Source organism: Microcoleus sp. T3_B1, assembly GCF_036700445.1.
Classification (GTDB): Bacteria; Cyanobacteriota; Cyanobacteriia; order Cyanobacteriales; family Microcoleaceae; genus Microcoleus.
Genome location: NZ_JAUBOX010000002.1, coordinates 1 through 57,671, shown reverse-complemented (window position 1 = coordinate 57,671; position 57,671 = coordinate 1). Strand labels below are relative to the sequence as shown.

Annotated in this window: 48 protein-coding genes (1 of these 48 running past the window's edge); 21 read left to right on the top strand and 27 right to left on the bottom strand. The window is 46.4% G+C overall.

Annotation, left to right across the window (positions count from 1 at the left end):
• On the bottom strand, positions 1 to 84 hold the 5' end (the start) of the coding sequence (locus tag QT990_RS01625) for a DUF4129 domain-containing protein (protein ID WP_333464837.1). It extends 510 nt beyond the left edge of the window; the window shows 84 of its 594 coding nt (coding positions 1-84); its start codon is at positions 82 to 84; its stop codon lies beyond the left edge, outside the window.
• A 319-nt stretch (positions 85 to 403) separates the two neighbouring features.
• Here QT990_RS01625 and QT990_RS01620 point away from each other — a divergent pair, with 319 nt between their 5' ends.
• From QT990_RS01620 to QT990_RS01610, 3 genes are all read left to right on the top strand, one after another.
• A complete protein-coding gene (locus tag QT990_RS01620) occupies positions 404 to 2,131 on the top strand; it encodes a diflavin flavoprotein (protein ID WP_333464836.1) in 1,728 nt (575 codons plus the stop codon).
• Positions 2,132 to 2,284: 153 nt separating this feature from the next.
• Positions 2,285 to 2,914 carry a hypothetical protein gene (locus QT990_RS01615; RefSeq protein ID WP_333464835.1) on the top strand — a complete coding sequence of 210 codons (630 nt, stop codon included), beginning with the start codon at positions 2,285 to 2,287 and terminating at the stop codon, positions 2,912 to 2,914.
• The gene (locus tag QT990_RS01610) at positions 2,907 to 4,652 is read left to right on the top strand and encodes a diflavin flavoprotein (protein WP_333412403.1); all 1,746 of its coding nucleotides are present in this window, start codon (positions 2,907 to 2,909) and stop codon (positions 4,650 to 4,652) included. The genes QT990_RS01615 and QT990_RS01610 overlap by 8 nt, the downstream gene beginning before the upstream one ends.
• Positions 4,653 to 4,845: 193 nt before the next feature.
• On the opposite strand, the gene pgsA is transcribed toward QT990_RS01610, so the two are convergent.
• The 10 genes from pgsA to QT990_RS01560 all read right to left on the bottom strand — a co-directional run bounded on the left by pgsA (position 4,846) and on the right by QT990_RS01560 (position 18,763).
• Complete coding sequence (gene pgsA, locus QT990_RS01605) at positions 4,846 to 5,364, bottom strand: CDP-diacylglycerol--glycerol-3-phosphate 3-phosphatidyltransferase (protein WP_333464834.1); 519 nt, start codon at positions 5,362 to 5,364, stop codon at positions 4,846 to 4,848.
• A 614-nt stretch (positions 5,365 to 5,978) separates the two neighbouring features.
• Positions 5,979 to 7,343, bottom strand: a complete 1,365-nt coding sequence (locus QT990_RS01600; protein WP_333464833.1) for a calcium-binding protein — start codon at positions 7,341 to 7,343, stop codon at positions 5,979 to 5,981.
• 394 nt (positions 7,344 to 7,737) lie between these two features.
• Entirely contained in the window at positions 7,738 to 9,450 is a 1,713-nt protein-coding gene (locus QT990_RS01595; protein WP_333464832.1) for a pentapeptide repeat-containing protein, read from the bottom strand.
• Positions 9,451 to 10,602: 1,152 nt separating this feature from the next.
• The gene (locus tag QT990_RS01590; protein ID WP_333300480.1) at positions 10,603 to 11,298 is read right to left on the bottom strand and encodes an ADP-ribosylglycohydrolase family protein; all 696 of its coding nucleotides are present in this window, start codon (positions 11,296 to 11,298) and stop codon (positions 10,603 to 10,605) included.
• A 53-nt stretch (positions 11,299 to 11,351) separates the two neighbouring features.
• Positions 11,352 to 12,551, bottom strand: a complete 1,200-nt coding sequence (locus QT990_RS01585; RefSeq protein ID WP_333138906.1) for a transposase — start codon at positions 12,549 to 12,551, stop codon at positions 11,352 to 11,354.
• A gap of 88 nt (positions 12,552 to 12,639) precedes the next feature.
• Complete coding sequence (locus tag QT990_RS01580) at positions 12,640 to 12,768, bottom strand: hypothetical protein (protein ID WP_333138908.1); 129 nt, start codon at positions 12,766 to 12,768, stop codon at positions 12,640 to 12,642.
• Positions 12,769 to 12,851: 83 nt separating this feature from the next.
• The gene (locus QT990_RS01575) at positions 12,852 to 13,517 is read right to left on the bottom strand and encodes a sugar transferase (RefSeq protein ID WP_333300477.1); all 666 of its coding nucleotides are present in this window, start codon (positions 13,515 to 13,517) and stop codon (positions 12,852 to 12,854) included.
• A 319-nt stretch (positions 13,518 to 13,836) separates the two neighbouring features.
• On the bottom strand, positions 13,837 to 15,741 hold the full coding sequence (locus tag QT990_RS01570; protein WP_333138912.1) for a hypothetical protein: 1,905 nt from the start codon (positions 15,739 to 15,741) through the stop codon (positions 13,837 to 13,839).
• Positions 15,742 to 15,884: 143 nt separating this feature from the next.
• Positions 15,885 to 18,194, bottom strand: a complete 2,310-nt coding sequence (locus QT990_RS01565; protein WP_333138913.1) for a hypothetical protein — start codon at positions 18,192 to 18,194, stop codon at positions 15,885 to 15,887.
• Positions 18,195 to 18,502: 308 nt separating this feature from the next.
• On the bottom strand, positions 18,503 to 18,763 hold the full coding sequence (locus QT990_RS01560; protein WP_333464831.1) for a hypothetical protein: 261 nt from the start codon (positions 18,761 to 18,763) through the stop codon (positions 18,503 to 18,505).
• Between the two features lie 660 nt (positions 18,764 to 19,423).
• Between QT990_RS01560 and QT990_RS01555 the strand changes: the two genes are divergently transcribed.
• The 3 genes from QT990_RS01555 to QT990_RS01545 all read left to right on the top strand — a co-directional run bounded on the left by QT990_RS01555 (position 19,424) and on the right by QT990_RS01545 (position 21,731).
• The gene (locus QT990_RS01555) at positions 19,424 to 20,137 is read left to right on the top strand and encodes a Crp/Fnr family transcriptional regulator (RefSeq protein ID WP_333138917.1); all 714 of its coding nucleotides are present in this window, start codon (positions 19,424 to 19,426) and stop codon (positions 20,135 to 20,137) included.
• Positions 20,138 to 20,227: 90 nt separating this feature from the next.
• Positions 20,228 to 20,725 (top strand): universal stress protein, encoded by a 498-nt coding sequence (locus tag QT990_RS01550; RefSeq protein WP_333138919.1) that lies wholly within the window; start codon positions 20,228 to 20,230, stop codon positions 20,723 to 20,725.
• A gap of 250 nt (positions 20,726 to 20,975) precedes the next feature.
• Positions 20,976 to 21,731 (top strand): DUF2232 domain-containing protein, encoded by a 756-nt coding sequence (locus tag QT990_RS01545; RefSeq protein WP_333138921.1) that lies wholly within the window; start codon positions 20,976 to 20,978, stop codon positions 21,729 to 21,731.
• A 353-nt stretch (positions 21,732 to 22,084) separates the two neighbouring features.
• Here QT990_RS01545 and QT990_RS01540 read toward each other — a convergent pair whose 3' ends face one another.
• Entirely contained in the window at positions 22,085 to 22,450 is a 366-nt protein-coding gene (locus tag QT990_RS01540) for a hypothetical protein (protein ID WP_333300475.1), read from the bottom strand.
• 195 nt (positions 22,451 to 22,645) lie between these two features.
• Between QT990_RS01540 and QT990_RS01535 the strand changes: the two genes are divergently transcribed.
• Entirely contained in the window at positions 22,646 to 24,601 is a 1,956-nt protein-coding gene (locus tag QT990_RS01535) for a hypothetical protein (protein WP_333138925.1), read from the top strand.
• Positions 24,602 to 24,608: 7 nt separating this feature from the next.
• On the opposite strand, the gene QT990_RS01530 is transcribed toward QT990_RS01535, so the two are convergent.
• The 3 genes from QT990_RS01530 to QT990_RS01520 all read right to left on the bottom strand — a co-directional run bounded on the left by QT990_RS01530 (position 24,609) and on the right by QT990_RS01520 (position 26,589).
• Entirely contained in the window at positions 24,609 to 24,947 is a 339-nt protein-coding gene (locus QT990_RS01530) for a hypothetical protein (protein ID WP_333138927.1), read from the bottom strand.
• Between the two features lie 3 nt (positions 24,948 to 24,950).
• Entirely contained in the window at positions 24,951 to 25,280 is a 330-nt protein-coding gene (locus QT990_RS01525; protein ID WP_333138929.1) for a hypothetical protein, read from the bottom strand.
• Positions 25,281 to 25,410: 130 nt separating this feature from the next.
• Positions 25,411 to 26,589, bottom strand: coding sequence for a glycosyltransferase family 2 protein (locus tag QT990_RS01520; RefSeq protein WP_333138931.1), 1,179 nt, complete (start codon positions 26,587 to 26,589; stop codon positions 25,411 to 25,413).
• A 160-nt stretch (positions 26,590 to 26,749) separates the two neighbouring features.
• Between QT990_RS01520 and QT990_RS01515 the strand changes: the two genes are divergently transcribed.
• The 3 genes from QT990_RS01515 to cobT all read left to right on the top strand — a co-directional run bounded on the left by QT990_RS01515 (position 26,750) and on the right by cobT (position 29,025).
• Positions 26,750 to 27,142 (top strand): transporter, encoded by a 393-nt coding sequence (locus QT990_RS01515; RefSeq protein ID WP_190737183.1) that lies wholly within the window; start codon positions 26,750 to 26,752, stop codon positions 27,140 to 27,142.
• A 400-nt stretch (positions 27,143 to 27,542) separates the two neighbouring features.
• Positions 27,543 to 27,725 (top strand): hypothetical protein, encoded by a 183-nt coding sequence (locus QT990_RS01510; protein WP_333138934.1) that lies wholly within the window; start codon positions 27,543 to 27,545, stop codon positions 27,723 to 27,725.
• A gap of 193 nt (positions 27,726 to 27,918) precedes the next feature.
• Complete coding sequence (gene cobT, locus QT990_RS01505) at positions 27,919 to 29,025, top strand: nicotinate mononucleotide-dependent phosphoribosyltransferase CobT (protein WP_333138936.1); 1,107 nt, start codon at positions 27,919 to 27,921, stop codon at positions 29,023 to 29,025.
• Between the two features lie 282 nt (positions 29,026 to 29,307).
• Here the strand turns inward: cobT and QT990_RS01500 are convergent, their stop codons facing one another.
• Positions 29,308 to 29,706 (bottom strand): hypothetical protein, encoded by a 399-nt coding sequence (locus tag QT990_RS01500; protein ID WP_242715966.1) that lies wholly within the window; start codon positions 29,704 to 29,706, stop codon positions 29,308 to 29,310.
• Positions 29,707 to 30,415: 709 nt separating this feature from the next.
• Here QT990_RS01500 and QT990_RS01495 point away from each other — a divergent pair.
• Together QT990_RS01495 and QT990_RS01490 are read left to right on the top strand one after the other, a co-directional pair.
• Positions 30,416 to 30,592 (top strand): phycobiliprotein lyase, encoded by a 177-nt coding sequence (locus QT990_RS01495; RefSeq protein WP_333307539.1) that lies wholly within the window; start codon positions 30,416 to 30,418, stop codon positions 30,590 to 30,592.
• Positions 30,589 to 31,698 (top strand): extracellular solute-binding protein, encoded by a 1,110-nt coding sequence (locus tag QT990_RS01490; protein WP_333138942.1) that lies wholly within the window; start codon positions 30,589 to 30,591, stop codon positions 31,696 to 31,698. The genes QT990_RS01495 and QT990_RS01490 overlap by 4 nt, the downstream gene beginning before the upstream one ends.
• A 344-nt stretch (positions 31,699 to 32,042) precedes the next feature.
• On the opposite strand, the gene QT990_RS01485 is transcribed toward QT990_RS01490, so the two are convergent.
• The 4 genes from QT990_RS01485 to QT990_RS01470 form a co-directional block, all read right to left on the bottom strand.
• Complete coding sequence (locus tag QT990_RS01485; RefSeq protein ID WP_333138944.1) at positions 32,043 to 32,573, bottom strand: hypothetical protein; 531 nt, start codon at positions 32,571 to 32,573, stop codon at positions 32,043 to 32,045.
• 301 nt (positions 32,574 to 32,874) lie between these two features.
• Complete coding sequence (locus tag QT990_RS01480) at positions 32,875 to 36,162, bottom strand: PAS domain-containing protein (protein ID WP_333464830.1); 3,288 nt, start codon at positions 36,160 to 36,162, stop codon at positions 32,875 to 32,877.
• A gap of 323 nt (positions 36,163 to 36,485) precedes the next feature.
• Positions 36,486 to 37,616 carry an aldo/keto reductase gene (locus tag QT990_RS01475; protein ID WP_333138948.1) on the bottom strand — a complete coding sequence of 377 codons (1,131 nt, stop codon included), beginning with the start codon at positions 37,614 to 37,616 and terminating at the stop codon, positions 36,486 to 36,488.
• Positions 37,617 to 37,621: 5 nt separating this feature from the next.
• The gene (locus tag QT990_RS01470) at positions 37,622 to 38,128 is read right to left on the bottom strand and encodes a bifunctional nuclease family protein (protein WP_015176672.1); all 507 of its coding nucleotides are present in this window, start codon (positions 38,126 to 38,128) and stop codon (positions 37,622 to 37,624) included.
• A gap of 639 nt (positions 38,129 to 38,767) precedes the next feature.
• On the opposite strand from QT990_RS01470, the gene ribE reads away from it, so the two are divergent.
• From ribE to QT990_RS01430, 8 genes are all read left to right on the top strand, one after another.
• Positions 38,768 to 39,481 (top strand): riboflavin synthase, encoded by a 714-nt coding sequence (gene ribE / locus QT990_RS01465; RefSeq protein WP_333138950.1) that lies wholly within the window; start codon positions 38,768 to 38,770, stop codon positions 39,479 to 39,481.
• Positions 39,482 to 39,887: 406 nt separating this feature from the next.
• Positions 39,888 to 41,102 (top strand): glycosyltransferase family A protein, encoded by a 1,215-nt coding sequence (locus QT990_RS01460; protein ID WP_333138952.1) that lies wholly within the window; start codon positions 39,888 to 39,890, stop codon positions 41,100 to 41,102.
• Positions 41,077 to 42,873, top strand: coding sequence for an ABC transporter ATP-binding protein (locus QT990_RS01455; protein WP_333307534.1), 1,797 nt, complete (start codon positions 41,077 to 41,079; stop codon positions 42,871 to 42,873). Before QT990_RS01460 ends, QT990_RS01455 begins: the two co-directional genes overlap by 26 nt.
• Before the next feature lie 21 nt (positions 42,874 to 42,894).
• On the top strand, positions 42,895 to 44,118 hold the full coding sequence (locus QT990_RS01450) for a glycosyltransferase (protein WP_333411579.1): 1,224 nt from the start codon (positions 42,895 to 42,897) through the stop codon (positions 44,116 to 44,118).
• A gap of 60 nt (positions 44,119 to 44,178) precedes the next feature.
• Complete coding sequence (locus QT990_RS01445) at positions 44,179 to 44,676, top strand: glycosyltransferase (RefSeq protein WP_333307531.1); 498 nt, start codon at positions 44,179 to 44,181, stop codon at positions 44,674 to 44,676.
• The gene (locus tag QT990_RS01440; RefSeq protein ID WP_333464829.1) at positions 44,661 to 45,152 is read left to right on the top strand and encodes a hypothetical protein; all 492 of its coding nucleotides are present in this window, start codon (positions 44,661 to 44,663) and stop codon (positions 45,150 to 45,152) included. Before QT990_RS01445 ends, QT990_RS01440 begins: the two co-directional genes overlap by 16 nt.
• Before the next feature lie 46 nt (positions 45,153 to 45,198).
• Positions 45,199 to 46,476 (top strand): glycosyltransferase, encoded by a 1,278-nt coding sequence (locus tag QT990_RS01435; RefSeq protein WP_333411576.1) that lies wholly within the window; start codon positions 45,199 to 45,201, stop codon positions 46,474 to 46,476.
• Between the two features lie 29 nt (positions 46,477 to 46,505).
• Positions 46,506 to 47,270, top strand: coding sequence for a class I SAM-dependent methyltransferase (locus QT990_RS01430; protein ID WP_333138961.1), 765 nt, complete (start codon positions 46,506 to 46,508; stop codon positions 47,268 to 47,270).
• Positions 47,271 to 47,332: 62 nt separating this feature from the next.
• Here QT990_RS01430 and QT990_RS01425 read toward each other — a convergent pair whose 3' ends face one another.
• The 3 genes from QT990_RS01425 to QT990_RS01415 all read right to left on the bottom strand — a co-directional run bounded on the left by QT990_RS01425 (position 47,333) and on the right by QT990_RS01415 (position 50,746).
• Positions 47,333 to 48,730 carry a hypothetical protein gene (locus QT990_RS01425; RefSeq protein ID WP_333138963.1) on the bottom strand — a complete coding sequence of 466 codons (1,398 nt, stop codon included), beginning with the start codon at positions 48,728 to 48,730 and terminating at the stop codon, positions 47,333 to 47,335.
• 61 nt (positions 48,731 to 48,791) lie between these two features.
• Positions 48,792 to 50,312 carry a glycosyltransferase gene (locus QT990_RS01420; protein WP_333138965.1) on the bottom strand — a complete coding sequence of 507 codons (1,521 nt, stop codon included), beginning with the start codon at positions 50,310 to 50,312 and terminating at the stop codon, positions 48,792 to 48,794.
• Positions 50,309 to 50,746, bottom strand: a complete 438-nt coding sequence (locus QT990_RS01415) for a GtrA family protein (RefSeq protein WP_333138968.1) — start codon at positions 50,744 to 50,746, stop codon at positions 50,309 to 50,311. Before QT990_RS01415 ends, QT990_RS01420 begins: the two co-directional genes overlap by 4 nt.
• 243 nt (positions 50,747 to 50,989) lie before the next feature.
• Between QT990_RS01415 and QT990_RS01410 the strand changes: the two genes are divergently transcribed.
• Positions 50,990 to 52,330 carry a glycosyltransferase family 4 protein gene (locus QT990_RS01410; protein ID WP_333464828.1) on the top strand — a complete coding sequence of 447 codons (1,341 nt, stop codon included), beginning with the start codon at positions 50,990 to 50,992 and terminating at the stop codon, positions 52,328 to 52,330.
• 364 nt (positions 52,331 to 52,694) lie between these two features.
• Here QT990_RS01410 and QT990_RS01405 read toward each other — a convergent pair whose 3' ends face one another.
• From QT990_RS01405 to QT990_RS01390, 4 genes are all read right to left on the bottom strand, one after another.
• Entirely contained in the window at positions 52,695 to 52,949 is a 255-nt protein-coding gene (locus tag QT990_RS01405) for a hypothetical protein (RefSeq protein ID WP_333138971.1), read from the bottom strand.
• A 30-nt stretch (positions 52,950 to 52,979) separates the two neighbouring features.
• Positions 52,980 to 55,298: a hypothetical protein gene (locus QT990_RS01400; protein ID WP_333138973.1), complete on the bottom strand. Its 2,319-nt coding sequence runs from the start codon at positions 55,296 to 55,298 to the stop codon at positions 52,980 to 52,982.
• 187 nt (positions 55,299 to 55,485) lie between these two features.
• Positions 55,486 to 57,228 (bottom strand): peptidoglycan DD-metalloendopeptidase family protein, encoded by a 1,743-nt coding sequence (locus tag QT990_RS01395; RefSeq protein WP_333138975.1) that lies wholly within the window; start codon positions 57,226 to 57,228, stop codon positions 55,486 to 55,488.
• A 259-nt stretch (positions 57,229 to 57,487) separates the two neighbouring features.
• The coding region (locus tag QT990_RS01390; RefSeq protein WP_333464827.1) for a hypothetical protein at positions 57,488 to 57,671 on the bottom strand (184 nt) is incomplete at its 5' end.

Sequence of the window (57,671 nt, the reverse complement as noted above, 5' to 3'; positions counted from 1 at the left end):
TAGTTCCCACCACTCCTGCAATCGTTGTTGCGACTGTCCTAATTGCCAACCCAAATTAGTTTTCTCAAAGGAACTTTCAGACATAGCTTTACATCACTTAATCGATTTTGGCTTGTGGATTTGGGATTTTTTTATTCGATCGTCTTACTGCACATTTTGTACAGCTTTTAAGTTGCTACTAACTAATTGACTCCTCGATCGCAATTTCCATGCAAAACTCAGTACCTCGATCGCCCAACCGATCGAACTTGGTTTCTATACCACACATATTAGCTTTTTGTCAATAGATAGATATCACTTTTGGGATGCTTAACTGAGTGATAGGAAATTTGATAAAGATTTACAAAAGAAACGTGTCAGAATGGAAACAATAAGGTAATGGGTAAAAGACAAGGAGGCACTGATGGTAGCGCTGACTGAACGAGTCCAACGCAGATTGACGGTGGAAAAAGTCGAAATTGCCCCTGATACAACGGCAATTCGATGCCTGGACTGGGAGAGAGACCGCTTTGACATCGAATTCGGACTCAAAAACGGTACAACTTACAACTCATTCATCATTCGCGGTGAAAAAACAGCCCTCGTCGATACCTCGCACGAGAAGTTTCGCCAGCAATACATGGAAACTCTGACGGGCGAAATTGACCCCAAAGAGATTGACTATCTAATTATCAGCCACACCGAGCCAGACCACAGCGGTTTAGTCAAAGACGTGCTGGCGCTGGCACCCCAAGCGATTGTCGTGGGGGCGAAAGTAGCAATTCAATTTTTAGAAAACCTTGTACACCAACCATTTGAGCGATTGGTAGTAAAAAACGGGGACAAACTAGATTTAGGAAACGACCACATTATCGAATTCGTATCGGCGCCGAACTTGCACTGGCCTGATACTATTTTCAGCTACGACAGCAAAACTCAAGTGCTGTTTACCTGCGATGCTTTCGGGATGCACTACTGTTCCGACAGCACCTTCGATGACGATTTAGCAGCAGTTGAGGAAGATTACCACTTTTATTATGAGTGTTTGATGGCTCCCAATGCTCGATCGGTACTCGCTGCGATGAAGCGGATGGCAGAATTGGGAGAAATCGGTACAGTTGCGACCGGTCACGGGCCTTTGCTGCGGCACAACGTAGTCGAACTTACCGGACGCTACAAAAAGTGGAGCCAAGCGCAAGCTAAGGCAGAAACCACTGTAGCGGTATTTTACACTTCCGACTACGGATGGAGCGATCGACTCAGCCAAGCGATCGCCCACGGTATCACCAAAACCGGTGTTGCTGTGGAAATGATGGATTTGAGAATAGCCGACTTGCAAGAAGCCCGCGAACTTGTCGGTACCGCCGCCGGTATCGTGATTTGTTCGCCGCCGAGTAGTGGTACTGCTGCTGCGAATGCCGAAGCTGTTATCAACACAATTTTAGTTGCGGCTAACAACAAACAATCTTTCGGTTTGTGCGAATCCGGCGGTGGCGATGACGTATCTATTTACCCGCTGCGAAACAAGTTCAAAGAGTTGGGTTTAAAAGAAGCATTTCCCAACATTTTAATTAAAGAAACGCCGACAGAAGCGAGTTATCAACTTTGCGACGAAGCCGGCACTGACTTGGGACAGTGGCTGACGCGGGACAAGGCTGTCAAACAGATGAAGGCCCTCGATAGCGACCTCGATAAAGCCTTGGGACGGATCAGCGGCGGACTGTACATCATTACCGCTCAAAAAGGCGAGGTTAGCGGTGCGATGTTGGCTTCTTGGGTAACGCAAGCCAGCTTTAAACCGCTGGGTTTAACAATAGCAGTAGCGAAGGATCGGGCGATCGAATCGATGATGCACGCGGGAGATAAATTTGTTCTCAACGTGCTCGAAGAAGGCAATTATCAAACTTTGATGAGGCACTTTTTAAAGCGTTTTGCTCCTGGTGCCGATCGATTTGCCGGAGTTAAAACTCAACCAGCAACCAACGGTTCTCCGATTTTGACAGATGCTTTGGCTTACATGGAGTGCGAAGTAGTCAGCCGGATGGAACTTTCGGATCATCATATCGTATATGCGATCGTCGATAGCGGCCGCGTCTCCAATCCAGATGCACTGCCGGCCGTTCACCACCGAAAAGTCGGAAATCATTATTAGGTAGGAAGTTCGGGTGCTTATGCGGCACCTTACCTACGCAAAAACTCTTAACGTAGGGTGCTTATGGCGAACCTTACCGGCAGCTAAACTTACGGTGCGCCATAAGCCTTTTCTTACCTTTTGCTTTTCCATTTTCACTCTTAGGAATTGCCAATGCCTGCCAATCTTTTAGAAGACCGAGATTACACAATTATTATTGCCAGAAGCGATGCCAGCAGAGACCCTCACCATCCTTGGTACGAGGATTGGGTAGAAGCACAGGCATCTCTGATCGACTTAGCAAAAAAATGTCAGCAATTTGACAGCGACGGCATCACCCTTTACGAAGCTTCTACTCCTATGTGGGAGTATAAAAATTCAAATGTTGCCCGGTTAGCTGAAATTTTGCAGCGACAAAATACGCAACCGGATTCAGCAAACCCCACTGAAATTAATTTGGAAGAAGCTCTGAAAGCAACTTTTAACGATTATTTCGCCAGCCAACCAAATGCCAAAGGCAAGAACGGAGCAATAATTGTTGTAGTCCTAGATCAAAAACCAGAAAATACCGCTGCTGTAGCTGAAATTATTGTAAGTGCAGCAAATAAAATAGATAAAGACGAAGAAATTGGAGTGAGCTTTATCCAAATTGGGGATGATTTGAAAACCAGGGAATTTCTGATTGACCTGGATACCAATTTACAGGGTAGAGGCGCAAGGTTTGATATTGTAGATACCAAGTTTTGGCACGAAATCAAAAGAAGTTCTGTAGTTCAGTTTCTCATAGGTGCAATTAATGACTAACACTTTGACTCCTAGACTCGCATCTGATGCCAAACCCCGCGACGTACAGTTTATCCCGATCGCACTCGATACTTTTATTCTGCGATCGCGCACTTGGGATCGACTCAAATTTGAAGTCGAGTATTCGCTGCAAAAGGGTACGACAGCCAATAGCTACATTATTCAAGCTGACAAAACTGCTTTGTTCGACCCGCCTGGGGAATCTTTTACTCAAAATTACCTGGAATTTTTGCAGCAACGGGTGGACTTGACCAAGCTGGATTACATAATTTTGGGGCATTTCAATGCTAACAGGTCAGTAACAATTAAAGGTCTGTTAGATTTAGCTCCTGAAGTAGCTTTGGTTTGCACGAATCCCGCCGCAATTAGTTTGCGCGCCGCTTTTCCCGAACAAGAGTTAAACATTATGATCGTTCGGGGAGAAGAAACTCTCAACTTAGGAAAAGGTCACGCCTTAAAATTCATTGCGACTCCGACTCCTCGCTGGCCCGATCAACTTTGCACCTACGATCCGCAAACTCGAATCGTGTTCACTGACAAACTGTTTGGAGCTCACGTTTGCGGCGACCAAGTATTCGATGAAGGGTGGAGCGTTTACAGCGAAGATCGGCGCTATTATTACGATTCCCTGCACGCATCTCAGGCCAAACAAGTGCTGACTGCAATGGATAAATTCGCCGATTTACCAGCAGCATTTTATGCTCCCGGTCACGGCCCGATCGTCCGTTACGGCCTTAATGAACTGAGCAATTTGTATCGGGAATGGAGCCAGCAACAAAATTCAAAAGACTTGACAGTTGCTTTGATTTATGCTTCTGCTTACGGAAATACGGCTACTTTAGCCCAGGCGATCGCCAAAGGAATTACGAAAGCGGGCGTTGCGGTGGAAAGTATCAACTGCGAATTTGCCGAACCGGGAGAAATTCAAGAGGCGATCGAGAAATGCGCGGGATTTATCATCGGAACTCCCACGCTAGCAGGACACGCTCCGACGCAAATTCAAACTGCTTTGGGAATTGTTTTATCTACCGCAACTAAGAGCAAATTAGCGGGGGTTTTCGGTTCTTTTGGCTGGAGTGGAGAGGCGATCGACTTAGTGGAAAACAAGCTGAAAGATGCCGGCTATCGAATTGGATTTGATCCGATTCGAGCCAAATTTAAGCCGACGGCGGCGACGATTCACGAGTGCAAAGAAGCGGGAACGGATTTTGCTCAAGCTTTGATTCGAGCGCAAAAATTGCGGGCACCGAAACCGCAGTTAGCAGCGGGGAGCGATCGCACTGAACAAGCAGTAGGGAGATTGGTTGGTTCGCTGTGCGTACTCTCGGCGAAGCGGGGGGATGTTAGCAGTGCGATGTTGGCTTCCTGGGTGTCGCAAGCAACGTTTAATCCGCCCGGTGTGACGATTGCGGTGGCCAAAGATCGATCGATCGAAGCTTTGATGTACGCCGGAGATAAATTTGTACTCAATATCTTAGCCGAAGGGCGACAGTTGCGGAAGTATTTTATGAAAAACTTTGCTCCCGGAGAAGACAGATTTGCCGGAGTCGAAACAATGGAAGCTAGCAACGGCTGTCCGGTTTTGACTGATGCTCTAGCTTATCTGGAATGCGAAGTGATAAGTCGGATGGAATGCGGCGATCACTGGGTAGTTTATGCGGCTGTTGAAAACGGTCATTTGCTCAAAAATGACGGCGTGACAGCGGTGCACTATCGGAAATCTGGGAGTCATTATTAAAGTGAAGTAATCTTGATAAATCCTCGCTTTTCCACAAGTCCGCCGGGGGTTTAAACCCCCGGCTAATAGCGAAAGTCCTCTAAAGAGGACTGATGATTTTAACAGTCCTCTTTAGAGGACTTTCGCTTTGAGGCAGGGGTTTCAACCCCTGCCGGACTGGGGGAAAGCGCGTGTTTAATGATATAAAACTCCCTTACTTTTCTTTTATTTCCTGTTCCGGCCACAGATAAATAGCGCCAGAAATCAAAGTTAAAGCCACAGAAACCCAAAAAGCAATTAATGCGGGAAAATTCCACCCTTCAGACAAAGGAGCAATTAAAAGTGCGATCGCCACAATCTGACTCACCGTCTTCAACTTCCCCCAAATATTAGCTCCCGAAATCGTAGTTTTATTAACACGCCACCCCGCAATTGTCAACTCCCGACCAAAAATCAAAAACACTCCCCAAGCCGGGATTTTCCCCAACTCAATCAACACTAAAAGCGGCGCGAGAACCAACAATTTATCCACCAAAGGATCGAGAAACTTACCCAAATCGGTAATTTGATTCAGCTTCCTAGCCAAATAGCCGTCCAGCCAATCAGTAGCCGCAGCTACCACAAAAATTGCGGTGCAAATCCAGCGGCTTTGCGCGCTTGGGTCGTACAAACCGTAGAGCAGAAAAGGCACTCCCAGTAAGCGAGAAAAAGTAATCAAATTAGGCAAATTCATAAATCAAAAATTAAGGGCTACTCTACCAACGCTTTCCTTAATTTAACATTTACACGACTTATAATCAGGTGGATTTACTTAATTAAAAAACATTTTGAGCATACTTGTCACAAGATTGGATAATTTATCGGATCAATTTGTTGTGCCGCCTCGCGCGATCGAATTCGATTTTACTCCCGATTGGCGATCGTAACTGGCAAGAAAAATTCTGAAACAGAGTTCACTAGCTCAGGGTAATCTTGGGGGTTGGCGGCTACCTCATGGCCAAACTGGGCAGGGAAATTAGCATGAAGAAAAAGAATCTGCGGATTCCTGCTCAAAGACTAAAATCCTGTTGCCTTTAAAGAGACAGCAGGAGATAAAAACTGTCAAGGGACAGAATATAGATTTGCGCGGTGGTGGCAAGAAAACATGAACTTACTTACCGCATATAAAGCCAGTTTGCGCTTGGTTTGGGGCTTAAAATTTGTTTAAGTCCCGTTAATCTCACATCTTGCACCTTTCTCGCTTAACAGGCAAGATGCCTGTTCCACAAAGAGTGAATTTTCTTGTGGAACAGGCAAGATGCCTGTTCCTAAAAAGCTTATTGAGAATGGTGCAACATCTCAGGTTAATTAAATGAGTGGTTCCTCAACGAAATTCGAGGCGTTAAATTGACGCACTCCTTGAACCACAGCTAGCGTTTCCGCTTGAGAAATCGGAATTCCGGCTTGAGGCGTGACGTAGATCCGGGTACTCGGAGTAGCAACCCCGTTAACTGTCAGCGAGATGTTCTGGAACGATAGCTGCTCAAAGGTAATCCCCTCCAGTAAGAAGTAGTCAGTCCCTTTCACGAAGTCAACGATGTAGTCACCAGCAGGAGCAGGAACAACTGGCTCACCGGGATCGATTGGTTCGGGCACAAAATCGGTGAACAGCAACTGGAAGTAGTCGGTGTCAGCCCCGCCGGTTAGCGTGTCGCGGGCGGTTTGAGTTTCCGCATCTTCGCCGCCAAAGAGTAGGTCAACGCCAGCGCCACCGATGATGCGGTCAACACCTGCACCGCCATCTAGGAAGTCATCGCCTGCGCCACCATTGAGGAAATCATTGCCAGCCAGTGTTTCAGCAACTCCGTTGTCGCCATAGATAGTGTCATTGCCACCGAGACCATTGAGGCTGTCATTGCCCTCTCCGCCATCAATGAAGTCGGCTTCAGCGCCGCCCGTGATGGTTTCTAAGCCAGCGCCACCTAACAGGGTGCTAGAGCCAGCGCCACCATCAAGGATGTCATTGCCATCGCCGCCATCAAGATAGTCAATGCCATTGCCACCCAGAAGGAAATCATTTCCGGCATAGCCAAAGAGGCTATCCTCGCCGTCACCCCCATCCAAGGTATCGTCGCCACCGCCTGATAAGCTGTCGCCTTCGCCGTACAGGGTGTCGTTGCCGCCGCCACCAAACAGGGAATCTGCTCCGCCCGATATTTCACCCTTCTCGTCATCGCCGTAGAGCTTGTCATTGCTAGAGCCACCAATGAGAGTGTCATTGCCCATACCGCCAAACCCCGTATCCTCAAAGCCGATGAAGAGCCGATCGTTACCCGCGCCACCATCCAGGAAATCTTTGCTGGCTTCGTCGGTATCAGTGATGCTCGAACCACCCGTCAGGGTGTCATTGCCGTCGTCACCAAACAGTGAGTCTTCGCCTGCTTCTCCAAAGAGGCGATCGGCTCCGTTTCCACCATGCAGGTTGTCCTTCTCCAGTCCACCCCGGAGGATATCGTTGCCCTCATCCCCATACAGTTCATCCTCACCACCTTCGCCCAAGAGGCTATCAACTCCAGCACCACCATATATAGTGTCTTTGTCCTCTCCACCGAAGATGCTATCGTTACCACCTAAGCCAGACAGCAGATCTTCCTTGCCAAAGCCGCGAATCACATCGGCGTTATTGGTTCCGGTCAGGGTATCGGATTCTGGAGTTCCATTTCTGACAGCCATAATTTTCTCCTAGTGTTATGTAAATTTCTCGTGGTTATCGAAAATTTGGGTCTTAAACCCCTTCCTTCGCTTGACGGCTTGATGCTAGAATGTAAACAAGTCGCCACAGGCAGGGCATTGGGAGACTCTAAACAAACGTGGATAGAAGGTAAGACTACCTCGGTACCACATCTCAAGGTCGCGTCAAAGAATCACTGCTCATGAAGAGACGGTGAGGTATATCAAGTGAACTGGGCACATAGCCCGAAAGTTTTTAATGCACCCTAGAAGTCGGTGCTTCGTTACCGCTGGCAATCCTCACAACTCCCTGTTCCAACCTTGAAAAAGGGGGGGAGCGAGGCCCCGATAGAAAAAATAAACTCTGAGCACCCATTACACAGACTCCGAATTGAGGTTACGAGAACTCGAAGGTGGGCCTGTTGGCCGAGTTGGTATTGGTGGTGATATGAGCTGCCGTAAATGAAGTGTTAGCTAGGGTGATCAACAGCGCGCCTGTGCCAAAACCGGCATCGCCAGCAATGCCATTGCCCGCTCGTAATAGAGTGTTCGCGCCAGACTGCACCACATCGATCGCTGCAATGCCACTGAAGGATAGGATGTCTCCGCTGGCTCCGAGGGTGAAACCATTCACGCGATCGGAACCATGACCACTGCGGTAGTGAATGGTATCTCTGCCACCACCGCCTGTGAGGGTGTCATTTCCCGCAGCACCAAACAACGCATCATTGCCGGGGCCGCCTGTCAGGATATCAGCACCACTGCCGCCATCCAGGTAATCATCCCCGTCACCGCCATTGATGGAGTCATTGCCGTCGAGCCCGAAGATATTATCTTTGCTGCCGGTTCCAGTTAGGGCATCGTTACTGCTAGTCCCGATCGTCAGACCCACGACATCCACTGCATTGACCCCGGTCAGGTTCGCCCCGACCATCGTGGCATCGGTGAAGTTGGCTTTGACCAGGTTGGCATTGCTTAAGTTGGCATTGGTGAAGTCGGCACCGATAAAACTCCCCACTTCCAGGCTGGCACCTGACAGATTGGCGTTTCTAAACTTGGTCAGGTTATCTCCAACCGCCTCCTTCAGGTTTGCGCCTGCCAGGTTTGCCCCTGTAAAGTTGGCTCCAGCCACATTGCTCTTCTCAATAAAAGCGTTGTCTAACTGGACTCCACCCGTCAGGTTAGCGCCAACGAGAATTGCTCCAGCCAGGTTTGCATTGCTGAGATCGGCACCAACCATGATTGCATTGCTCAAATCAGCACCGGGCAGGAATATGCCTTCTGCAATCACCTGACTCAGGTTCGCGTTGTCGAACTCAGAATCTGCGAAACTAGCACCGCCCATTTGAGTGCGCGTACCATTTGCATGGGGGCTGAAGTCAGCACCAGCCAGATTGACATCTTCGGCACTACAGCCAGTCATATTGGCTCCGCGAAAGCGAGAAGTTGTCAGTGTCAATCCATCGGGTGCGTTGGCATCCGTCATATTAACCCCACTCAGGTTGGCAAGGTCAAAGATGGCGTTGCTGAGGATAATGTCTGTGAAATTAGTCGATGCGTCGAATTGAGCGCCAGTAAAGTTCGCATTGATCAACAAGGTTCCTTCCAGGTCAGCACCCTGGAATTTGGCATTCGTCAAATTGGCACCCGTAAAGTCAGCCGCTTTCAGCTTCGCCTTGTAGAAATCAGCACCCGTAAAGTTTGCTCTTGCCAGGTTCGGTCGGTTCGACTGTTCGCCACTGAGATTGGCCTCATGGAGAATGGCATTGGTCAGGTTGGCGTTGGACAGGTTGATGAATTTTGTGCTGATCAGCGACAGATTTACTCCAGTTAGGTTTGCGCGACTGAAATTGACGTTTTCTAACGTCGCTTTATAAAAAGTCGCCGGTTGAAAGTTGGTATTGGCAGCAAAGATGGCATTCGTTGCATCTACATTCAGCAGAAATGCCTCTTCAAAGTTAGTACCTCTAAGTTGAGTGGAGGTACCTTGAGCGTTGCGCGTGAACAAGACGTTTTCTAGTCGGGCTTTGAAGAATGTGGAACCATTGAGGTTTTGCCCACTAAAGTTATTGCCGACCAAACTTTGATTACTAAAGTTTTGCGCTACCATTTGTAGTTACCCAAAAGTGAAAACTTAGGTTGTGAAGAGCATGAAACAATTGGTCTTGACTTTAGACTTTAGACTCAAATATTTTTAATGGCTGAATCTGGTTTACATCCTATGAGAGCCCCAAATTTCCCACAAGTGGCAAATACTCTTCTTTACACAATCTTTAAAAAAACACACACTTTTATAAAGATGGTGTGAATTTATTCTAAAAAAGCATAAATTTTATAAAGAAATTCAGTATTTTTACATAAAAAAACCCAAACTAATTCTGACTCTTCGCTGTTATGGCCTTCGTCAGGGCAACGCTCTTGACTCCTGAATTATGCTGTAAGTGCTGCGGGTTCTGGGTATGCTGTTTTTTATTCAAAACTTACGCAACTGGCACAATTGGTAGGGTTGCCCGAAACCTTAAACATTTGATAATCGCCCGATAACCACGAGGTCTGACGCACCATACAAATTGACTTAAGTGTGACCTTTGCGTAAGTCCTCTGAGCTTTATCTAAGGGCGTTCGATAAGTCTATATACTTACCGATAACTATCGGTGCGAATATCCCAAGTAATGGTGAGTGGCTCTAACAATTTTTGGCATTGCTGCTGCTAGAGGATAGAGAGCCAAACTCCCCAACCCGCAGGCAACTAGACTATTTTTTTTTGTGATAAATTTGTAATTTGAGATACAGAATTTAAGGGAGAATTGTGGATTTAAAAAATATCTCGATCGACCTGCAATTCCTGGTCTTGAACCACGATCGCATTCGGCAGCTTCGGCAGCAACCAGCGGCGCAGACCAAGCACCCATAACCCCCGCACAAATCGCCTGATTAATCCCCACCGGCGACATTCCCGCACGGCTGACCAAAGTATTCAATTCGCGGTTAAACTACTGCACCAAAGGCACTCCCAGCCAGCGAGAAAAAGTAATTTAATTAGGCAAATTCATAATAGATAGGACTAAGACCAACTGGAAAATTAAACAAAGGTATGTAGTTGCGCTTTAGCGCTCTTAGCTTAGGAAAGAGCGCCCAAACGCAACTACATACATAAAAATTAACCCTATTTGTGACAGTTGGGCTTAATCCTAATAGAAAGAAGTTCGGCAACGCGCAGTGAATGGGGATTTAACGGATGTCACAGATATCAGGAAGAAGTCAGAAGTCGCTCCTGCAATTCATCAACTGTCGATCCAGTTCTATGATATAATCTCGGCCGTAAAATTTATTTTCTAATCCTTGTACCAGATTTTCTGGCAGGTCTTGGGCAATTTCACTGCTACAGGAACCAGCAGCTAAAGCAATAGTTGCCACTGTATCGACATCTCCCGAAAAGGCAATGCAATCTTGGAGCAGTTGGCTCATACTATCATTTCGGATGACCGCAGTAATAGCTGCTCTAACACAGACCAAACCTTTAACGCTGACTTGTCCTTGCCAAGGTATCGACCACTCACCAGCTACGTGCTTTTCTAGAAAATTTCCCAAATTCTTCTTTAAACCTAGCTGATAAATAAAGTAATGGGACATCAAAGCGGCCGCTATAGCTGCTTTAATACCATCGGGAGTATTGTGAGTAATTGCAGCTTGAACGGTAGCATTTTCGATTACTTTTTCAATAGTAGGAAAAATGCCAATGGGGCCTGCTCGCATCGCAGAGCCACTTTTATCGCTAGCGGAGCGAATTTTTTCTAAAAATTCTTTTCCGTCTTGAACTTGTAGCAAAAAATTGTAAAATTTGCCAGCATAACCCAATCGCCGATCGCGGTGAAAAGCTGCAACAAATTTGCTGGCTAAAAGTTCCGGCGTCCAAGGTTCTCGGCTGACGATAGCTTCTGCGACGGCTAAACTCATCTGCGTATCGTCTGTTTGACACTCCCCGACCTGAAGGCGCGGGGATTCTTGGATCAATCAGTCGATTTGCTCGTTGATGCTGCCACCATTGAGTAGAGATCGGTCTGTCCCCAAGCTTTGATTTCGGTGTGCCCCACCGTATTTAAATTAAAGCCAACTCCTGCCTGCTTCAACCCTTTCGCCAAAATGTTTTTCGCGGCGTTGTGATCGCGATCCAATATCGTACCGCAACCACAAATGTGGGTTCGAGTTGACAGCGTTTTCTTAACAAGATTTCCACAATTTGAACAGGTTTGAGAAGTATACTGAGGAGCCACAGCAATTATTGTTTTGCTGTACACTCTTCCAAAATACTCCAACCACTGAGCCAATTGTGACCACGCTGCATCGCTAATAGATTTAGCAAGCTTGTGATTTTTGACCATATTCCGCACCTGAAGGTCTTCGTAGGCTACAAAATCGTTAGATTTTACCGCGCACAACGCCGTCTTTATGGCGAAGTCTTTACGCTGCCGACTGACCTTCAGATGTTTTCTTCCTAACTTGTTGATCGCTTTCTTCCGATTACCTGAGCCTTTCTTTTTTCGAGAAACTCGCTTCTGCAATCTCTTCAAAGCTTTTTCACTTTTACGGAGATATCGAGGGTTGGCAACTGTTTCGCCATCGCTATCAGTATAGAAATGGTTTAGTCCAACGTCTATTCCAATAATTTCACCAGTAGAAACGAATTCCTCTTTTCTTTCCGCATTGATACAAAATTGTGCGTAGTAGCCATCGGCACGACGCACAATTCTGATTCGCTTTATCTCACTGGGTGCATAAAAATGCAAGTCCCGACTACCGATTAACTTAAACCTTCCAGCAGCAAAACCATCCTTAAGTGTCAAGCATCTTTTGTCGGTAGAAATTTCCCAACCCGAAGTTTTATACTCAACGGATCGAGTATGTTTCTTGAACTGCGGGTATCCCTTTTTCCCTGGTTTCTTGGCTTTGCAATTAGCAAAGAAACGTTGGATAGCAAAAATGGCACGTTCTGCCGAAGCCTGACGTGCCATCGAATTAAGCTTGCCTGCCCATTCAAACTCTTTTGCCATGATGGCGCATTGTTTGTACAGGTCTACTAACTTAACTCCTTGATTTTCTATCCAATACCTAAGAGTTTTGTTTCGGACAAATTGAGCCGTCCGAATCATGTCGTCGATGATCCGATACTGCTCCGTTTTGCCCTTTAACTTAAACTCTAAAACTATCATTGGAATAGCCTACCACTTCTACAAAGACTTTTACTTGCAAATCTGTATGTTTAACAATTATTCACACCTTGTGGGAATTAAAGCCGTCCTAGAAGGACGGGGCTTTAGACCCGATTTTTTGGTAAGCGTTGAGATTGTTATACAATTCGATCGTCTGCTGGTCAACAAATTCAAAACCCGCACCGTAAGCGTCACCAATCGCTAATTCTACTAACATATATTTAATCAGTTCCCAACTATTTCATCCCCTGTTTTTTCCTAAAATTTAAAATCCAAAAACAACCCAAAACAGCAAGTCTATTAACACGCACCGTTTTTACTCAAGACCACCCCAATTGTTTTGCAAATCAGAGTGATGTCGTAGACAACAGACCACTTGCCCTGATAGTCGAGATCCATCTGCACAATATCGTTAAAGTCTTTAACTCCAGACCGTCCGTGGACTTGCCACTCCCCAGTCAGCCCGGGTTTGACATTTAAACGTTGCCAGTGAAAATCGTCATAGGCAGCAACTTCATCAGGAGTGGGCGGTCGAGTTCCCACCAAACTCATGTCGCCGACTAACACATTCCAGAATTGAGGCAACTCGTCCAAACTCGTGCACCGCAAGAAGCGGCCGACGCGGGTAATTCGCGGGTCATTTTCATTCTTAAAAATGTGACCCTTGGCTTGGTTGCTAACTAAATGTTTGAGCTTTTCTGCATCGACAACCATCGATCGAAATTTCCACATTCTGAAATGTCGCCCTTTGAAGCTGCAGCGGACTTGACTGTACAGTAGCGGGCCCCGATCGTCCAACAGCATCGCCACTGCCACCGGCACCGCCACCACTGCAGCAATTGCCAGTCCCAGCAAGGAACCCAAAATATCGATCGACCGTTTTACCTTGCTCGTTACGGATCGGTGATGTTGTTGTTGTGATACACAGACTCTGTAAGTAAATTCTTGAAAAAATAAGGACAGCATTTCTGATAATGAGGATTTCGACGAGGCACCCATCGGAAATTTCATATGATTTGTCTCAACTTTAACGATCTCTTACGTCCATCTTATTAGCCATCCCAAATCTGCAGAACCTGAAATACTCAGCTTTGCACAATCTTTAAAAACCCATAACACTTTTATAAAGTTTCTATGTGTTTTTTCTAAAAACGTATAAAGTTTATGTAAAGTTACGTAAATTTACTGAAAAAAGTTAGTCCTGGATGCAAAAAAACCTGGTTTCGACTAGGACTCTTCCCGGAAGACAGGGAGGGTGCTACTGAGAAACCGGGTTTTTTGCCGTTTAGCGATAAATATCGGTGCGAACATCCCAAGCAAGTGTTAGCGGCTCTAACAATTTTTGCTGGCTGCTAGAGGCGAGTTTGCCTAAATATTCGCGAACAACAGAGGCGTGTTCGAGATTCAAACGATAACCCCGCGAGACATCTTCCAAGAAAAGCGGCTCAGCCAAAATTGCTTCCCAATCAGGATTTTGCCTCGACTCCTCGGCCAGCAGCATGAAATCTTCCTCCGCAGGCACAAGCCCCGCCGGCAAATTTCCTTCCAAAATCCGCAAAATTCGGGGTTCGCAGGTGCGGGTATTCACGCCTTGGCGTTCCAACAACTGCAAAATTTCCTGAAAGCTCAGAGTTTCCTCACCCAAAACCTGCATTAATTCCCACAGCAGAAAAAAGTCGCTGTACTGCTGCTGCGACACATCCAAAATTTGAGGATAGAGAGCCAAACTCGCTAACCCGCAGGCAACTCGACCAATTTTTTGGGGGAAATTTGTACTTTGAGATACAGAATTTAATGCAGAATTGTCAATCTCAAAAATATCTCGATCGCCCTGCAATTCCTGGTCTTGAACCACGATCGCATTCGGCAGCTTCTGCCGCAACCAGCGGGCGATCGCAGGCCAAGCACCCATACCCCCCGCACAAATCGCCTGATTAATCCCCGCCGGCGACATTCCGGCGCGGCTGAGCAAAGCATTCAATTCACGATTCAACTGCTGCACAAAAGGCACTAAAACCAGACTTTCCAAATCTTTGCGCTTCACATCCCAATGCTGCTGGCCAATATCCAAAGCAAAACTTTTTTGATGTTGCAAAATAACTTTTATTTGCCTTGCCGCCTCTAACAATTGCAAACCAAAAGCAGAACCTTGTAACTGCTGCTGCAATTGATAACGACTCGGCAAATCTGGATGACCAGGACGTGGCAAATCGATCGACATTCCCCAAGTTTCATTTTTAGCCAACAACTGACAGATAATATCCTGATCGAAAGCATCGCCAGCCGCATCAAAACTGTGGCAAGTAAAATCAGCACGAGTTAAATCTTGAAGATTGGACGGCAACTCAACTAAAGCTAATTCCACCGTCGCCGCCCCCGCATTCAAAATCAAAGTTCCCCCGCTAAAAGACGAAGCATTCACAGCCAGCGGTGCAGCTTCTTCACCGCCCTTAGCAGAATCCACGGCTGACGACTCGACTTCCATGTTATTTTTCACAGGAGTTACAGCAGCAAGCAAAGTGGCGATCGCATCTTCCACCACAAAAATTTGCGAACATGAAGCCACCAGAGACGCGCCCAAAACAGCCTCCCGCAGATTAAACATATAAACATCCGACCAGCCGGCCGGAGTCCCCAAAATTACACCCTGCAAGTCTAAAAGCGCCGCATCGAGAGTTTCTGGCGTCAATCCCGAAGCCCTACAAATTAAATTAGAAACTGGCAATCCTACAAAATTCGCCCTTGGTGTAGAATCCAAAATTTCCCCCGATTCGGCAAATTTTTGTCCCCGCAAACTCGGATTCAAAGTAGCCAGCAGTGCCCGCACACCTTGCAGCGGCAAGGCGATCGAAAAAGTCTCCAAGGGCGACCACTGCAACAGCGGTTCGTACATCCCAGCAGCCTCCCGCTGATAAGGAATGCCCACCTTTAAAGGCCATTTAAAATTTTCCAGTAAAAATTCTCCAGCAGGCAAAGCCTGGGGTCGGAATCCCACCGACTTGACTGTCACCTCTGACCCTGGGCTCCCTGGGGCTGTTTCCGTCAGCACCGCAGCCGAGGGAATCCGAAAGCTCGCGTCTGCTGCCCAAGCCTCAGCCTGCGATGCTTCCCAGTAAATCGGGTGCAACTGGCCGCTGGTGCGATCGAGCAAAGCCGCAGACAGGCCAGTGGAACCAAAATCAATGCCCAAATACCAGCTAGAATTCCGGTGTTCTCTGGATGGGGCGATCGCACCTGCGGCAGAATGGCCAGTCGAGTCTTGCTGCTGTGTTTCGGCAAACTCGCTAAAATCGGTTTTCCCCTCAACAACTCCTGCTTTACTCTCTGTCGAAATTAGGTTTTTTTTTTACTTTCTGGAGGACTCGATCGCAGTTCGCTAGTTTCGGCAGTTTCTGGAGGGGGAAAATCAGTCAAAGGTCGATCGGTCTCGGTCAAACTAGCCAAAATTTCGTCTAGCGTCAAATTCGAGTCGTCTTCCTCAACAAACAAATCATCCTCAAGTTCGTTTTCCAAAACAAAGGGTTCATCCTCAGAGGAGAGTTCCAACACATCGGAGAACAAATCCTCCAGCGTGCCGAGTTCTTCCTCTGCCGCCTCCGCAAAGGGATTGTTTGCAATGCCTTCGGAGGAACTCGCCGATAAATCCAAGCTGTTAGCGACTGAGAAATTCGATCGCCCGAAGCTAGTATTTTCCAATCCCTCCAGATTGTAGAGGTCTGCCTCCAAAAGTTCCAGAGTATTGTTGTCCAAATTTAGAGCTCGATCGAGGTCATCTTCTAATTCCTCGACTGGCAGCAAATCCTCGTCCGGCGAAGCTTGGATGTACCCATCATCGAGCCCCTGCGAGGATGAGTCGAACTCGCCAGTTTGAACGTCACCGGCACTCGGCACACGGGGCCCGGCACTGGGGCCGTTTGGGCTAATTTCTGCAGGCGTTCTCGACGGCAAAGCTGCTGATTGAGGGACTGTAGCGCCGAACTGCTCGCCTTGGTTTTGAGCCGTTTCTAGATTTTCTCGATCGTCCGCGTCAAGTTGCACCTCGGCGGTTGAGGCTGGTGCTTCTGAAACTTGAGGTACTGTTGCCCCTTGCGGTTCAAATAAATCTGCAGTATCTAAAGTTAGGGCGTCTACAGAATTACCCATTACCAAGTCTGAATCTTCATCTACTAAAATCTCTTCCAGAGATTCGCCTTCATCCAGCAGATTTACAAACAAATCTTCGGTCATTTTGAGCGATTCGGCAGTTTCCTCGTCCGCCGACGCTCGATCTTGTAAACCTTCACTTTGGGGCTCAATTACAGTAGTTTCTACGGGGGTACTTTCGATTTGTAATTCTACTTCAGGAACCGCTTCTCCCGCGAACAAACTTGCATACAAATCCTCAATATTTTCGCCGGTTTCTGTTAAGCTATTCTCCGATTCACCGCCAGAAAACTCAGTTGCATTTCCCGATGTTTCGGGTGCAGAATCGAACAAATTATCTTGCAACTCCGGGAGCAAAATTGGGGCTTGAATGCGATCGCGGTCGCGCCTCAACTGTCTGAATTGCGGAGAAATTTCTGTACCGGCGTAGGGAAATCTGTCTTGTTCTCCGAATTCGCCGGTGCGAATTTCCTGCACCGAGTCTCCAGTCTGAGTCTCTGCGGCTGAGTGCTCCATCGCAGTATTTGAAATGGCGGGAGCGACAGAAGATCGATCGGCTGCGGTTGGGGTGACGGTTTCGAGATTATTTGCTAAATCGATCGGCTGTTGAACGTAGGAAGACGCTTCTCGCCCCAACTGTGAGGCCAAGTGGTTGACCAAAGCCGCGAACATCGCCTCGCTCTGCTGGCTCAAACCGTACATATTTTCGAGTTCTTGTCTCAAGGAAGCTTGATAGCTTTGCAGATTTGCTTGCAAAGCCTCGAACACGATAGCCATCCTAGAATCGAGACTCATCAGCAGACTGTCAGCATGAGATTGGAACAGTTGCATTTGCTCCAACCTCTGAGCCGGCGTCAGCAGCGGGTGTTCTTCTGAGGTTTGTGGGTTAACTGTTACGTCAATAGCCGATTGTTCATCAGGCGCACTGCCCAAAGAGTAAGGTGCTGCGCTGCTTTGCAATAACTGATTTTCTAGGGAACTTAGAATTTGGGAGAAATCGCTAGTCAAGGTTTCTTCCAAGCGGGCAGTCAGTACCTGCAAGAATTCACCAATGATTTGCTGTTGGTTGGCTTGTTGCTGAGCTAGGGATTGTTGCTGCTGCCGTTTTGCTTCTAGCAGTTTGATTTCTTGAATTAGAGCTTGCTGCTCTTGCCGCAGAGCTTCTATGTCTTCTTGGAGTGGCCCTGTCAGGCTGGAACGCAGGTGGCTGATTTCTCCGGTTACGGCAAGCATGATTTGCTCTGCGGCTGAGGGGCCAGGGGCGGGCAGAGGCACTTTGGGTACTGGAACTGGTTGCGGGCGGACATTTGGGCGGGCGGGGGCCTTTGGGGCCGTTAGCTTTGAGTCTGAGGAAACCAGATAAGCGCGAACTCGCTCTAAAAGTTGGCGCTGGTGGACAGTATCAAGAGAACCCGTCCAAGGCAAGCGGGGTGCGGGCTTGCTGAGTACCTCGTCTATCTCAGCAATCAGTGCTTGAATTTTGTACTTCTGAGAATTCAAGGGCGGAACCTCTGGGAATGCGGCTTGGGAGAAACTTTACCGAAAAAAGACTGAAGTCAATCGATTTTAGATTTTAGATTTTAGATTTTAGATTGAAGCATTGACTTGCGCGAGATCAATTCGGGGGCTCCTTTATCGGATACAGGTTTTTTATTTCTGGACGGATGAATCCGGGGGCTTGTATCCTGGATGCTTGATTGTCAGGCGGCAGCGATGCCAATAGATAGAATAATCTGAATGCGAGTCAGTCAATAATTCACTAATATTTTATGACAACAGTTAATTAACCTTTTGTCTTCGGATAGCTTCTATTGCCTATCATAGGTTAACCGGTACTTTCGCACCAAATGCCCGCTTCTATCAATGGCAAGTGCCGTCAAATTCTGGGACTGAGAGGCGAGTTTCCCTACCCGGAGGCTGATTCCTGCTCCCAATAGCTGCGAACCCCACAAACTTTTGCCTTCACACGCTTGAACGGCGGGCCGCACACTGTCACCGCGTGTTTCGTTAGGATGGCGGCGCGCCACTGTCTCTCCATCTTTCACCGACTTGGAAAAAACCTCAAACAATTTGCGATTTGGGATACCGAGATTCGGGATTGTCCCCGTGTACTGGGTTTGAGTAACCTTTGATTATAGCCTTTTATCTGTATTCATGGCTAGATACTAATGGTACAATAATCTTGGGGTAGCAGAAAAGTTTGCTGGGAAGTGGGTGGGTTTCGCTCGCCAAGAGCGCCAGTCTTTAGGCTCGCAAGGGCTGTGGATTTTGCCGATCGTGCTGACATTTACCAGGTTCTAGGCAGTTGCTCGGATTTGGGAGCTGTCTGCCGTGCTTGCACCCCTTGTGCTCGTGGATTTGGCCTTCTCGACTGCTGGGCTGACTGACAACAAATCTCTCAGCAGTGTTAAACTTGTCTTCGCGAAGTGCTTGTCTTCGGTAATTCGATCGGCTCAGTCGTTTGCCACATTGCTAAAATTTTGTTAATAAAATTTGCTCAGTGGTATATATCTAAAAAATTATGGTATATTCTTTAGTTTCTAGCTCGCAATCAGAGCTTGAGGCCATTAATTCCCATATTGGGCCTTTGACCGCAAAACTTTAGAGGTAAAATTGCCGATTTTAGATCCTTGTTTCTCAAATCTTGAATCTCAAATCGAATGACTCGGCTGCAAGCTATTTCTAACTGCCCAGCGCAGATCAAGCGCGTAAATTAAAATGATGGCCTCATGGAAGACCGCTTTAACACCCGAGATCCGAATTCTAATATAAATCAATTGATAGTTTCTACTCCGTTTTTTGCAGGATTACCCGATCCTGTAATCGAGAGAGCAACTCTCCACATCGTTACCCGCAGTCATCCGTCGAATCAAGTGATTTTACTCGAAAATGACTGGGGAACATCAGTGTATTTTATATTGGATGGTTGGGTGAAAATTCGCACCTACAACCTAGACGGAAAAGAAGTAACACTGAATATTTTAGGGAAAGGAGAATTATTCGGGGAAATGGCCGCGATCGAAGAAGCACCGCGATCGACAGATGTCATCACCCTAGCCCCGACACTGATCGGCAATATGCCATCTCAGGATTTTGTGCAGCTTATTCATACCGAGCCGCTAGCAGGCATTCGCCTAGCTCAACTGATGGCGCGTCGCCTGCGACAAGTCAACCGCCGCCTGCGTTTGCGAGAGTCTGACAGTACCTCGCGAGTAGCAGATATTCTATTATTTTTGGCAGAGGGGCAAGGCAAAAAAATCATGGAAACAGGAGGTACAGAAATACCGAACCTGCCACACAGAGAATTGAGCAGCCTCAGCGGGCTGGCTCGCGAAACAGTAACGCGAGTGCTGAGCAAGCTGGAAAAAAAAGGAACTATTCAGCGCGAACGTGACGTTTTGTGCATTCCCGACCTGCACGCCTTAGAGCGTCTGTTAGTCTAGAAGTATCAGAGTTTGCTTTTATTGAATCTAATTCAAAAGCACTCTCTGTTAACTAACTGATATTAATGATTTCCCGCAGGAGGTAAAGCTGTGAGTTTTAAGAAAATTTTCGCTGCCTTAGATGATTCAGAACTGAGCCACCGCGTCTTCAGTCAAGCTTTAGAATTAGCTCTGAGCGATCGGGCCCAAGTGATGCTATTTAACTGCGTTACTGTCAACACGTTGGGCGAGACGGCAGTGCCAATTCCGGTAGATTTGGGCATGAATGTCGAGTTAATGAATCAAGCTTATCAAGCTCAACGTTTGCGGCTGGAAAGCGAGGAAAAACAGGCTTCGGGCTTGCTCAAAAATTACTGCGACGCCGCAGCAAAACAAGGATTGCAGGTAGAATTTGACTGCAAAAAGGAGGGCGATCCGGGGCATTGTATCTGTGAAGCAGCCGAAAATTGGGGCGCAGATTTAATAGTGTTGGGAAGGCGTGGCCGCACGGGCTTCACAGAAGCTTTCCTCGGCAGCGTCAGCAATTATGTCGTTCACCACGCATCTTGTTCGGTTTTTGTAATCCAGGAAGTCAAAATCGAAAAATAATGCTGCTGAAAATTTAGGCTGAGAAAACCCATCTCAAATAAGACTTGCGTTCGTACCTAAACCCGGTTTCTGCGAGCAATATTAAATTTGGCGGCGGGGCATCCAAACAGTGAAACCGGGAATCAGCCGTATGGGGCGCAAGTCCCCTAAAATCTAAAATCTAAACTCTAAAATCGGAAAATCGGGAATCAGCCGTATCGGGTGCCAGCCCCGTAAAATCTAAAATCTAAAATCTAAAATCTAAAATCGGATGAGTGATTTTTTGTCAGCAGATGCTGCGCCTAATTCGGGTAGTTCACCCAGTACAAATAACGAGCCGGAAACCGCCGATATTTCAGCAATGGCTGGCGATCGTACAAATCCAGATCCTGGGAAGCGCCCCTCTGGGGAAGCGCCTTTAAGGCTGGTAGAAACGGCTTTTTTGGCAAGTACCGCTAGCTTAATTTGGCTGGTAAATTATTACTTTCCGCTGGGGCCTTTGCTGCGGGTTTTTTTCCCGATACCCATCGCCCTGGTTTACTTGCGCTGGGGCAACCGAGCAGCTTGGATGGCAGCTTTGGTATCGGGTTTGCTGCTGTCGGTACTGATGGGCCCGACGCGGAGCATTTTATACGTGATGCCTTTTGGAATTATGGGAGTTGCGCTGGGAGGACTTTGGAGGCGCAAAGCGAGTTGGTCACTCTCTATTAGTGTGGGCGCTCTCATTGGTACTGTCGGCTTCTTTTTTCGGTTTTGGCTGCTGTCAGCGTTGGTGGGTCAAGATCTATGGGTTTACGTAACGGCCCAGGTAACAGAGATGGTGGAATGGGTGTTTGTGAAGCTGGGCTGGCTTAATGTACCGAGTTTGGACACAATTGGGGCGATCGCCGCCGGGATGATTTTAGTTAACAATATTGTCTATTTATTTGTAGTGCATTTAGTAGCTTTGCTGCTATTAGATCGTTTGGGAAATCCAATTCCGCGACCGCCAAGCTGGGTGCAAGTTTTGATCGATTATGAAGAGTAGTTATTAGTCCTTATACCAATTAAATGGGTATAACTAATTATTTTAAAAGGAGTCGCCCTCGCACTTAAAATTTTGAAGAACACGTCCTGGGTGATCGTCTTCCACTTTATAAGCGCGCTCCCTATTAACTTACGCGATTTTACTTATACGGTTCTAATTGAATCCTGACCAACTTGTGAGCCAATATCGAGTTGATTAGTAGCAAGCCATTGTATTTGTGCAGGCACACTAAATATAGCGGGTCTGCGTAAGTCCTGGATTTAACGTATAGCCTTTCTCAGAAAGATGAGGTACTCATGGCCTCCGTGGCCTCCGTGGCCTCCGTGGGCATACCTCACCACGCTTGAGAACCGCTATATCATCATTCCAGCGCTGCTTCCTCCTAGATTTTTCGTTTTTACCGTACTTTTTAAGACGGCTTCAATTTTAGCTTTTGTGCATAGATCCCGCGCTCGCCCCTCTCTTCCCGAAAACCCCTTTTTCCCCGAAGCCCTTATTATTACCAAAAGTGCGATCGCACTTCCCTCAATCATAAATTGGGAGCATCTCATATTTGTAAAAATACTTCTTCTGGCTCCTTCCTTCTTCTGGCTCCTTCCTTCTTCTTCTTTCCTTCTGCCTCTTTCCTTCTGCCTCTTTCCTTCTGCCTCCTGCCTCCTGCCTCCTGCCTCAAAACTCCAATTTCTAGCGGAGGGCTGCAAAGGTGAGATGCTCCCCATAAATTTCTGTCCGGTATCCAATCCGATCAATAGTAATCACCTTTAAATCATCCTTCAGCAACGAACACAAAAAACAGTATATTGACAAAATTCACACAGTCTTCTAAGATGAAAGACGATTCCTAACACACCGCCAAAACTTAACAAATCATCCCTCCACAAGTTAACAATTTAATATAATAGGCTTTGACAGCAATGGTTCCATACCTAATATCATTCTTCTACGGTATTTGCCTGCTTTTATCCCTCATCGGTTGGGGGAAATTCCTCAACCACATTCTGTTTCCCAACCAGCGAACGGACTGGGGACAAAGAGCAGGTTGGGGTCTAGCCTTGAGCCTTATCATTGGCGGTGTATTAAACGCAACTTGGAATATCTCGCCACCCACAATTTTATTTTTTTTAGGTTTGGGACTCATTTATTGTCTAGTAGATTTGATAAATCACAGACAATCAATCGCCAGTAATCTCTCACAGCTATTTCAAGAAAGTCGCAAAGATAAAATAGTCTTAGCAGGCATTGCGACTGTCAGCCTACTGATTTTTATCCAATACGCGGGATGGGTGTATACAGGCAGACTCAACTTTGCCAACATGGTGTATGCTGACGGGTTTAATACCAGCGATGACTACCACGCTTACTTAGTATTTCCCCACAAAATGCTGCAACTCGGTTCTATGGGCCTAGAGCCTTTTAGCGAAAGAAGAATAGTATCTTTGGGGGGACAGTCATTTCTCCATACTTTCATTGTCAGCGTACTTTCTGACACTAATTTAAACATCATAGACCCGGGTTTAGCGCTGATAATTACGATCGGACTAATTATCGGATTTTTCAAAGAACATCCAGCCTCCACTAGACGAGTAATATTTACAATTTTATTTGTCCTATTGATTGCTGTACCCAAGGCAAACACTACAAGTAGTATGCTGCCTGTAGCTTTATTTTTAAGTTTGTTTAGAACCATTGACACCAAAGAAATAGACTGCAACTCTTGGGTTTCCAATGCTTGTATTATTGCTTTAATCTCCGCCGCAATTTGTACGTTAAAATCTTCTCTAATTCCAGCCTCGGCTATTGTATTGGCAGTTAGCTACCTTTGCTATTTTATTAGCTCAAAGACCCAACAAAAAGTTGTTTGGGAATTCGCGCTGGCGACAGTATTAGTAGGAATATTTCTCCTACCTTGGATGATTTCTTTGTATCAATCTTCAGGTACTTTATTGTATCCTCTTTTGGGAAAAGGCTATCACGCCTCCGCCTACGGCATTACTTTCAAATCAGGTTCGACACTCTTGGGAACTGTTAAAACAGCCATCGCAGCATTCAGAGGTATTTACGTTTTTATACTGATATTGCTCGGCTGCTTGAGCTTAAGTATCCGACCTCTGAAATTGGCTAATTTACCAGCAGAATCCTCGTTCTCGAACCGCCAAGCACCTTTATCTATGACAGTTGCAGCGCTAGTGGCAACTGTTGTTGTAGGGGTGCTTACCGAAAATGCCGACCCTTTTCGCTATTCATTCTCTCACCTGTTTCCGGCAATTATCATATTAATTATGATTGCCATGACGGATACAGGAGTGTTAAATACAAACGGGATTCCTAACTTTTTTATTGCCGCTGTATTTTGTGCAGGTCTTACAATCAGCTACGATTGGGAGATCACTAAAAATACTTATTCAGCTTATGTGAAAAATATTAAATTCGGACTAACGAATCCATCTTTAGTTTCAGCTAAGCAAAAGTTGCAGTATGCAGCGCTGCAACAGTCTATTCCCCAGGGAGAAACAGTTTTAACCAGGCTAGATACACCTTTTATCCTCGATTTTAAACGCAATCAAATTCTCCTAGCTGACTGGCCCGGAGGAGCAAGTTTGCCTCCCGGAATGCCTGTCTTCAAAGGCGATGAAGCTTTAGCGAACTATTTAGTTTCAAAATCTATTCGATACATAGCTTATTCGTCTTGGAGTCTCAATCATCCGCCAAATGTAGATACTTCAGCGCCTGGATTGTCATCTTGGTTTAGACTGCAATCACAACTTGCTCACGACTTTCGGGATAACGTGCAACAACTAGCAAAAACGAGAAAGAAGCTTTATGCAGACGGAGAAAATTTTGTGCTGGATTTGGGAGTTCAGCGTAAGTAGCAAATATTTAGATGACATAAAAGAGCAGATTAGATATCAAACCGAAAAGCCGGAAATGTTTGGTAGAAATTCGAGCATCTGCTGGCAGTATCTTTAACACATCTTTCTCAGATAAAAGGTTGAGATTTTCCTCTTGGGCGAAAAAGTGTTGACCGAGCAATTTCAGCAACGCTCGAAACCAAGAGGGGGGCAGCCAATGTATGAGGGGAACAGCAGTGTGGAATTCTACGGGATACCACCGGTTGGGAGTTGTGATGCAGCAAGTTTTGCCGACGCGGCAAAGTTCCCGAACAAAAGCTTGTTGCTGAGTCCGACTCCCGACGTGTTCGATTACGGCAAAACTCACGACTCAATTAAAACTTTTGTCGGGAAATGGCAAGCTTAATCCATCAGAACGGACGTATTTTAAACCTGGATATTCTTCTTCTAAAAACACAGCATCTTCCATACCGACTGCGGTGATTTTGTCCTTATGCGGATAAAGTTTCTCAAAGAAATTGCAGTCTTCGCGGCGGTCGGAAGTTACTCCTACATCCAACACCGTTGTGTCGGCGCTGGGATGGGCTAATCCCATGAGCAAATCGAACATTTTTTGGCGGGCGTACAAAGATAGTTTAGTTGCGAAACCGCCTAGCTTGGGGCCAACATACTCGCTGGAGTTGTTTTCAGTTAGTGTCATATAATTTTAGCTTTGAGATGAACTGACAACCTGGTTGAAGCCCGATTGTTCGCGCTCGATTTAACACAGCATTTGGGCAATTTAAATCATCTTTCGTGAAATTTATAACAAAACTGTACTTTTAAGTGTTTTACCTGCGCTTCAACCCCAGCACGCTGAGAAAAAAGCTCGACAAAACCATCTGCAAACCGACAGTCAGGCAAGTGAGCGAGGGAATAACCAAACGCAGAGTTTTAGAAGGGTCGAGAGAACCAAAAGCAGTTTCACTCCAGATAGTTAATGACAAGAACGAGCCAACTATTCCGATTAATATCAGTGTGACTCCGAAAATCAATCCTGTCTCTAGGGTGACATAGCGAAATATTTTGTTGAGTTTGGGGTCTTCGGGCAGCAGTTTTTCACTGATGGCGAAAACTTTGGTGAAGAAAGCGAAAGTTACTGCTTGAAAACCGATGATAATTGCGATCGCAGCATACAGCAGTGTATGCACGTCAAAGCTGATACTCCCGATATTTTGAGTACCGGGCAACAGCCAAATGCCAACTATTATACCCACAATCATCAGGAAAGCACCCGGATACAAGAACAGCCATCGGGGACTGTAAAGCAACAGAAATCGCAAGTGCCGCCAGCCATCTCGCCAAGTTCGCAGGTGCGGCGGACGGCTGCGGCCATCGGGAGAGAGTACGGTGGGGACTTCTGTGATTCGCAACTTGTACAGAGAGGCTTTGACGACCATTTCGCTGGCAAATTCCATCCCCGTTGTTTGCAAGTCGAGTTTCAAAATTGAGTCTCTCCTGAAACCCCGCAATCCGCAGTGAAAGTCCCCGGCGGGACTGGAGAAGAATAGCTGCCCCACCCAAGTAAGTACCGGATTTCCTAAGTATTTGTGCAGTGGTGGCATTGCCCCCGGTTTGATGCCGCCTTGAAAGCGGTTTCCCATCACTAAATCGCACCCTCCCCGCAATTTTTCGACAAAAGCGCCGAGACTAGAAAAGTCGTAGCTGTCGTCAGCGTCGCCCATGATAATATAGAGTCCGCGCGCTGCGATTATGCCTCCCATCAGGGCGCTGCCGTAGCCTTTGGCTGCTACGGGTACGACTCGCGCCCCCATTCTGGTAGCGATATCTTGAGAACCGTCAGTGCTGCCGTTGTCTGCTATGATGACCTCGCCGGCAATATCAAGTTCGCGCAGGGACTTCTGCGCTTTCTGGATACAGATTTCTAAAGTTTCTGCCTCGTTCAGGCAAGGCATGAGTATCGATAATTCGAGAGTGTATTCCCCGCTGGCGTTGGTCTGTTCTGCCATATGTTTGTTCTACTGTTGCTGGCGATCGACAATACTTGCATTTCCAGTATGTATGTTTAAAATATGGGTAGCGAACAAAACTCAATAAAACTTAATCAAAGCTGTTTAGGAGAGTTTGTTCCGGGCCATTCTCGATCTGTAGTATTATCTTGGTGAACTCATGAATAGAGGCGTTTTTCTGGTTTTGCTTGCTGCCATTTTGTGCAGCGTCCTGGGTCAATTTACTCTGAAGGCTGGAGCAAAAGTTTTAGGGCCCATCGGCGCTGCTAATTTAGTTGAAAAAGTTATAGCAATGGCTACTCAGCCTTTGATAATAGCAGGTCTTTCTCTGTACGCAATTTCTTCGATCGGTTTTATCGTAGTTTTGTCCCGCGCTAACATTAGCATAGTCTCGCCTTTACTGTCAATCAGTTACCTGTTTACTGTTTTGGGCGGCAAAATTGTATTTAACGAGCCGTTGCCACCGCTGCGGTTAGTAGGCGTGGCGCTAATTATGACGGGAGTAATTTTTGTACTCAGAGGTCAAGCAGGGGGTGCGCCAGGGGGCAGTTAGCGAGCCCTTTTAAGATTGACGCTTGAGTGCTGAATTGATAACTTAACTAAAAGGGTGCGTCTGAATGTTCTGTTATTAGATAGAGCCCAGGACTTACAACTTGTGGGCGAATCTTTTGAAAAATATAGAAAATGCAACTCTAGACAGGATTTGTGCAGGTACACTATATTTCTGCCTGCACAAATACGAAGGCTACTAATTGACACAATATGGCCTCACAAGTTGGTGAGGATTTAATTAAAACCGTATAAGTACGATCGCGGAAGTTTACAGAGATCGCGAGCGGCGAGTGAAAGACGATCGCGCCTGCGTCACCCTTAAAAATTTTAAGTACGACGGCGAGGAGAACTAAAATAATTAGTTAACTATCGCGTAAAATATGTAAATATCTCCTTTAACCATGATTATTGCCAATATTTACGCTCCCAGTCAAACCAACTACGGATTAACCGATTTCTACCATTTTTACATGAAGTTGCATACAAGAAAGATTCTGTTGAGAGGGCATCCCGATGGCAGCCAACTTCATAGGGCGATCGCCGTAAGTGCACAGGAGCAACAACTAAAAACCAGTCGAACCTAAGCTTTAAGGATCGGTTGCAAATGTTGTGGGGGCTCATAAACAGGACACATCATATCACGTCCGCTAGTACCGGGCTTGATATAAGGGGTAAGGGGTCAGGGATAATGGGCAAACGAATAACTAAAAACCAACAACTAAGAACTAACAAATAACTAATAATTAATTCCCAATTCCCATGACTAATGACTAATTTATGATTCATATTTATACCGAAATAGAACAGGGGCAGCGGTGGCTCGATCGCTATCGGGGACAAAAACCGATATTTGCCTGCGTGTTAGGATTTACCGCGACAGGCTTAATTCCGGGGATTTCAGCAGCAGGAGCAACCCCGCACGATCGACAATTTACTTGTTTAGCCGATGCAGAATTTTTGTATAACGGCCCCCAACCGTCGCCCCAATATCCTTTGCCGCCCCTAGAAGCGGGTGCCTCGCCGGTACTGATATCTCGCGCTGTAGTCGAAGCTTTGGAACTTCCCCTTTACCTATTTAATGCTGGTTTGCCCCTCCCACCTACCGTACCTGCAATTGATTTGGGCGGCACTCCGGCAAAGTGTCTGATTTCTGGGAATGCTTTAGAACTCGAAACAGTCAAACATTTGCTCGAACAAGGATTAATTTGGGGAGCTAAATTGGCTGCTCAAACTAATGGCAGCTATTTAATTTTAGGGGAGTGCGTAGTTGGGGGAACGACTACTGCTTTGGGCGTGTTAATGGGTTTGGGTATTGCAGCGGCGGGCAAAGTGAATAGTTCTCATCCTCGCTGCAATCACGCTCAAAAATTGGCTGCGGTGACAGCGGGACTCAATAATGCTGAGTGGGAAATTAACGGACAAAACAGCACTCCCCTGGAATTGGTAGCGGCGGTGGGCGATCCGATGCAAATAGCGGTGGCGGCAATGGCGATCGCCGCGAGTCGGACTTGCGGGGTGCTTCTGGCCGGGGGTACGCAAATGCTGGCAGTGTACGCTTTGATGCAAGCCTTAGCCCGTGAATATGCTCTACTATGGCGTCCCGAACAAGTCGCGGTGGGGACTACGCGCTGGGTGGCCGAAGACCCTACAGGAGACACTGTAGGACTTGCTAATGATATCGGCGGTGTGCCTCTGTTGGCCGCGCAGCTAAGTTTTGCTGGATCTCGCTACGGGCAACTGCAAGCTTACGATCGCGGCTATGTTAAAGAAGGGGTCGGTGCGGGAGCCTGTGCGATCGCCAGTGGCTTGGCTGCAAATTGGACTCCCACTCAACTCCTCCACGCTGTTGAAGCTTTAGCCTCGCGCTGTGACATTAAACATTAAGTAGATAGTTATAAGAATCGATGCCAGATTTGTGAACTTCTCTCTTTCTTCTCTTTCTTCTCTCTCTCTGCGTCCTCTGCGCCCTCTGCGGTTTGTAAAAAAATCTTGTCCACCAAAGAAATAGCCTTCCTATTTCTACACAATATCTCCCTTTCATGCAGTATTCCCCTTGCTAATTGGGGGAGATAAAAAACTCTATGCAATGAATCTATAAGTAGACGAGCATAAATCAACGCAATTTGTATTTTTTTTGAATTACTACCCGATCCCCGCTAGCAATATTTAATTAGGCCCGCCTAGATGTTGCGAGTGCATTCTTTTGGAGAGCAACTGTTCTTCCAAGGCGGCAATTCGATTGTAAGCTGCTGTTAGCTGAGCAGTTAAGCGCTGGATTTGAATCTCAGCGCTCAGCTCTTTTTCCAGGCTTTGAGAGTTCTTGTCGAAGTAGCTGTCATCTAACAGTATGTCTTTGTGTTCGAGGAGGCCATCGAGACTGCTGTAGCTTTGATAGGGCGAGGTTTGGTCATTTCCTAGCGTTCCAGAGCGATCGTTTCTCTGTTGCTGGGTCAGCTTCGTCTCCTTGGCCGACTCCAAGAGCTTTTCATTGAGGTTTTCTATGAGTTTGTAGAGGGCCTCGACTTGTTGGCTCAATACTGTAACTTGCTGGCGGAGCGCTTCCATACAATCATCCTTTGGCTCGTAACTTAATATCTTTACATTTTAGGTAAATCTTTACATAACTTGGATTTATCACTAAATTATTTAATTTTTGACTTAATTGTTGTGTTCCCAATCCTGACGGTAGATTTAGGGAGCCAGCTTGAAGATAATCGATCGGCATTCGTGGGTCGATTGTAGATTTTAGATTTTAGGTTTTAGATAGTCTTGGACACAGGAACCGGGTTGGTTAACCCCCATACTTCGTTCAAACCTTCAATCAGAGTTAAAACGTCGGGTTTCTGAGAGTCGGATCGCAGAGCGTCCTATTAGATTGACTTCGCTCTCGCCAGTGCTTTCAGGATTCAGATGAGTGGATTTTTAGTTTTTTTAGTTATTAAGCTGTCGCCGATTTAAAAAGGATTTTTTACTTCGGTTGTGTAAAAAGCTTCCTCCAACGGCAGATGGCAGCGCTCTCGTTGTTTCGTTATATTAAAAAATGTAACACAGATGCAGTAGATCGACCCGGCTGGCGAGCAAAACTGGCTCAAAGGAACTTGCAGCACAGAAATTAGGCGTTAAGTTGACGGAGTTTTCGGCATCGGAAAGCTCGATCGACCAGGTAGAAGGTAAAATCAGGGCAAGAGCCAATCGATTTGAGATTTTAGATTTTAGATTTTAGAATTGAAGCATTGAAGCATTGACCCCACGGATAAATTCGGGGGCTTGTATCGTGGATGCTTTCGGTCAAACAGACTCTCTTCGCAGCAGAACCGAGTACAATGGCTCTGTGTTTGAAAAAGAAATAAGACAAATCGGCGCCAACTACCGGACTCGACAAACAATTATTTCCCCGGCTGTAGAACACAAAACGATCGGTCAATATTTAGAAAAGCGGATTGACAGGTGAAACGAAGGTCTTTGCTATTGGGGGCCGCCACCCTAACTTTAAGTCAATTGGCGGCAGGGTGCGACTCGAAGCCCATTCTCAAAATTCGATCGCTCAAAAACGGTATTCCGGCCCAACTGGTAAGCAAATTTAGCCGCGATGTACAACCGTCTCCGCTTTTGCAGGTAACGCAAGAAGGACAATTAAAAGAATTATTCGCCCTGTTGCAGGAGTGGAAACGGGTTCCCGAATCAAAAAATCAAGCTAACTTGGTGATGTTGGGAGATTACTGGCTGACTTTGGCAATTAGGCAAAAATTGATTAAGCCGATCGATCCTGGTAAGTTTGCTAATTGGTCACAATTGCCCGAAAGATGGCAAAAACTCGTCAGGCGCAACGACGAGGGTAAATTAGATCCTCAAGGTAAAGTGTGGGCTGCACCTTACCGCTGGGGAAGTACGGTAATTGCCTATCGAACCGACAAATTTAAGGCTTTGGGGTGGACTCCGACAGATTGGAAAGACTTGTGGCGAGTCGAATTGCGCGATCGAATTTCTCTGCCGGACAGTGCCAGAGAAGTTATCGGTTTAACATTAAAAAAACTAGGGAAATCTTACAATACGCAGCAATTAGATAAAATCCCAAATCTTAAAAAAGAACTCGCAAATCTGCACCAACAAGTTAAATTTTATAGTTCGGACGCTTACCTGCAACCATTAATTTTAGGCGATACTTGGTTGGCAGTAGGTTCCTCTGGGGACTTGCTGCCGCTGCTGCAAACTCAAAAGGATATTGCTTTAGTAGTTCCGGTTTCGGGAACTGCACTTTGGACAGATTTGTGGGTACAACCAGCATCAGGGAATCCAGTTTCTTTAGTGGAAAAATGGATTGATTTTTGCTTACAACCTCGGGTTGCTCCTCAATTATCTTTGCTGGCTAAGGCTAGTTCGCCGATAATTGTCGGCATGAAACCCGAAGATTTGCCGGAAGCTGTTCGCACTAATTCTGTGTTGTTGCCGGATGCTAAGATTCTTGCTGCTAGCGACTTTCTGCTGCCTTTTGGGGATGCGGGGATTGCCCAATATCGATCGCTGTGGCAAGAAATTCGGCAAGTAGTGAAAAGTTAAATTACAGTCATCCCGCGAGCCCGCCAGGGGTTGAAACCCCTGTCTAATAGCTAAAGTCCTCTCAAAGAGGACTGAAGAACTCATCTCATTTCCGGTTACACTCATACATGATGTTGACTGTTGAGAGTTGACTGTTGACGCCGTGAACAGTCAACCGTCAACGCCGTGAACACTGAACTGGAATTTACTATTCCGATGCTAACGGATTTGATATCATTAGTCGTCTTCAGACGACTTTAGCTTTGAGGCAGGGGTTTCAACCCTTGCCGGACTATGGGTTTGACCTGGTTGTTGACACTCCCAAAGGCACGGCGCCGTGTCCTAACTCTTGTAGGGACACTAATCTAAAATCCTTTCACCCTTCCTCGAATACCCGGATTTGAGAGAGATTCTAAATCAATCCGACAGTTAAGCCGATCGCCCTTGCACGAATAAACTGCCAAAGCAGTGCCTTGACGGTTGCAAACTCGCACATTGTAACCATAATCGTTGGCGACAGTGCCAAAGCGGTTGACAAATTGATAGCGTTCCATATAATCGAGCAAACTCCAAAGTTGGCGGTTGACGATGAGAATTACCCAAGTATTGCCGGGATCGACAAACCAGCGATCGAGCAATTTTCCGCCAAACTGTTTTTGAGCTAACCACAGACTCGGCACGCTTTTTTCGGTTTGCGAAAGCGGGGGCGACGGCAAATTAGCAGCGTTGCCAGTCGGGCAAGCCGGCTGCTGGGAAAAAGCCGCAGATTGTCCCCACAGCAAGGCTCCGAGGCACGCAGAACAGGCGATCGGGAACAAAAATAAACTTTTTGTCAAAATGCCATGCCTGCGGGGAGAAACTTGATTTTCGTGGCGCATTTTGGGGTAATTCATCATATTCATCATATTATTAGACAAGATTGCATAAATCATTCATTGATACAGAAACCGCAGATGTAAGGCAGATAAACACGGATAAACGCAGATAATTTTAAATTACTCGTTACTAGGCTCCAGCCTAGTAATGCAGATCCGGAGGCTCTGCCTCCATGTTTCCAACCGAGGCAGAGCCTCTAGATTTATGTTCCCAGGCTGGAGCCTGGAAGTTAATTTTATTATTCTTCAGTCCGCGGAGGCGGACATTGTTTGTATAGTAGCGGTTTCAACCGCCGACTCTTCTCTTATTTCTGCAAAATTATTAAAATTCCGATCGCTTAAACAATGAAGCAGGCAGACACACAGCAAAAGTAGAGCCGCAATCTAACTCGCTAGTAACTTCAATATCGCCACCCATCATCTGACAAAAACGCTGACTGATAGTCAGTCCCAAACCAGTACCCCCGTACTTGCGAGTAGTTGAATCGTCAGCTTGAGTAAAAGGTTGGAACAGTCGCTCTTGCTGTTCTGGTGTCATGCCGATGCCCGTGTCCGTCACTCGGAAAATTAAAAAATCTGCATCCAAAATTAACAATTGAGCAACTCTCGGTTGATATTTATTTTTTAATTCTTCACTGGTAATTCTTTCGACAGTAAGCACGATCGCCCCATTAGCAGAAAATTTAGCAGCATTGCTGAGCAAATTCAGCATTACCTGCCGCACTTTCATCAAATCGCCGTGCATCGCGCCGATATTGTCAGAACTCAATACTTGCAAAGTATTGCCGTTTTTATCCATTAGCGGTTTGATAGTTGTTACCACCTCCTCGATTAAACCTCCAACATCGAAGCTTTCGAGGTAAATCTCCATCTTGTCAGCTTCAATTTTGGAAATGTCGAGAATGTCCTCTATCAGGCGCAGCAAGTGTTTGCCAGCAGTGCGAATTTTGTCTAAGTCCGAGACTACCTGTAAGTGGCCTAACTCTTCGGCATCTTCCACCAGCATATCGCTGTAGCCGATAATCGCGTTCAGGGGAGTGCGTAACTCGTGGCTCATGTTTGCCAGAAAAGCACTCTTGGCGCGGTTGGCGAGTTCTGCGGCTTCTTTAGCCAACTGCCATGCTTCCTCCGCGTCTTTGCGTTCGGTGATATCCCGCAGTGTCGCCACCACGGCTTCGACGCTGCCGTCTGTCGCACAAACCGGGCTGAGAATGTACTCGTAGTCGCGGGTTCCCCAGCTTGCGGTGGGGACAATTACTTCGCCTTTCACGGGCTCGGCTGTGGCAAATATGCCGTGGCATTCTTGGTGAACCCGCTGCATAATTGTTGGCGACCAGCCTAATTCCTGCCAGGTTTTGCCAATCATTTGTCTGGGGTTCATGCCGGCAGCTTGAGCGGCGGTGCGGCTGACATAGGTGTATTTTCCCGATCGATCTACTAGAAAAATTAGGTCAAGAGAAGCGCCGAGAATGCCGTCAACAGTTCTGGCGTGTCGGGCTACTTGAGCCGTCATTTGTCTGACAGTGATGGCGCCGCGGACTCTGGCGGCCAGTTCAAACCGCAAGAGTTCGTTGGCTTGTTTGAGGAATAGGGTGCGCTGTTCGACTTCTATTTCTAGTTCTGCTTTGGCTTTTTCTAGGGTGACTTCGGCAAGTTTGCGATCGCTCACATCTGTAGAAATTGTACCGACTGCATAAGCTTTACCTTCGGAGTTGCAGAGGGGAAATTTCAGAGAAATATAAGTGTGCGGGCCGTCGTCTTGAGGGATGATTTCTTCGAGGGTTAGGGGCGAGGAGGATTCGAGAACTTTCAGGTCATTTTCTCGCAGGGCTGCTGAAGAGTCTTGGGGAAAAATATCGCCGTCGGTTTTCCCTGTTATTTGCTCTTTTGCGATGTCAAACAAATTGTCAAAATGGCGGTTTGTGAGCAGGTATTTTCCGTCAAGGTCTTTTATGTAAATTACTGCTGTTGAGTTGTCTAAAATCGCTTGCAGCAGTGCTTCGCTCTTTCGCAGGGCTTTTTGAGTGTTTTGGCGATCGAGTATTTCTGGCTGCAATTCCCAGTTGAGGCGATTTAAGTCTTGCCAAGCTTCCTGGACTAGATTTAAGGCGATCGCGCTTTTTTCTAGTTCTGTATTTTCTGTATTTACCTGTCGCGACTGGTTTGAGACGGAGTTTTCGGGCAATTCTAGGGGTTGGAAAGCGAGCGGGATGTGGGGATTTGCGATCGGGCGTTGGCGAAGCCCTCGAAGAGGATCGCCCGCCAATTTTTTATTATATCGAAAATCTACGGCTAATTGACCATCTAAACTCGATTTTTTGGGAAATAAATCGGGGAATTCGCCGAAATTTAAATTGTCATAAATTATATCAAATGTCCGCGATCGCTGCGGCAGTTCGGCGCTGGAGTTAAATGCCCAATTCCCGTCTGATGTTGATAAATCTGAGTTAGCGGGTTTAGCAATCCGGCGAGTGACGGCAACTCCCAAGGCGAAGGGGACAAGGGCAGCCGCAGACATTGCCAGCAGCCAGTTGTTGCCCCACCAAGTTTCGATCGAGGTTGTGGGGATGCCCCGCACTAAAATTACAGCGGGTTTTCCGGCTAGATTATTCAGGGATTTTGCTGCTACTGTATAAGCCTGATTCCCTATTTTTATTTGCTGAGCAACTGCTTTCCCATCGGCGGCGCGTGCAGAGATCAGTAGCGATCTGTCCATCCACTGTAAGTCGGGCAACCGTTGATTTTTCGTAACACTTTGTCCACTTACCAAGACATATTTGCCCTCATTAAGCGGTGCATAAATAGCGTAAAATCCGAGTGAATGGACTATTTCGCTACTGGCAACCATCGGGATTTGGCTCAGATTTGTTCCTAAAAATAAAGCAGCAATAACAGTCTGATTTTTGGGATGTTTTACGGGAATTTCTGAGTAATTCACAAGGACACGTTCGCTCAATCCCGTTTGCAAAGTTGGCAATTGTTTCTGATTTTCCGATTTAGCCAGAATTTTGCTGGGCGTAATTTGCTCTTTTTTTGCTAATACTTGATAGGCTAGGTTGCGAGGATTAAAACTTTGTCCCTCTTGGTTGAGATTAACGCTAACAATTATCTTCCCATCTTTCCCCACTAAAGCTGCATTGTGTATTGCTCCTGTTTTGACTTGATTTTCTAGAATTTGCTTGACAGATTTTTGCAAATATGATAATTTTTTGCCGCTGTTGTAAGCTAAGGCTGTTTGGGCGATGGTTTTGCTGTCAGAGGAGTTTTGCAAACGGTCGGCGGCGCGATCGAGTTTGAGATTATAGTTAATTTCACTAACAACTAATTCTGATTTAGCTTGATTTTGCCCTTGGATCAGTCCCGCTGTCAATATCATCCAAAGCGCCGCTCCTGCAAGTCCCAGTGGCAAGATTATTGGTACAACTAGGAGTCCAATTAGTTGTTTGCGGGTGAGAGACAAATTGTAAGTGCAAGGCATGACAACTGCTGCAAATCTGTCGGAACTTACTGCTGTAGTTGGCTGCGGACAATCTGACTGGAGGTTGTTTAAGTGAGTCTGAGCCATAGGAGTAGATGCTAAATCGGTAGTAGATGCGGGCTGCCCATTCATATAAACGATCAGAATTTTACTGTTTGAATTCTGCTGAGTCAGATTTTGTTATTTAGTTATTAGTATGCTGTCGGATGTTCTTGAAAGCCTGTTGGCAGTATTGATCCCCAAAAACAGAGGTACTTTTTCGCTCAATTTTAGGTTTTCACCCTGGCTCAAAAACCCGGATTTTTGCTTGCAGTATGTAAATTCACTTAAAAACGAGTTTAACCTAATTGTTGCAGGAGTTAAAGAAAAAACTTAGGCAGGGGAAGCCAAAAACCAAGTTTCTGTGCGGTATTTGGTGGCAGGTGCGATCGCCTTTTCCCTTCATCACCTTTTTTTCAATCCCACAACCGCCTGCCTGCTTTGCCGCCCAGTCGCTGGTGAGTATCTTTGAGCAAAGTTGGGATGTCTAACTCTTCGGGACACCGGGGCAAACATTCGCCGCAATCGGTGCAGCGGTTGCCTTTGCTGCCGGGAAACCAGTGTCCGGCATTTTCAAACATGGCGTAGCGGTATTTGCCAAAGTCAGTCATGTCGCACCCGACGGCGAGATTGCGGAGTCGCAATACTTCGGGAATGTTGATGTTTTCCGGGCAAGGCAAACAGGCATAGCACTGGCTGCATTTGTCGGTTTTCAAAGTTGCTGCAATAACCGATTCTAGCCGATCGAACGCAGCGATTTCGGAGTTGGTGAGGGGAAAGTCGCGATCGCAATATTTCAGGGGTTGCTCTAATTCTGTGGCATTTGCAGGGCCCACACTCAAAGTCCCAATCCTAGTATCGCTGAGTAAAAATCGATAGTTCAACTCTAAAGGCGAGAAAGGCGAGCACAATTGTGCGAGAGTTTCCGGGGGCGTGTAGAGTTGCCCTCCTTTATCTGCCGGGGAAATGATGAAAACGCCCATATCTTTGTCTTTGGCGAGTTCAATTGCCGGGGCGTTGCGCTGAAAAAAATAGTAATAATGCAGATTGACAAATTCAAACAAATCTGTATTGATTGCAGCCAAAATCAGATCCAGAGGCCCGTGAGTCGAAAAGCCGACGTGCCTAATGATCCCATCAGCCAGGGCTTTGCGTACAGCTTCCATGCAGCCTGTGGGATCTCGTACAATCGCCAAATGTTCCCAAGTATTCAAACCGTGAATTGCCAGACAATCGATATAGTCTAAATTCAGGCGTTTGAGGGATGCGTCGATGCAGCGTTCCATTGCTGCTGCATCCTCGGTTGGGGAAATTTTTGTAGTGACGTGGAGGCGCGATCGATCGACAGACAAACCCGCCGAAAGGGCCGCGCCAAGATATTCCTCGCTGCAACCGTAACCTGCAGCCGTTTCCAGGTGATTGATTCCCTGAGACACTGCCTGTTGTACAGTCTGACAGGCAGTTTCCTCAGAAGCCAAATAGCGCATGGTTCCCAAGGAAAATACAGACAGGTGCAACTCCGTTTTGCCAAACCGTCGATAGCGCATAAAGTTTAGGAAGTTTCGCCCGGGCCCAAGCCACTTCTCTTAATCAAATCCTCTGGACGGAGGTTTGAGATAAATTCCCGGAAGGCCCGGCGTTCTGCCTCATCAGCATCTCGATCGACCGGTATCGAAGCATCGGCGACGACTTCTTCCATCACCCAGATGGGGCAGTTCGTTCGCAAGGCTAGGGCGATCGCGTCGCTAGGTCGGGCATCGATCTCTTTTTTAACTTCTCCCTGACGGACGATCAGTACGGCATAGAACGTGTTATCTTGCAGCGAGTGAATAACTATGCGCTCCAAGGTAAGACTCCATGCCTCTAAAAAATTGACCATCAGATCGTGAGTTAAAGGCCGAGGAGGCTTGTGGCCTTCGATCGCGCTAATAATAGCCTTTGCTTGCTCCTGACCGATATAAATAGGCAAAGCCCGTCGCTCAGTAGCGTCTCTCAATAGGACAATAGGACTGCGCGTGGCTGCATCTAAGGCAATTCCAGCGACTTTCATTTCAATCATAAAAATGCTCGGTAAGTGGGAAACTCAGAGACTTTAGTCCTGAGAGGGAAACAACATGGGCGGTTTCAACACATTCGACTACGCTCAGTGAGCACCACCTTGAATCCCCTTTCCCCTTTCGGGGGTAGAGGGGTATGGTTGCCCCTCTTTGGAGATATGGTTGTCTCCGGCTCCCTTTCGGGGTAATGTTCGCTTGTCGGTCAATGTTATGAGAGCTTGTTAGACTTGCAACACTGTCGAGCGTGACCTTAAGACTGTTTAATTGCAAATGACAGAGCCCAAAACTAGCGTCGCATTCAAGGAGTGTCGTGACTCAAATAACGTAGCCAGTTAAGGCTGAGGCCCGTCAGCACAGCTTGCTTCGATTGCTCTTACAAGCTCAGTCCCTGGTTTTAGGGCTGGGTTACTGACAGAATTAAGAAACTGCAAGGCGGTAGAAAACTCGGACATAAAGATGACCTAAATCCAGTATGACTCGATCTTCGCCTGAATCTGCAACTGATCTGGGACTATCGATTTTAGATTTGAGATTTTAGATTTTCGATTGACTCCGGGGGACAGGGGGACGGAAAAACCTCCTGCGTCTGGTTTGTGCCTGTGGTTTCATGTAAATAAGCGATCGACTAAGGAAAAATACTTATGTTTACAGGACTAATTCAATCTCTCGGAAAACTGAAGTCGCTAGGCAACGATTATTTCCAAATTTCCTGCACATCAAACAACTCCTACCAGATTTTACAAGATTTAGCCATTGGGGACAGCGTAGCCGTGGATGGAGTCTGTTTGACGGTAGTGGAAGTTTTGCCGCAAGGTTTTGTCGCCGTCGCTTCCCCAGAAACTCTCCGGCGCACTACTCTGGGATCATTCCCCGATGCTTTGGTGAACCTAGAAACCTCCCTGCGCGCCGGTAGCAAATTGGGGGGACATTTCGTGACGGGGCACGTAGATGCGATCGGCACTTTAGCGACATCAACCCAAACCGCCAACGCTTGGGAGATGCGGTTTACTGCCCCACCATCCGCCAATTCGGGATGGCAACGTCAAATCGCACCTTACATCGTTTCCAAGGGCAGCATCGCCGTCAACGGCATCAGCTTAACCGTGGCAGATTGCGATGCTGACGGGAATTGGTTTGAAGTTGCTGTCATTCCCCACAGTTTTGGTGAGACAAACCTCAGCTATTTGCAACCAGGAAGTTTAGTAAACTTAGAAGCAGATATTCTGGGCAAATATGTCGCCAAATTTCTCCGCAGCGGCTCAAAATCCCATCCCGAACCGTGGGAAGAAACCCCGGCAATCAACAGTTTGGGAACAATTACACCAGAATTCTTAGCAGAACACGGATTTATTTAATCAATGAAACAATAAAAATCATTGCTGAACGAAGTAGCTGTGGGCCGAGGAGCATCTCTTTATCATTTAGAATATAACTTTTAGTTGTAAGCTGTTGGGAATCTAAATTGTATTTTTTGGGCGGGCTTTCTGGCCCAACCCCTACTCCCCACAAGAATTTTCTTAAATTTGACTATACAATTTAAATGCACTTCAGCTTAGTCTATCACCATTCTCTTGATTTGCAAAACTCATTGATACGTGCTATATACCATTGACGTTGAACAGAGAATGCGGTACAATTTTTATTAGGGGTTTCTTGGCTATCTCTTCCACCGACTGTGTAAGTCCTGACTGCGACGAGTGTAAGGTAGAGAGGCCAATCTACAAAGCAAAAAAAAAATTTGAAAAACCTTGTTAAAAACCAATGCAGCCAGATTCTCAAAAATCTCCCAATTTACCTCTCGTCTCAGTCATTATCCCTGCATACAACGCTGAGCAATTTATTGAAGAAACTCTCAAATCTGTTCTGGCTCAAACTTATCCAGCCATTGAAGTTTTAGTAGTCGATGATGGTTCCCAGGATCGAACCGCTGAAATTGTCGAAAAAATCAGCCAAAAAGATTCTCGCGTCCAGCTTTTGAAACAGCCCAATGCTGGGGTCGCTGCTGCTCGCAACTTAGGAATTCAGAAGTCGAGAGGAGAATACATTGCCCCCCTTGATGCCGATGATATTTGGTATCCTGAAAACATAGAAAAACAAGTTCAATGTATGATGGAGGGAGAGCCATCGTTAGGAGTCGTCTATTCTTGGTCATTAGATATTGATGAAAAGGGATCTTTAACCGGGGGACTCCGCGCTTTTACGATGGAAGGTGAAGTTTATGCAACCTTAATTTGCCACAACTTTTTAGGCAATGCTAGCGCTTCGATGATCCGGCGTTCTGCTTTAGATAAGGTGGGCTTTTACGCCACTAGCTATATAGAGAAGAGTGCTCAAGGCTGTGAAGATTGGGACTTGTACCTGCGACTGGCAGAATACTATCAATTCGGAGTGGTGCCGGAATTTCTAATTGGATACCGCAAAGTTGACAGCAGTATGTCTAGCAATTATATGGTGATGGCGAAGTCTCACGCATTAATGCTGCAAGATGTAAAGCAACGGCATCCGGAAATTCCCGAGTTCCTACACCGATTGTCAGCCAGTAATTTTTTGATGTATTTAGCACACCAAAGTAGTCGGAATGGCCGCGATCGCACCGCGCTATTTTGGTTATTCCAAGCTTTAAAAGCTGAGTGCATCTCACCGTTGTCCCGTTATGGTTTTTACAGAGTATTGGGGAAGAGCCTTTTAAACCTATTATCCCAGTTTTGGAAACCTCAAGCTGCTCTGGAGACACCTCTGAGTTCACAAGAGCCGCAATCCTCTGACTGTAAACTCAGCAGCCGAGAGCTGCTGGTTGAGAGTCGGCGCAAAAATATCGAATCGATGGTAAGGATTGGGAACATTTTTCACCGCTCAATTTCCCGCATTGTCAAGCGAAATCAAGCAGATATTGACATGCTCCCTCAAGTGAACATTAGCGCCACTCCATCGGCACAGGCAGAGTTGTCTTATGAAAAAAGAGATTCAGGCTATTAAAACTCTGCTTCCCCTCCTCAAGATATACCCTTGGGCCATCCCGGCAATGATTTCCTTGGGTATGCTTGCTTCCCTTTCCGACGGCTTTGGCATTAGCTTATTCATTCCCTTTTTGCAAACTTTACAGCAAGAAGAAACTCAGGCTGTAACTGGCAATTCTTTCATTGATTCTCTGATGAAGATATTCGCTGCTGTCCCTGATAGCTATCGGGTCTTAATCATCCCCTTGTGTATTTTAGTCAGCATCCTCATCAAAAACCTGATTGTCTATAGTAATTCTCTGCTTTTTGCTTGGTTAAATTCGCGAATTAGCAACCGATTGCGCTGCCAAATTTTTAACCAAACTTTAACCGTTAGCTACTCTTTCTTAGAGCGCAGCGAATCGGGAAAGATTATGAATATTTTGGCGACAGAGAGTTGGCAGACTAGCAAAGCTTTGAGTTTGTTTGTTAACTTGATTACGTATGCTTGTACGATTACTGTCCTGGCAACACTGTTGCTACTCATCTCTTGGCAACTCACCTTAATTATCAGTATATCCCTCTTCCTAATTTCGCAGTTCATCCAATTTGTGACGCGCCGAGTCAAACATCTCGCACAGCAAGCTGTAGACGCCAATTCTCAGCTCGCTGTCCGAATGTGGGAAGGATTAGGGGGGATGAGAACCATCCGCTCCTTTGGACGGGAACCTTATGAGCAAGAACGCTTCGATCGCGCTTCCCAGCAGGTGCGAAACACCTTTTTCCAACTCGATATGCTGGGAGGGCTCATCAATCCGCTCTATGAAGTTTTTTCCGCACTCCTCCTGCTAGGAATTTTGGGGCTCGCCCTCCTGCAAAACCAGTCAGCTATGCCAACGCTGCTGACTTTTTTATTCATACTCTACCGCTTGCAACCACAGGTGCAACAGCTAGATGTAGCGAGGCTAGGTTTAATATCTACCGCCAGTTCTGCTGAACTGGTGATGGCTTTTTTAGACACTTCTGATAAACCTTACATCCGCTCAGGTAACGTTCCCTTTGACAAGTTGAAGCAGGCGATCTATTTTGAGTCAGTTTCCTTAACTTACAACCCTGAAGATCGGCCGGCAATAGAGGCTGTCTCCGTCGAGTTCAAACGCGGCCAAACGACGGCTTTAGTGGGGCCATCTGGTGCGGGAAAATCGAGCATTATCAGCCTACTCTGCCGCTTTTACGAGCCAACTTCAGGAGAAATTTATATTGACAACAGCCCCTTACAAGAACTGAATTTAACGGACTGGCGAAAGGGAATTGCGATTGTCAGCCAAGAGGTTCATATCTTTAGCGGGACGGTGAAGGATAATATCGCCTACGGGCGCTTGGAAGCAACGGAGGCAGAAATTTTTGACGCTGCAAAACTTGCCAATGCTCACGATTTCATTAGCCAACTGCCGGAAGGGTATGACACGAAAGTGGGCGATCGCGGCGTTCGCCTTTCTGGCGGACAAAGGCAGCGTATTGCCCTCGCTCGCGCGATTGTCCGCGACCCCGATATTCTAATTTTGGATGAAGCAACGAATGCTCTAGATAGTATTGCTGAAAACTTGATTCAGGAGGCCCTCAACACGCTCAGCCAGAACCGCACCGTCATTGTCATTGCTCATCGCTTATCGACGATTGAAAATGCCGATAAAATTATTGTGATGGAAAATGGCAGGGCGATCGAACAAGGGAACCTCCAGTATTTGCTAAAACTCGATGGCTTGTTTGCCAAGCTTTATCACCTGCAACACCGCAACTTACAAAACTAATAGGAATTTGGTGAATCACTTATGCCTTATCCGATTATTGACATTGAAGTGACACAGCCCCTTCCCACTCTGACAATTTCTGAGGAAGATACAGGAATTGCCTTAGTGGTGCGGCGAAAAGATAAAGCTGTTGGTTTGATCATGCAGCCTCTTCCTCCAAAGAGCGTCCTTTATCCTGAAGATTTAGCTAAAATGATTGAACGGGAAGTCGGCGCTAAGTTACTTCAGGAAGCGATTAGAGAAGAGTTAAATCCTACCGAAAAAGGCGATACTTTTCCCTCGCTCACAGTGGCAATTTGTACGAAAGATCGGCCGGAAAACCTGGCCCGGTGTCTGCAACATTTACTCAAGTTGCAAACACCTATTTCCGGTGAAAATCTTAACTTTGAAGTGTTAGTAATTGATAATGCACCTTCTAATGAAAAAACAAAAGAATTGGTAGACTCCCTACCAGGAGTTCGCTATGCCAGGGAACCAAAACCCGGTTTAGACTTCGCTCGCAATCGCGCCTTGCAGGAAGCAACTGGGGAAATATTAGCTTTTCTAGATGATGATGTCACGCCCGATCGCCAATGGCTGAACGGATTGAGGGAAGCTTGGGCCGAAAATCCCGATGCGGGTGGTTTTACAGGGTTAGTGCTACCTTATGAGTTAGCCACTGAAGCCCAAATTTTATTTGAAAGTCGGGGCGGTTTTCGGCGCGGATTTGAGAAAATTCGTTATGGCAAAATATTGCCTCACAATCCGTTATACCCCTGTGGTGCAGGCATATTTGGAGCTGGCTGCAATATGGCATTTCGCCGCGATGTTTTACTCAAACTAGGGGGATTTGATGATGCACTCGATACAGGTGCGCCCCTCCCCGGCGGTGGCGATTTAGATATTTTTTATCGAGTTGTTCGCGCTGGCTATCCCCTCGTCTATGACCCTCGCTATCTGGTGTTTCACCAACACCGCCGGGAATATGAAAAACTGCGCCGCCAGTATTGGACTTGGGGGTTAGGTTTTATGGCTTTTGTGATAAAATCCTATCAGACCGATCCTGCCAAGAGATCGCAGCTAATCCGGCTGATCGCTTGGTGGATGGGCTATCAGTTAGATGAATTGCAAAAGAGTATTAGGGGCTGTCATCCTTTGCCCCCAACGATGATTTTAGCTGAAATGTGGGGTGGGATCGTAGGGCTTTTTGGCGAGTACCCCCGTTCTTTAAAACGTATCGAGCAGATTCGGCGGCAATTTGCCTAAAAAAAGGAGATTTGCTTCAGAAATCTATTTCTCGTTCCATGCAGGAAACGACAATTAAATATGACTAAGCTTCCGCCCATTGATATCGTCATCTGTACTTATAACAATGCTCCTCTTCTCAACAAAGCTCTATCGGCCCTTGCCCAACAGCAAGTGTCGCCCGAATTAGAGTGGAAGGTGTTAGTGGTCGATAATAACTGCACGGATAACACGCAGGAAGTTGTCGAAAAATATCGAGTGTCGGGAACAATTCCCTACCTTTCTACAGGCTCAGAAACACAGCAAGGATTAACCTATGCGCGCCACTACGGGGTTCAAAATACAACGGCTGATTGGATTGCTTTCGTAGATGACGATTGCTTCCTGGCAGAAGATTGGGTGGAGCAAGCTGTTAAATTTGCTGCGACTCATCCTGACTGCGGCGCTTTTGGTGGGCGAGTGATTTTAGATTGGGAAACTCCACCGCCTAAATATGTATTGAATTATGGTTACTCCTTCGCACAACAAGAACACGGCACAGAACCCAAAAAAAATCTTGTCTCGTGGGAGCAGGATTAGTGTTGAATAGAGGAGCTTTGGCACATACTGGTTGGATTGATAAACCGTTACTTCACGATCGCATCGGCACCAAGCTGATATCAGGGGGAGATGTGGAAATTGCTTTGCGGATTTATGGTGCGGGATACGATCTTTGGTACACTCCTGATTGCCAGTTAAAGCACTTTATTCCAAGTAGGCGTACTTCTCAAAAATACTTGATAGATATTAACTATGGTCTAGGGACTTCTCAAGTTTTGGGCGATTCTCTTCTCTGGTCGGGTTCTTATCAAGATTGGTTGTTTAAATTTATTTGGGATGGGGTAAAAGCTTCCCAAAATATCGTAATTCAATCTTTAAGAACGGCTTTGGGGCGAATGAATCCGGCGGAAGTGGAGATCAACAAAAGTTTTGTGCGGGGTAAGTGGGCCGGAATTAACCGGATGATCCGCATGAACCGGAGGAACGCCGAGAGTTCTTGGGTCGGGCAAAATTAGTCGGTTAGCCACCCGATAAATCTATTGCTACTTTGAGGTAATTTCTGTGAGCAACTCCTGGAAAGTTATTAACGTAGAGCTAAGTAAAGCCATTCCTGACTTGCCTTTAATTCCTGGTTATGGGGGCATTTACACTGTATTTTGGTGGCATAATATACCCCTTGGTCAACAGGAGATTTTAGCCGCTCAGTTGCCAATGTCAGCAACAGAATTGACTAATTTAGCGGTACAAGCAATTACTCCTACCATCGGTAGCCATTTGCTAGAGCAAGGTTTTAAAGCAGCTTTGCCAGTTATTTCCAAGAATCCGGCGCGCGATCGCCCCCCTGAGTTCCAAGCTCTAATGGCTTTGGAACAACCTCTTGCAAAGCTTGAGCAACACTTTTCACACTTAAATAGTGAAACTGTTTCTGTTGTGATCTGTACTCGAAATCGACCAGAACAATTAGAGCGATGTTTGCAATCCTTCCAAAACTTATCCCATCTCCCCCACGAAATTATTGTTGTTGACAATGCTCCTAGTTCAGACGCTACGCAGCAATTAGTTGCCAAAATACCAGAGGTTAAATATGTCTTAGAACCTCGCCCTGGTTTGAGCGTGGCCCGCAATACTGGCATCCATCACAGTACAGGCAATATAATTGCTTTTACTGATGATGATGTGATTGTTCATCCTGATTGGATTGCCAGAATTGCCCAAAGTTTCCAGGGCGATCGCGTCATCGCCATGACGGGACTTATTCTACCAGCAGAACTTGAAAATGAAGCCCAATTGATCTTCCAAAAAGGTCATACTGGCTTCGGATGGGGATACCGCCCTACAACCTTTGATACTCAATTTTTTGAGGAAATGAAGCCGTTCGCTGTCCCCGTTTGGCGCATTGGTGCAGGGGCAAATATGGCGTTCCGGCGCGAACTTTTTGATAAAATTGGATACTTTGACGAACGGTTGGGTGCAGGCGCTTCTGGGTGTAGTGAAGACTCTGAAATTTGGTATAGAGTGCTTGCCGAAGGCTGGTTTTGTCGCTATGAACCAACAGCGGTCGTTTACCACTACCACCGCGGCGATCTGGATAGCTTAAAACACCAAATGTATCACTATATGCGCGGACATATCGCAGCGCTTTTTGTGCAGTTTGAAAGGTACAAACACTGGGGCAACTTGCGTCGCGTTTTCATCGCTTTGCCTAGATATTATGTCAAGCGATTCATCATAGGATCGTTGACAGGATTTAGAGGGGTCAATAAAACGCTCTTTTCTGAGGCGTTAGGCTGTTTGGCTGGAGTACAATTTTATATCCAGAATCAGAGTCACAAAAATTAGTAATTTTTGGAGTTTATAGGAAAAAAACAATGGTAGCAATTCATCCGTCAGAGACAAGAGGAAATAAAGAAAATTTGGGTCGTTTTTTATCCCGCAACCCCTTTCCGCATGGTTTGACTCAAGGATTCTTTTATCGGGAAAAGATGCGAGCAATTTACCGCATTGCCCCTGACGTTCCCTGTAAAGAAGTATTAGAAGTCGGAGGCGGTCAAGGCGGCTTGACGGCTTTACTCTATCCGCAAGCACAGATTACCAACATTGACCTCGATCCTAAATATGCAAATGCCCCTTGTAACCAACAAGAAAAAGTCCGCTTCATCTGCGGTGATGCCACGAATTTACCGTTTGAAAATGAATCATTTGATATAGTAACGATGTTTGACGTGATCGAGCACGTTCCCGACCATCAAAAAGCAATCTCAGAAGCGCTGCGAGTGCTCAAACCCAAGGGATTTTTATTAGTGAGCACTCCCAATGAAAATTGGCGGTTTCCCTACTATGGATTTATGAAACCACTTTGCCCACCGGAAGCGGAGGTGATGGCAGAATGGGGTCATGTCCGGCGCGGCTATACGATCGATGAACTGACAGCATTAATTGGTTTTCCTTGCCAAATCTCTGCGACTTTTATTAATCCATTGACGGTACTTTGTCATGATGTTGCTTTCTCCCGTTTATCTTCTCTCAAGCGCCAATTTTTTTGTACTGCACTCACTCCTTTAACCTGGGTGAGCTATTGGCTGCATAAACCTGAATCATTGGGGACGGAAACTGCATACGCTTGGCAAAAGTAGGGAGAAACATCAGGCGGAAGGCAGGAAATGGTGCGTTCGCAGAGGCGCTGTTAAAAACTGATTTACTGGGCAATATTTTTATCGGAATCATTAACCGTATCTTCTCGCATTTGAGCAAAAACTCCTACTCGAGCTTGGTAAAGCATCTGCATATTATCTGCCAATTCCCGATCGCTCCACCAGTGAACCAGAGAATCTCGGTGACGCTTAGCGAGGAGCGATCGAGGAATTCCATTAGCAATATCTTGCTCAACTGAGTCCATGACACCATCATACCAATTGCCAAACATCTGAAACCCAGCTAGGGTATTTAAAGGAAGCAGTAGCAACATCCCTAAAAACAGTCCCCACTGAACAATTTGTTGCCATTTTCGAGAGCCGTACAATTCCCAAATAAAGAAGGTTGTACATAGCATGGGAACTGCAAACATCACGTATCGCATGGGGAATCCTTGAGATGGAATCAGTCCAGCTCTACCATAGCCTACTGCTAAGGAATAAACACCGAAAACACCACATAATAAGAGCATTGTCAAGGCTCGCTGTCTCTCCAAACCTTGATGGCTTACAATGCCTAAAATGACTACTCCCAAAGTAGGCATGAAAATCCCAAAGGCTATCAATACAAAAAAACTCCACGAATAAGCAGCAACGCCTCCGAAACTGTAAGCTAAAAATTTAGCAACTGTCTGGAGTGTGGGCCCTAAACCGGGACTGGGGGGATTCCAAGTGGGACGTTGATAGCCAATAAAATATACACCTATTAAACACAAGGCAATCGCTGCCAAACTGATTGAAATAATACTCGCCGATCGCTGTTTATCTTTGGAATCCGTAGCGTAGAAGTTGATAAAGCCACGATAGATGAACCAAGGTGCGAGCAAAGGAACTAATAACAACCCATTCGCTCCACAAAAGGGAAGTGCAACCAAACTCACCCCACCGATTGCTACTGCTAAAGGCGTTGTCAGAGTGGGTTGAATGACAAAGACAAAGACTATAATGTAGGTGAGGGCAGTAGGCAAGACTTGGGTAAACTGCCAACTCCAAAACAGATTAGGCCAATTGCTGATATTCAATAAAGCAATGGGAAAAAAGGCATCCGCATAGCTGGTTTTTCCCCCTCGCAAAGATCGAGCGACTTGAATGGCAGCCGCAGCAACAAAAGCGAATGTCACGACATTAAGTACCATCCCTGAACGAAAATCACCCTTAGTAAACTTGAGCAAAGTTAACAAAATTAGGCGTGGTAAAGGGATACGATGTTCATTATTCTGCTGCCATAACCAACTAACTAGGTGGGGTTCATGTCCTGTCAAGGGCTTAACCAACAACCAATCTTCGGCCAGGGGAATATTTCTCCCATAGTTCGCTAAACAGATGAAAGCAGCGATTAGCATTGCTAACCAAATACCCCAGACAAATAGCTTGGAGTTGCGATCGCTGGAAACAATAGACATAGAAGTATAGTCCTAATGTACTGTTAATCACGAGATTTTGAACTGGCGAGTGATGATTTTGTTAGCGCCTTTTCTTGAACAGATTTTTTAACCACAATTGCCACAAAACTTGCCCATATCCCCCACCTACTCGGATCAGTCGAAACGATGAAATTCCCATATCTGGGGTACGATTAATCCAAGAAATGGGAACTTCAATGAGTGAATAACCTTTCAAAAGAGGTTGCAGTCCTGTCTCTGCATTGATGGCAAATCCTGGCTGAGTAAGTTCTAGGTTCTCAACTACCTCTCGCCGCATGAGTTTGAGATTATTGGTTAAATCCCGAAAATTTCGCAGGAATAATATCTGTGCCAAGAGATGAAATCCTCGATTGACAATTATTTTAGATAAAGGGTAATTAAGCAATACGCTATGGCGGGAAAATCGACTGCCCACTACTACATCATAGCCCTGATTTGCCTTGTCAAACAAATCGCGAATTTCTGGAAGAAGATGCTGAAAATCACAATCCATTGATAAAATATACTGCCCTGTCGCTACTCGATAGCCATCTGCAAGCGCTCTTCCTACGCCATTGGGTGGAACCCGGAAGACAGGTTTAATCAAGGGATCTGCGTCTGCTAAACGTTGAATTACTTCACGGGTTCTATCTTGACTATTGTCATCGACGGGAATAATTTCGTGGAGATAATCGCCAAAAAAAACCTTGAGTCGAGTAATTAGGGGTTCGATGTTCATCTCCTCATTATGGCAGGGAATGACGACAGAGACTGCTCCCCGTAACTGCTCGTGTTCACACAGAGAGATTTGGGGACTGTTAATAACTCTAGGTGGCTTTTGAGCATGAATGAGAATTGATCCCGCCAGGGTCTTTAACCCAGGAGTATTTTCGAGAATAATCGAAAGATTTCGTAATAGCCAAATCAAGTCTTTGGTGAGGGGAGCATAAACAAAATCGTTGAAAATAGCAAAGATTCTAATAAAGCCAATTTCGGAAATTAGTTCATATAATTCTGGACGATTGAGGAGTTTTCTGGGGTCTTTATTTCCAAAATTTTGAGAAATAAATCGACGTAATCTCAGAACGATATTCCAGGGATTACTGTCATAAAAAATGACTTGACCGCCCGGATTTAGAAGTTCATAAACTTTTTGGAGAAACCAGCCGCTATTTCGCTTATCCAATAAATCCATTGCCACAATCAAATCAAAATGTCGTCCTTCAAGGGTTCCTGGGATAGACATTGCATTGATAAACTCAACTGAAGAAACCAAAGTATCTGGTTTAGGGAGTTCGGTAAAGGTAACTGCTGTGATCGGATTTTCTCCGCGAGATACGGTGAGAAGTTGTTCTGTAAAAAGACCTTCGCCACAGCCAATTTCTAAGATGGTTTGACCCGGAATTAGGTGAACTAGATGACGGAAAGTTTGCGCTCTCCAGAGGAGTCTATCTTGATAAATGGCATCGCGCTTTTTCCAATACTGATCTCGATACTGCTCTCGAATCCCTAAAATTTGACTCTGGAGTAGATCTGGATCGTCTTGGGTAGGTGGTATGTTTGCAGAATTGATTTTAATCATTTGCTATCTCCCGATTGAGCAGAATTTTTATTTTTTGTGAAGACCCATTTTTCACTGATAACATAGTTGATAACAGATCCGAGAATAATCCCCGTTAAGGTATTAATTTGATAATTCACTTTTAACCCCTCTAAAATAGGGAAAACCAAGAAGCTTCGAGTAGCGACAACTAATCCACAAGAGATGTGGTAGCGAGGGATCTGCTGCCCTAAAATCTCTTGCCAACTTGAGTGATGACTTACCAAAACCCACGTTCGATAAACAAAAAAACTAAATAATAAAGAAATTTCAATCGAAATAATATTGGCAACATTGCGGAGAATTTGTGTGTTAAATTTCCAAGTTGCGATAATAAGATAAATTAACACAACATTGAAAATTGCTGTAATAATCCCACAAATTAAATATCTAAAAATTCGTTGTTTAGATTTCACTCTAGCTCGAGTCCTAATTTTTTTATAACTTGCTAGTTTTGTTCGGTCAAGTGACTTTTAAAGTTTTACATCCTTTTTATAAAAAAGTTCCAACGCTCGCTCGCTCAAAGTTGAGCCTCTCGTTCAACGGCTACTCATCCCGTAACATTTCTGTAGATCGGGGATTGCGTATGTATCTATTTGATCCCGTGCCTTATTTAGTTGTTTACTGGATATTATATAATGAGCATTGATAAAAAGTAAATGAAGTTTGATAATAGCCCACCAGAACCAACGATCGCCCTCCTGCACTGGGGCGATTTAATCGAAGATTTTTTAGATACCATCGGGGTTTCCTTTGAAGCTTTTTGCAACGAAATGACGGGGGGTTGGATGTTTGGCTACATTGAGGCGCTGCGACGGGCAGGGGTGCGGACAGTGTTATTCTGCATCTCTGGTAGCGTGGCTGAACCCGTGCGCTACACCCACAAAGACACAGGAGCAACAATCTGCACCCTGCCGGCACCTCAACTTTACCAAGCTGTCCGCCGCCAGATGGTTAACCCTCAAGGGTGGACGGTTCAGGATATGTTTGGAGAGGTTCGAGGCCTGGGCCGTCTGATGTTGGCAGGAGTGAAAAGCGTTACTCCTTACCTGGCTACACCGCTGGGGTTGCTGGCTGCAGAACTGCGACGAGAAAACTGCCAAGCGATTCTCTGCCAAGAATACGAGTACCCGCGCTTCGACGCTTGCACTTGGTTGGGGTGGCGGATGGGGCTGCCTGTTTTTGCCACGTTTCAGGGGGGCGATTTTCAGGTTAGTCCTTGGGAAGGTTTGTCGCGCCCGATCGCCCTCAAAGCGAGCGCGGGTTTAATTATTGCTTCGCAAACCGAGGTACAGCGCGTGCAAAGTCGCTATGGCGTGCCTCCTGCCAAGATTGCCCGCATTTTTAACCCGCTGGATTTGGAACTGTGGCGGCCAATGGATCGCGCTGAAGCTCGGCAACTGCTGGGTTTTCCCGGTGACGCTGAAATTGTCGCCTGTCACGGGCGGATTGACATCCGCCGCAAGGGGTTAGATATTTTGCTGGAAGCTTGGGAAGGGATCTGTCGCGATCGCCCAGGCCGAGATTTGCGGCTGTTGCTGGTGGGGACTGGTAGCGACGCGGAGGAATTGAGCCAGCGAATCGCTCAGATGCAGCTTTCGGGCATTGTTTGGGTGAATGAATATGTGCGCGATCGCGCTTTGATGCGACAGTACCTCTCGGCTGCTGACGTTTATACTTTGCCTTCTCGGCATGAGGGGTTTCCGGTTGCACCGCTGGAGGCGATGGCTTGCGGGTTGCCCGTTGTGGCTGCTGACGCGCCTGGAGTGCCTGATATTTTCGAGGGGGGCGAAGCTGACGGCGGGATCGTTGTGCCCCGTGAGGATGCAACCGCTTTGGCAGGGGGGATCGGTCGGGTTTTAGACGATCGGGCGTGGGGGCGGGAGTTGGGCAAGCGCGCTCGCATTCGGGTGGAAACTCATTTTTCTCTGGAGGCGATCGGTGTGCAACTGCGCCAGTTTTTGTGCGATCGCTCTTTAGGGCACATTCCGCATATCTGACTCGCAGCACTGGGAATGCTGGAAAAATCCCCGCCCGAAAAATTTATCTCCGCCTAATTTTTCGGGTTTTATTGTCACTTTTTGTGCCAATTATCGGAGACTTAATAAATTTTACTTAACGGATTTTTTTAATATATTCATTCTTTCAACTAAGCAATTTATTCTGGGATGGTGACAAAGATGTCTAGGAACTAGAACGACTCAGGGTTTCTCCCTGTATACGCTGTTGATAAAAGCTAATTTTATTACGAGCTAACTTGATTAATTATTGCACAGGTTCAGAAGATTGTTCCAGATAATTTACCCGCTGCCATCCATCTCAACCAAGGCCAAATCTACTCCCTATTCGGTGTTTTTGGCTCGGTTATTTACTGCGAGATACATATCTTTGCACCTGCATTTTATGAATATTAGTTCCTTCAAATCCAGCATTTTGAGAACTGAAAAATGCCGCGCGATCGCCTATAGCATTATAGTAGCTGTAAAGGTAATCGATCAGTTGCTGGCTGCCAGTAGAATAGATATTATCCGGCAGCGCGTTTACCGTTAGACCTCCGATTAAGCAGTGTGGTGTTTCCACAAATCGATTTTCCCGATTTTGCAGCCAATCTGCCGCCACTGAACCGTATTGAATTATAACTGCTATATTTTAATTTTTCAAGCGATACAACACCGACTCAGTATTAAAATCTTTTCCGAAAACTTGTTGCAGCGGGCCCTGGGCACTTGTCAGCCAAGATAGAGCTTTTCTGGTAGCTGCGTCTGTCCCAGTATGGGGCCCGAATCCCACAGTCCTAATTTTATTTCGCCGGAGGTTGTCAATCCATGCCGAAAGTCGATCGGCTCTAAACGGCACAGATAAAACTTGTCTGTCCAAATTTCTCCCATAAAACAGGTAGCTGCGGGAACTTAAAAAGAAGCCTATTCTTTCATCAGGTACTGTATTTTTATCAATATATTCGTAAATACCGCGATACAGTTCGGTGCGTGCAAAATCTCGCTTTTCCCTCCAATGACCAATTACTATCAATCCTATACAGACACAAATTATCACTATGTAAATCGATTTTTTTCGAGTGGGAAATAGATGACTCAGCCCTCTATAGCCAGGATTGATTTTCCACAATATCGCAGCCAGCGTCACTGACACAAGATAAAATATCGGATCTCTTAATATATCTTGCCAACTGGGGCCTAATATTTTCCCGATAGTATTAATAGCTTGTATTGGGTTAGACTTAAAATTGTCAATCAACAAACTTCCCCAAACAATACTATCTCCGGTGAAAGAAGCATTTTTAATATAATCAAAAATTGTGTTGCTAGTAATTCCGAACAAACCACTAACCAAAACCACTGCCAGAACTACTTGATTTGGAGTTTTTATCCGAGTTGCTGTAGCTGCAGCGGCTATGCCCAGCAAGCTTAAAAAGGGAAAACCGTATCTGAGATTAAAACCCAGTAAAGGGCTGATTTGACCGATAGAATCTCCCGCAGTACCTGACGTGTAAGGTGTAATTAAATACAGAATTCCGGTGCTGGCGAGAACTACAATTAAAATGATATTATTTTGATTGATTGTTCTGGTTTTACCTCTGATAAAAGCCAGAGGTGCTGCCAATACCTGAAGTGCGATCGCCAGAAAGGGCAGTTGCAATCTCATGATAATTTGTAAACCTAGAGTTTGCCAGTGGGAAATATTGGTGGGATTAAATTGAGCTGCTAAAGTGCTTTGCCAAGCATTGAAAGACGGCGAAGCGAGCGGCACAAGTAGGATAGGTGCGGGCTGCTGTACGGGAGGTATTGGCGTAGTTACTGGAGACTGTAAGGGAACAGGCTGTAAGGGAACTTTAATATTGCTGGTATCGGCGACAGGATAATTGATGTGCAGCAAGTTTCTCGCATACCAAAAACCTCCTAAAAACAAGCAACAAGCTAGGCCGCACAGCAAGACTGGTTTGATAAAGTGGCGAATTCTAAAATTAGCTGGTGTGGAATTTTTATTAACCGCGAATCTTTTAATTTCTAAGATGGCTAATCCTACTAAAAGTGAGGCTGCATAGACTATCCCCGTGATTTTTATTCCGGCTAGCATTCCTGCGGCTGCCAAAAATAGGGATAGTTCGGATTGCGATCGGCTGCTATGATAGGATAAACCTAGATACAAACCCGCTGTAAATATTGCAGCTAGCGGTAAATCGGGGTGAATAGTGTTAACTTGGTTGAGAACCATCGGTACTGTCAATACTAAAGATGCTGCTGCCATACCGTGAATTCGGGTGGCTCCAAATTTTACGCTCAATAGATAAACGGCAATTCCCTCAAGTACCCACGCAATTAGCAGGGGAAAAGCTGTGAGAAAATCTTCTCGGAAGGGGAGCAAACACAAAGCCGACAAAACGTGCCAATTGTAGGGATATACTCGTGCTTGCTCCTGATCGAAAATCCAATTTCCGGCGGGATCTAATAATGTAAATGAATGGGTTTGATACCATCGGGCGATCGCAGGCAGGTGAAACCACAATGAGTCATAATTGGTGGTGGGTTTGCTTGCTAGAGTGTCCCACAGCACCAATCCTGCAACAGCGGTGGCAACAATAATTAGGCGTTCGGATTTGCCCAGAGGTTGCTTGAGTTTGGGAATCTGCCACTGCGAGAAGGTAAAAGCTCTGTGGTTTTTGGTATAAATCAGGATTACGCCCATCGCACCAATCAGAATTTCTGCTATAATGACCGCAGAAATATTTAGTCGCTCGGCACTTCCTAAAATCAAGCCGATACATACTTGTACAATGCTCCATCCCGTCAGGAGTACGAGGAGAAAATGGGGAAATGAATAGTTCTTGTTTTCGTTCTGATTCTCGAAGGCCAGAGACAAGCTTAAGGGAATCGGGCAGACTACAATAATCAGAAATAAAATTAATTCCCACAAATGCTGCGCTATTAGCATAAGCTGCAAGTTACCCATTTTTATTGGTTTTTCTTGGTTCCGAGGTTTTTTCTGGTAAAGAGAAATCCATCGGATCTGATATCAACACATCTTAAACCATGCTCAGCAACAGGCTAGGAGGGCCCATTCTACAAAACATCAATTTTCTTGCGTGGCGGGCGAATAGCCCGCCCCTAAAAAAATTAATCTATCCCAGCCGGCATTTTTACCTGTTAGCTTGCTTCTGAGTTTTGGGTTTGACTGCTTCGGGCTCTTTGGGCTTAGAAGTGTCAGCTTTTAACAGTTCCGGGAATGGCGGCTGGAGGTTGTGAACTTCGATGTCCATTCCCAGCGGCAGAGGTGGAAGCTGGGGCAGATCGTTTTCCAAATCCTTGAGTCCGCTAGCGGTTTGTATTTCCACCATTTTCGGCATTTGCGGTACTTTGGCGGTTTCCAAACTGCCGATCATTTTTGCCAGAGCGAATTCTAGCTGAGAACCCGGGTCGATCGCCACCCAACCCTGGTCAGTCATTTGCCGAACCTCGAAGTGGAGGTGAGGCCCTGTAGACATTCCCGTACTGCCGACGCGGCCGATAGTCTCTCCCTGTTTCACCCACTCTCCCGGTTTCACAAACAGTTCCGAAAGGTGAGCGTAGAGAGTTTCCTGAGACTTTTTGTTGTGGTTGAGAACCACAGTCAAACCGTAGCCACCCAACCAATCTGCGATCGCCACTTGACCCGCATAGGCTGCCAGTACGGGCGTTCCCATCGGGGCCCCCAAGTCAGTTCCGGTGTGAAACCGGCCGTAGCCCAGAACTGGATGAGTCCGCCACCCAAACGGCGAAGTAATTGCCGAAGCAATAGATAGCGGAAACAGCAAGCTGGTGTTGCCATTTCCGGGCAGGCCTGCGGGACGCGGCGTGAGATTGTAGTAAGCAAAACCGGTATTGCTGCCGCTGCTGACACTAACCGCACCGACTTGAACCGGCCCGAGTCCCATGCTGGGCGCTGGAGCGCCGCCGCCGTAAGATGCAGATCCGGCATAATACCCCGCGTCTGCCGAGTATCCAGCGTCTGCGGAGTAGCCGATGTTAGCCGAGTAGCCGGTGTCTGCCGAGTAGCGTGGGGGTGCGTAAGCAGATTCCGGCGGGTTTGAACTCCCCCAAACCTGGCTGCCTATTTGTTGAACGGCTTGACCGAGTTTACTGACAGGATTCCCGCTACTATTTCCGGCAACAGTTTCCCGAACCTCGCCCGGAAGGTTTTCTTGCCGATTTCGAGGAGGAGGGGCTGCAATATAGCCGCCGTCTGCGATCGGAGTTTCCTGTCTGTAGTTGGGTTCTCCTGCATCTGCAGTCACTGGCTCGGAAACAGCAGGAGGCGCGCACAAACCGCCACCTCCTTCGCAGCCGGTTGATCGTTCTGCAAACTCTATGGTTGTTGGCGCTTGGTACTCGCTGGTAGCGCCAACGCTGTAGTCTGTTTGGTCGATTTCAGCGTGGGCTGGGTTAACTGGCGCTTCAAAAGGCGGCTCTTGGGCCGTCGCTTCTGGCAGGGGAATCAGCGCGGGTTCCGGCAGATAATATTGGGTGGGAGGTGGTTCGGTGGCGTACTCAGGCTCTGACGGCGGTGCGGCATCGAAAGGCTCGGACGGCGGGACTTCTGCCTGCGGTTCAGGGTATGGTTCTGGCGACCCTTGGCTGAATTCGGGTTCAGGGGGCGGGAGAGGAGCTTCAAATAATGGCTGGAGGTCTGCTGCGCCGGGGACGGCTTGTTCTGCTGGCGGAATTTCGGCTTGGGCCCAAACTAAGCCTTTGCTGAGCAGTCCCAGACTGGCAAGACAACCCAGTCCCACCAGCAGTGAGCGATCGGACAAAAGGCGCGATCGACTCCGGGCGCCTGTAGGGTTCTTTTTTTGCTGTTTGGTGTTCAAATGGGCTGTTATTTGCTTGTCTGGAACTGGTTTCACGATTTTTTTTCCCAACTCAACAGGGGGCACAAGGATCTCGAAGTCAGGATCGAATGTATGGCAATCCTTGTCTTTATATACAGGCTTAACTGATTTTACCGGGCTTGAGGCAATTTTTTTGCACATCGAATAAGTCGAATGCCACGGGGTAGAGTCGCGATGGATACCCTGGTTTTTTCGACCCTGATTGCACCCGTAACTCGTCTGTGACGGTCACACCGATGATAGCGCTTTGGCGTTCGTTTATGTTAATTAGTTACTAAAATTTTGCTCTCGGGTGGTGCAAAATTTTGGTGGCGTCCGCCGGAGTTAAGCGCCCAGGAATGGGTATTTTTTGATTAAAGCCGATCGTGCGTTTAAACTCAGATGTTGCACCATTGTCAATAAGCTTTTTATGAACAGGCTTTTCGGCCTGTTCCACAAAGAGTGAATTTTCTTGTGGA

What these genes read in the sequence shown, in the direction of transcription:
- QT990_RS01470 (WP_015176672.1), bottom strand. Translation starts at nt 38,128, where the DNA reads ATGATTGAAATGAAAGTCGCTGGAATTGCCTTAGATGCAGCCACGCGC.
- cobT (WP_333138936.1), top strand. Translation starts at nt 27,919, where the DNA reads ATGATTCATATTTATACCGAAATAGAACAGGGGCAGCGGTGGCTCGAT.
- QT990_RS01450 (WP_333411579.1), top strand. Translation starts at nt 42,895, where the DNA reads ATGCCTTATCCGATTATTGACATTGAAGTGACACAGCCCCTTCCCACT.
- QT990_RS01515 (WP_190737183.1), top strand. Translation starts at nt 26,750, where the DNA reads ATGAATAGAGGCGTTTTTCTGGTTTTGCTTGCTGCCATTTTGTGCAGC.
- QT990_RS01600 (WP_333464833.1), bottom strand. Translation starts at nt 7,343, where the DNA reads ATGGCTGTCAGAAATGGAACTCCAGAATCCGATACCCTGACCGGAACC.
- QT990_RS01520 (WP_333138931.1), bottom strand. Translation starts at nt 26,589, where the DNA reads ATGGCAGAACAGACCAACGCCAGCGGGGAATACACTCTCGAATTATCG.
- QT990_RS01595 (WP_333464832.1), bottom strand. Translation starts at nt 9,450, where the DNA reads ATGGTAGCGCAAAACTTTAGTAATCAAAGTTTGGTCGGCAATAACTTT.
- QT990_RS01525 (WP_333138929.1), bottom strand. Translation starts at nt 25,280, where the DNA reads ATGACACTAACTGAAAACAACTCCAGCGAGTATGTTGGCCCCAAGCTA.
- QT990_RS01410 (WP_333464828.1), top strand. Translation starts at nt 50,990, where the DNA reads ATGAAGTTTGATAATAGCCCACCAGAACCAACGATCGCCCTCCTGCAC.
- QT990_RS01615 (WP_333464835.1), top strand. Translation starts at nt 2,285, where the DNA reads ATGCCTGCCAATCTTTTAGAAGACCGAGATTACACAATTATTATTGCC.
- QT990_RS01540 (WP_333300475.1), bottom strand. Translation starts at nt 22,450, where the DNA reads ATGGGGAGCATCTCACCTTTGCAGCCCTCCGCTAGAAATTGGAGTTTT.
- QT990_RS01610 (WP_333412403.1), top strand. Translation starts at nt 2,907, where the DNA reads ATGACTAACACTTTGACTCCTAGACTCGCATCTGATGCCAAACCCCGC.
- QT990_RS01420 (WP_333138965.1), bottom strand. Translation starts at nt 50,312, where the DNA reads ATGATTAAAATCAATTCTGCAAACATACCACCTACCCAAGACGATCCA.
- QT990_RS01445 (WP_333307531.1), top strand. Translation starts at nt 44,179, where the DNA reads ATGACTAAGCTTCCGCCCATTGATATCGTCATCTGTACTTATAACAAT.
- QT990_RS01475 (WP_333138948.1), bottom strand. Translation starts at nt 37,616, where the DNA reads ATGCGCTATCGACGGTTTGGCAAAACGGAGTTGCACCTGTCTGTATTT.
- QT990_RS01535 (WP_333138925.1), top strand. Translation starts at nt 22,646, where the DNA reads ATGGTTCCATACCTAATATCATTCTTCTACGGTATTTGCCTGCTTTTA.
- QT990_RS01580 (WP_333138908.1), bottom strand. Translation starts at nt 12,768, where the DNA reads ATGTTAGTAGAATTAGCGATTGGTGACGCTTACGGTGCGGGTTTTGAA.
- QT990_RS01575 (WP_333300477.1), bottom strand. Translation starts at nt 13,517, where the DNA reads ATGCTGTCCTTATTTTTTCAAGAATTTACTTACAGAGTCTGTGTATCA.
- QT990_RS01500 (WP_242715966.1), bottom strand. Translation starts at nt 29,706, where the DNA reads ATGGAAGCGCTCCGCCAGCAAGTTACAGTATTGAGCCAACAAGTCGAG.
- QT990_RS01620 (WP_333464836.1), top strand. Translation starts at nt 404, where the DNA reads ATGGTAGCGCTGACTGAACGAGTCCAACGCAGATTGACGGTGGAAAAA.
- QT990_RS01455 (WP_333307534.1), top strand. Translation starts at nt 41,077, where the DNA reads ATGAAAAAAGAGATTCAGGCTATTAAAACTCTGCTTCCCCTCCTCAAG.
- QT990_RS01460 (WP_333138952.1), top strand. Translation starts at nt 39,888, where the DNA reads ATGCAGCCAGATTCTCAAAAATCTCCCAATTTACCTCTCGTCTCAGTC.
- QT990_RS01425 (WP_333138963.1), bottom strand. Translation starts at nt 48,730, where the DNA reads ATGTCTATTGTTTCCAGCGATCGCAACTCCAAGCTATTTGTCTGGGGT.
- QT990_RS01510 (WP_333138934.1), top strand. Translation starts at nt 27,543, where the DNA reads ATGATTATTGCCAATATTTACGCTCCCAGTCAAACCAACTACGGATTA.
- QT990_RS01555 (WP_333138917.1), top strand. Translation starts at nt 19,424, where the DNA reads ATGGAAGACCGCTTTAACACCCGAGATCCGAATTCTAATATAAATCAA.
- QT990_RS01430 (WP_333138961.1), top strand. Translation starts at nt 46,506, where the DNA reads ATGGTAGCAATTCATCCGTCAGAGACAAGAGGAAATAAAGAAAATTTG.
- QT990_RS01545 (WP_333138921.1), top strand. Translation starts at nt 20,976, where the DNA reads ATGAGTGATTTTTTGTCAGCAGATGCTGCGCCTAATTCGGGTAGTTCA.
- QT990_RS01400 (WP_333138973.1), bottom strand. Translation starts at nt 55,298, where the DNA reads ATGGGTAACTTGCAGCTTATGCTAATAGCGCAGCATTTGTGGGAATTA.
- QT990_RS01585 (WP_333138906.1), bottom strand. Translation starts at nt 12,551, where the DNA reads ATGATAGTTTTAGAGTTTAAGTTAAAGGGCAAAACGGAGCAGTATCGG.
- ribE (WP_333138950.1), top strand. Translation starts at nt 38,768, where the DNA reads ATGTTTACAGGACTAATTCAATCTCTCGGAAAACTGAAGTCGCTAGGC.
- QT990_RS01590 (WP_333300480.1), bottom strand. Translation starts at nt 11,298, where the DNA reads ATGAGTTTAGCCGTCGCAGAAGCTATCGTCAGCCGAGAACCTTGGACG.
- QT990_RS01485 (WP_333138944.1), bottom strand. Translation starts at nt 32,573, where the DNA reads ATGATGAATTACCCCAAAATGCGCCACGAAAATCAAGTTTCTCCCCGC.
- QT990_RS01480 (WP_333464830.1), bottom strand. Translation starts at nt 36,162, where the DNA reads ATGAATGGGCAGCCCGCATCTACTACCGATTTAGCATCTACTCCTATG.
- pgsA (WP_333464834.1), bottom strand. Translation starts at nt 5,364, where the DNA reads ATGAATTTGCCTAATTTGATTACTTTTTCTCGCTTACTGGGAGTGCCT.